Source organism: Brevundimonas sp. (assembly GCF_019636155.1).
Taxonomy (GTDB): Bacteria; Pseudomonadota; Alphaproteobacteria; order Caulobacterales; family Caulobacteraceae; genus Brevundimonas.
In genome coordinates this window covers 54402-109736 of the sequence record NZ_JAHBYB010000007.1, presented here as the reverse complement: position 1 = coordinate 109736, position 55335 = coordinate 54402, and the positions used below count along the sequence as shown (strand labels likewise).

The 55335-nt window shown below is 70.8% G+C and carries 58 protein-coding genes and 1 tRNA gene (2 of these 59 running past the window's edge); 23 read left to right on the top strand and 36 right to left on the bottom strand.

Features of this window, described 5'->3' with window-relative positions; genetic code table 11:
- On the top strand, positions 1-995 hold the 3' portion of the coding sequence (queA, locus tag KF910_RS09660) for a tRNA preQ1(34) S-adenosylmethionine ribosyltransferase-isomerase QueA (RefSeq protein WP_416354696.1). The gene continues 469 nt to the left of window position 1, outside the view; 995 of the gene's 1464 nt are visible here — the last part of the coding sequence; its start codon lies beyond the left edge, outside the window; the stop codon is at positions 993-995.
- A 364-nt stretch (positions 996-1359) separates the two neighbouring features.
- On the top strand, positions 1360-2475 hold the full coding sequence (tgt, locus tag KF910_RS09655; protein WP_292261301.1) for a tRNA guanosine(34) transglycosylase Tgt: 1116 nt from the start codon (positions 1360-1362) through the stop codon (positions 2473-2475).
- Here tgt and KF910_RS09650 read toward each other — a convergent pair.
- The 3 genes from KF910_RS09650 to KF910_RS09640 form a co-directional block, all read right to left on the bottom strand.
- The gene (locus tag KF910_RS09650; RefSeq protein WP_292261173.1) at positions 2472-3032 is read right to left on the bottom strand and encodes a hypothetical protein; all 561 of its coding nucleotides are present in this window, start codon (positions 3030-3032) and stop codon (positions 2472-2474) included. The two genes, tgt and KF910_RS09650, sit on opposite strands and share 4 nt — an antisense overlap.
- A gap of 44 nt (positions 3033-3076) precedes the next feature.
- Positions 3077-3153: transfer RNA gene (locus tag KF910_RS09645), tRNA-Lys, on the bottom strand.
- A gap of 46 nt (positions 3154-3199) precedes the next feature.
- Complete coding sequence (locus tag KF910_RS09640; protein ID WP_292261171.1) at positions 3200-3643, bottom strand: DUF3293 domain-containing protein; 444 nt, start codon at positions 3641-3643, stop codon at positions 3200-3202.
- A 73-nt stretch (positions 3644-3716) separates the two neighbouring features.
- On the opposite strand from KF910_RS09640, the gene KF910_RS09635 reads away from it, so the two are divergent.
- Positions 3717-4793, top strand: a complete 1077-nt coding sequence (locus KF910_RS09635) for a CaiB/BaiF CoA transferase family protein (protein ID WP_292261169.1) — start codon at positions 3717-3719, stop codon at positions 4791-4793.
- On the opposite strand, the gene KF910_RS09630 is transcribed toward KF910_RS09635, so the two are convergent.
- Entirely contained in the window at positions 4790-6532 is a 1743-nt protein-coding gene (locus KF910_RS09630) for an ATP-binding protein (RefSeq protein ID WP_292261166.1), read from the bottom strand. The genes KF910_RS09635 and KF910_RS09630 overlap by 4 nt on opposite strands.
- A 137-nt stretch (positions 6533-6669) precedes the next feature.
- Between KF910_RS09630 and KF910_RS09625 the strand changes: the two genes are divergently transcribed.
- The 3 genes from KF910_RS09625 (at position 6670) to KF910_RS09615 (ending at position 13027) form a co-directional block, all read left to right on the top strand.
- The gene (locus tag KF910_RS09625; RefSeq protein WP_292261164.1) at positions 6670-6936 is read left to right on the top strand and encodes a hypothetical protein; all 267 of its coding nucleotides are present in this window, start codon (positions 6670-6672) and stop codon (positions 6934-6936) included.
- A 71-nt stretch (positions 6937-7007) separates the two neighbouring features.
- Complete coding sequence (locus KF910_RS09620; protein WP_292261162.1) at positions 7008-8801, top strand: autotransporter assembly complex protein TamA; 1794 nt, start codon at positions 7008-7010, stop codon at positions 8799-8801.
- On the top strand, positions 8798-13027 hold the full coding sequence (locus tag KF910_RS09615) for a translocation/assembly module TamB domain-containing protein (RefSeq protein ID WP_292261159.1): 4230 nt from the start codon (positions 8798-8800) through the stop codon (positions 13025-13027). The genes KF910_RS09620 and KF910_RS09615 overlap by 4 nt, the downstream gene beginning before the upstream one ends.
- Before the next feature lie 10 nt (positions 13028-13037).
- Here KF910_RS09615 and KF910_RS09610 read toward each other — a convergent pair whose 3' ends face one another.
- Both KF910_RS09610 and KF910_RS09605 read right to left on the bottom strand, forming a co-directional pair.
- On the bottom strand, positions 13038-13373 hold the full coding sequence (locus KF910_RS09610; protein ID WP_292261156.1) for an arsenate reductase family protein: 336 nt from the start codon (positions 13371-13373) through the stop codon (positions 13038-13040).
- A 4-nt stretch (positions 13374-13377) separates the two neighbouring features.
- Positions 13378-13887, bottom strand: coding sequence for a hypothetical protein (locus KF910_RS09605; RefSeq protein ID WP_292261153.1), 510 nt, complete (start codon positions 13885-13887; stop codon positions 13378-13380).
- A gap of 102 nt (positions 13888-13989) precedes the next feature.
- Here KF910_RS09605 and KF910_RS09600 point away from each other — a divergent pair, with 102 nt between their 5' ends.
- The 5 genes from KF910_RS09600 to astB all read left to right on the top strand — a co-directional run bounded on the left by KF910_RS09600 (position 13990) and on the right by astB (position 19545).
- Positions 13990-15240: a hydrolase gene (locus KF910_RS09600; RefSeq protein ID WP_292261150.1), complete on the top strand. Its 1251-nt coding sequence runs from the start codon at positions 13990-13992 to the stop codon at positions 15238-15240.
- A 136-nt stretch (positions 15241-15376) separates the two neighbouring features.
- Positions 15377-16384, top strand: coding sequence for an arginine N-succinyltransferase (locus KF910_RS09595; protein WP_292261147.1), 1008 nt, complete (start codon positions 15377-15379; stop codon positions 16382-16384).
- On the top strand, positions 16381-16641 hold the full coding sequence (locus tag KF910_RS09590) for a hypothetical protein (RefSeq protein ID WP_292261144.1): 261 nt from the start codon (positions 16381-16383) through the stop codon (positions 16639-16641). Before KF910_RS09595 ends, KF910_RS09590 begins: the two co-directional genes overlap by 4 nt.
- On the top strand, positions 16638-18056 hold the full coding sequence (astD, locus tag KF910_RS09585; RefSeq protein ID WP_292261141.1) for a succinylglutamate-semialdehyde dehydrogenase: 1419 nt from the start codon (positions 16638-16640) through the stop codon (positions 18054-18056). The genes KF910_RS09590 and astD overlap by 4 nt, the downstream gene beginning before the upstream one ends.
- 157 nt (positions 18057-18213) lie before the next feature.
- The gene (gene astB / locus KF910_RS09580) at positions 18214-19545 is read left to right on the top strand and encodes an N-succinylarginine dihydrolase (protein ID WP_292261139.1); all 1332 of its coding nucleotides are present in this window, start codon (positions 18214-18216) and stop codon (positions 19543-19545) included.
- A gap of 10 nt (positions 19546-19555) precedes the next feature.
- Here the strand turns inward: astB and KF910_RS09575 are convergent, their stop codons facing one another.
- The 3 genes from KF910_RS09575 to hspQ all read right to left on the bottom strand — a co-directional run bounded on the left by KF910_RS09575 (position 19556) and on the right by hspQ (position 21457).
- On the bottom strand, positions 19556-20170 hold the full coding sequence (locus KF910_RS09575; protein ID WP_292261136.1) for a hypothetical protein: 615 nt from the start codon (positions 20168-20170) through the stop codon (positions 19556-19558).
- Between the two features lie 31 nt (positions 20171-20201).
- The gene (phhA, locus tag KF910_RS09570; protein ID WP_292261133.1) at positions 20202-21077 is read right to left on the bottom strand and encodes a phenylalanine 4-monooxygenase; all 876 of its coding nucleotides are present in this window, start codon (positions 21075-21077) and stop codon (positions 20202-20204) included.
- Positions 21078-21142: 65 nt separating this feature from the next.
- Positions 21143-21457, bottom strand: coding sequence for a heat shock protein HspQ (gene hspQ / locus KF910_RS09565; protein WP_292261131.1), 315 nt, complete (start codon positions 21455-21457; stop codon positions 21143-21145).
- Positions 21458-21618: 161 nt separating this feature from the next.
- On the opposite strand from hspQ, the gene KF910_RS09560 reads away from it, so the two are divergent.
- Positions 21619-22731 (top strand): Ppx/GppA phosphatase family protein, encoded by a 1113-nt coding sequence (locus KF910_RS09560; protein ID WP_292261127.1) that lies wholly within the window; start codon positions 21619-21621, stop codon positions 22729-22731.
- Here the strand turns inward: KF910_RS09560 and KF910_RS09555 are convergent.
- From KF910_RS09555 to gyrA, 5 genes are all read right to left on the bottom strand, one after another.
- Entirely contained in the window at positions 22698-23579 is an 882-nt protein-coding gene (locus tag KF910_RS09555; RefSeq protein ID WP_292261124.1) for a peptidylprolyl isomerase, read from the bottom strand. The two genes, KF910_RS09560 and KF910_RS09555, sit on opposite strands and share 34 nt — an antisense overlap.
- 10 nt (positions 23580-23589) lie before the next feature.
- Entirely contained in the window at positions 23590-24441 is an 852-nt protein-coding gene (locus KF910_RS09550; RefSeq protein WP_292261120.1) for a peptidylprolyl isomerase, read from the bottom strand.
- Entirely contained in the window at positions 24438-24926 is a 489-nt protein-coding gene (coaD, locus tag KF910_RS09545) for a pantetheine-phosphate adenylyltransferase (RefSeq protein WP_292261117.1), read from the bottom strand. The genes KF910_RS09550 and coaD overlap by 4 nt, the downstream gene beginning before the upstream one ends.
- A 78-nt stretch (positions 24927-25004) precedes the next feature.
- Positions 25005-25787, bottom strand: coding sequence for an aminotransferase class IV (locus KF910_RS09540; RefSeq protein ID WP_292261114.1), 783 nt, complete (start codon positions 25785-25787; stop codon positions 25005-25007).
- 177 nt (positions 25788-25964) lie between these two features.
- Complete coding sequence (gene gyrA / locus KF910_RS09535; protein WP_292261111.1) at positions 25965-28736, bottom strand: DNA gyrase subunit A; 2772 nt, start codon at positions 28734-28736, stop codon at positions 25965-25967.
- 122 nt (positions 28737-28858) lie between these two features.
- Here gyrA and KF910_RS09530 point away from each other — a divergent pair, with 122 nt between their 5' ends.
- The gene (locus tag KF910_RS09530) at positions 28859-29425 is read left to right on the top strand and encodes a superoxide dismutase family protein (RefSeq protein ID WP_292261108.1); all 567 of its coding nucleotides are present in this window, start codon (positions 28859-28861) and stop codon (positions 29423-29425) included.
- A gap of 7 nt (positions 29426-29432) precedes the next feature.
- On the opposite strand, the gene KF910_RS09525 is transcribed toward KF910_RS09530, so the two are convergent.
- Positions 29433-30344 (bottom strand): DMT family transporter, encoded by a 912-nt coding sequence (locus KF910_RS09525; RefSeq protein WP_292261105.1) that lies wholly within the window; start codon positions 30342-30344, stop codon positions 29433-29435.
- Positions 30345-30443: 99 nt separating this feature from the next.
- Here KF910_RS09525 and KF910_RS09520 point away from each other — a divergent pair, with 99 nt between their 5' ends.
- Entirely contained in the window at positions 30444-30713 is a 270-nt protein-coding gene (locus KF910_RS09520; RefSeq protein WP_292261102.1) for a hypothetical protein, read from the top strand.
- Entirely contained in the window at positions 30710-31087 is a 378-nt protein-coding gene (locus tag KF910_RS09515; protein ID WP_292261099.1) for a PIN domain-containing protein, read from the top strand. The genes KF910_RS09520 and KF910_RS09515 overlap by 4 nt, the downstream gene beginning before the upstream one ends.
- Before the next feature lie 12 nt (positions 31088-31099).
- Here the strand turns inward: KF910_RS09515 and ssb are convergent, their stop codons facing one another.
- The 4 genes from ssb to KF910_RS09495 form a co-directional block, all read right to left on the bottom strand.
- Positions 31100-31567: a single-stranded DNA-binding protein gene (gene ssb, locus KF910_RS09510; RefSeq protein ID WP_292261096.1), complete on the bottom strand. Its 468-nt coding sequence runs from the start codon at positions 31565-31567 to the stop codon at positions 31100-31102.
- Between the two features lie 95 nt (positions 31568-31662).
- On the bottom strand, positions 31663-32094 hold the full coding sequence (locus tag KF910_RS09505) for a hypothetical protein (RefSeq protein WP_292261093.1): 432 nt from the start codon (positions 32092-32094) through the stop codon (positions 31663-31665).
- Positions 32094-32771 (bottom strand): hypothetical protein, encoded by a 678-nt coding sequence (locus KF910_RS09500; RefSeq protein WP_292261090.1) that lies wholly within the window; start codon positions 32769-32771, stop codon positions 32094-32096. Before KF910_RS09500 ends, KF910_RS09505 begins: the two co-directional genes overlap by 1 nt.
- Positions 32772-32847: 76 nt before the next feature.
- Positions 32848-35553, bottom strand: a complete 2706-nt coding sequence (locus tag KF910_RS09495) for a transcriptional regulator (protein ID WP_292261088.1) — start codon at positions 35551-35553, stop codon at positions 32848-32850.
- 116 nt (positions 35554-35669) lie between these two features.
- Here KF910_RS09495 and KF910_RS09490 point away from each other — a divergent pair, with 116 nt between their 5' ends.
- Positions 35670-35795, top strand: a complete 126-nt coding sequence (locus KF910_RS09490) for a hypothetical protein (protein ID WP_292261085.1) — start codon at positions 35670-35672, stop codon at positions 35793-35795.
- A gap of 7 nt (positions 35796-35802) precedes the next feature.
- On the opposite strand, the gene KF910_RS09485 is transcribed toward KF910_RS09490, so the two are convergent.
- From KF910_RS09485 to KF910_RS09440, 10 genes are all read right to left on the bottom strand, one after another.
- A complete protein-coding gene (locus KF910_RS09485) occupies positions 35803-36636 on the bottom strand; it encodes a flagellin (RefSeq protein WP_292261082.1) in 834 nt (277 codons plus the stop codon).
- Positions 36637-36777: 141 nt separating this feature from the next.
- The gene (locus KF910_RS09480; protein WP_292261079.1) at positions 36778-37062 is read right to left on the bottom strand and encodes a hypothetical protein; all 285 of its coding nucleotides are present in this window, start codon (positions 37060-37062) and stop codon (positions 36778-36780) included.
- 83 nt (positions 37063-37145) lie between these two features.
- Complete coding sequence (locus KF910_RS09475; protein ID WP_292261076.1) at positions 37146-37979, bottom strand: flagellin; 834 nt, start codon at positions 37977-37979, stop codon at positions 37146-37148.
- 219 nt (positions 37980-38198) lie between these two features.
- Complete coding sequence (locus KF910_RS09470; protein WP_292261073.1) at positions 38199-38447, bottom strand: hypothetical protein; 249 nt, start codon at positions 38445-38447, stop codon at positions 38199-38201.
- Positions 38371-38802 carry a hypothetical protein gene (locus tag KF910_RS09465; protein ID WP_292261070.1) on the bottom strand — a complete coding sequence of 144 codons (432 nt, stop codon included), beginning with the start codon at positions 38800-38802 and terminating at the stop codon, positions 38371-38373. The genes KF910_RS09470 and KF910_RS09465 overlap by 77 nt, the downstream gene beginning before the upstream one ends.
- Positions 38799-39182 (bottom strand): M15 family metallopeptidase, encoded by a 384-nt coding sequence (locus tag KF910_RS09460; RefSeq protein WP_292261067.1) that lies wholly within the window; start codon positions 39180-39182, stop codon positions 38799-38801. Before KF910_RS09460 ends, KF910_RS09465 begins: the two co-directional genes overlap by 4 nt.
- Complete coding sequence (locus KF910_RS09455; protein ID WP_292261064.1) at positions 39179-39469, bottom strand: hypothetical protein; 291 nt, start codon at positions 39467-39469, stop codon at positions 39179-39181. The genes KF910_RS09460 and KF910_RS09455 overlap by 4 nt, the downstream gene beginning before the upstream one ends.
- Positions 39466-39612, bottom strand: coding sequence for a hypothetical protein (locus KF910_RS09450; protein ID WP_292261060.1), 147 nt, complete (start codon positions 39610-39612; stop codon positions 39466-39468). Before KF910_RS09450 ends, KF910_RS09455 begins: the two co-directional genes overlap by 4 nt.
- 4 nt (positions 39613-39616) lie before the next feature.
- Positions 39617-41101, bottom strand: a complete 1485-nt coding sequence (locus KF910_RS09445) for a DUF2793 domain-containing protein (protein WP_292261057.1) — start codon at positions 41099-41101, stop codon at positions 39617-39619.
- A 143-nt stretch (positions 41102-41244) separates the two neighbouring features.
- Complete coding sequence (locus KF910_RS09440) at positions 41245-41715, bottom strand: DUF4112 domain-containing protein (protein ID WP_292261054.1); 471 nt, start codon at positions 41713-41715, stop codon at positions 41245-41247.
- 66 nt (positions 41716-41781) lie between these two features.
- Here KF910_RS09440 and KF910_RS09435 point away from each other — a divergent pair, with 66 nt between their 5' ends.
- On the top strand, positions 41782-42717 hold the full coding sequence (locus KF910_RS09435; RefSeq protein ID WP_292261052.1) for an endonuclease/exonuclease/phosphatase family protein: 936 nt from the start codon (positions 41782-41784) through the stop codon (positions 42715-42717).
- Here the strand turns inward: KF910_RS09435 and KF910_RS09430 are convergent.
- The 6 genes from KF910_RS09430 to KF910_RS09405 all read right to left on the bottom strand — a co-directional run bounded on the left by KF910_RS09430 (position 42692) and on the right by KF910_RS09405 (position 47707).
- Positions 42692-43912 carry a CCA tRNA nucleotidyltransferase gene (locus KF910_RS09430; RefSeq protein ID WP_323805629.1) on the bottom strand — a complete coding sequence of 407 codons (1221 nt, stop codon included), beginning with the start codon at positions 43910-43912 and terminating at the stop codon, positions 42692-42694. The genes KF910_RS09435 and KF910_RS09430 overlap by 26 nt on opposite strands.
- The gene (locus KF910_RS09425; RefSeq protein ID WP_292261049.1) at positions 43909-44562 is read right to left on the bottom strand and encodes a CoA pyrophosphatase; all 654 of its coding nucleotides are present in this window, start codon (positions 44560-44562) and stop codon (positions 43909-43911) included. Before KF910_RS09425 ends, KF910_RS09430 begins: the two co-directional genes overlap by 4 nt.
- Complete coding sequence (locus KF910_RS09420) at positions 44559-45113, bottom strand: DUF1285 domain-containing protein (RefSeq protein ID WP_292261046.1); 555 nt, start codon at positions 45111-45113, stop codon at positions 44559-44561. Before KF910_RS09420 ends, KF910_RS09425 begins: the two co-directional genes overlap by 4 nt.
- Before the next feature lie 217 nt (positions 45114-45330).
- On the bottom strand, positions 45331-45825 hold the full coding sequence (locus KF910_RS09415) for a GNAT family N-acetyltransferase (RefSeq protein WP_292261043.1): 495 nt from the start codon (positions 45823-45825) through the stop codon (positions 45331-45333).
- Positions 45826-45860: 35 nt separating this feature from the next.
- On the bottom strand, positions 45861-46631 hold the full coding sequence (locus KF910_RS09410; RefSeq protein ID WP_292261041.1) for an enoyl-CoA hydratase: 771 nt from the start codon (positions 46629-46631) through the stop codon (positions 45861-45863).
- Positions 46628-47707 (bottom strand): MBL fold metallo-hydrolase, encoded by a 1080-nt coding sequence (locus KF910_RS09405; protein ID WP_292261038.1) that lies wholly within the window; start codon positions 47705-47707, stop codon positions 46628-46630. Before KF910_RS09405 ends, KF910_RS09410 begins: the two co-directional genes overlap by 4 nt.
- A 134-nt stretch (positions 47708-47841) precedes the next feature.
- Between KF910_RS09405 and KF910_RS09400 the strand changes: the two genes are divergently transcribed.
- The 4 genes from KF910_RS09400 to KF910_RS09385 all read left to right on the top strand — a co-directional run bounded on the left by KF910_RS09400 (position 47842) and on the right by KF910_RS09385 (position 51181).
- A complete protein-coding gene (locus KF910_RS09400) occupies positions 47842-48792 on the top strand; it encodes a hypothetical protein (RefSeq protein ID WP_292261036.1) in 951 nt (316 codons plus the stop codon).
- 101 nt (positions 48793-48893) lie between these two features.
- The gene (locus tag KF910_RS09395; RefSeq protein ID WP_292261033.1) at positions 48894-49697 is read left to right on the top strand and encodes an exodeoxyribonuclease III; all 804 of its coding nucleotides are present in this window, start codon (positions 48894-48896) and stop codon (positions 49695-49697) included.
- 3 nt (positions 49698-49700) lie between these two features.
- Entirely contained in the window at positions 49701-50216 is a 516-nt protein-coding gene (locus tag KF910_RS09390; RefSeq protein ID WP_292261030.1) for a hypothetical protein, read from the top strand.
- A 59-nt stretch (positions 50217-50275) separates the two neighbouring features.
- Complete coding sequence (locus tag KF910_RS09385; RefSeq protein ID WP_292261027.1) at positions 50276-51181, top strand: cobalamin biosynthesis protein CbiG; 906 nt, start codon at positions 50276-50278, stop codon at positions 51179-51181.
- Between the two features lie 1229 nt (positions 51182-52410).
- Here KF910_RS09385 and xseA read toward each other — a convergent pair.
- Positions 52411-54003: an exodeoxyribonuclease VII large subunit gene (gene xseA / locus KF910_RS09380; RefSeq protein ID WP_292261024.1), complete on the bottom strand. Its 1593-nt coding sequence runs from the start codon at positions 54001-54003 to the stop codon at positions 52411-52413.
- A gap of 42 nt (positions 54004-54045) precedes the next feature.
- On the opposite strand from xseA, the gene KF910_RS09375 reads away from it, so the two are divergent.
- Positions 54046-54222, top strand: coding sequence for a hypothetical protein (locus tag KF910_RS09375; RefSeq protein ID WP_292261023.1), 177 nt, complete (start codon positions 54046-54048; stop codon positions 54220-54222).
- Between the two features lie 60 nt (positions 54223-54282).
- Positions 54283-55335 carry the 5' portion of a phosphoribosylamine--glycine ligase gene (purD, locus tag KF910_RS09370; protein WP_292261022.1) on the top strand. Its footprint extends 237 nt past the window's final position, so only the first 1053 of its 1290 coding nucleotides appear in the window; it begins with the start codon at positions 54283-54285; the stop codon falls past the right edge of the window.

Genomic DNA, 55335 nt, shown 5'->3' with positions numbered 1-55335 from the left:
GGTTGAGGGTGGCGGTCGAGGCCACCTTGCACCACCGCGACGCCCCCGACGTCTGGTCCGCCTTCATGAAGCCGGGCAAGCGGATCAAGCCGGGCGACCGCATCACCTTTTTCCTTATCCCCTCGGGGGAGAAGGTGGGCGCCGGAGGCGCTCGGATGAGGGGGATGGATGACCCCAACTCCCCGCCACCAAGCCTCGCCGCAGACAGCCCCCTCATCCGTCATGCTCCGCACGACACCTTCTCCCCCGAGGGGAGAAGGAACGCCTCGGCCGCCTGTATGCTCGGGGCGTTGCAAGCGACCGTCGAAGCCAAGGGCGAGGATGGGCTGGTGACCCTGCGCTTCGACCTGTCGGGTCCCTTCCTAGACGAGGCCATCCGCGATGTCGGGGTCATGCCCCTGCCGCCCTATATCGCCGCCAAACGGCCCGAGGACGACCGCGACCGGTCGGACTATCAGACCGTCTTCGCCGAACACGACGGCTCGGTCGCGGCGCCCACGGCGGGCCTGCATTTCACCCCCGCCCTGCTGGACGCCATCCGCGCGCGCGGCGTCACCACCCACGCCGTGACCCTGCATGTCGGGGCCGGCACCTTCCTGCCGGTCAAGGCCGACGACACGGCCGACCACCGCATGCACAGCGAATGGGGCGAGGTCTCGGCCGAAACCGCCGCCGCCCTGAACGCCGTGCGCGCCGCCGGGGGCCGCATCGTCTGCGTCGGCACCACCAGCTTGCGCCTGCTGGAAAGCGCGACGGGGCCGGACGGGACGGTCAGCGCCTTCCACGGCGACACGGCCATCTTCATCACGCCCGGCTATCGGTTCCGCGCCGTGGACGTGCTGATGACCAATTTCCACCTGCCCAGATCGACCCTGTTCATGCTGGTCAGCGCCTTCTGCGGGCTGGAGACGATGAAGACCGCCTATGCTCATGCGATCCAGAGCGGCTATCGCTTCTATTCCTATGGCGACGGCAGCCTGCTGTTCCGCACCTGAAGCTCCCTCTCCCGGCGGGAGAGGGCTTGAGGCTCGCAGAGCGAAGCGAGGCGTATAGCCGAAAGGGTGAGGGGTTACGGTGTCCGACCATTCTCCGCCGGACGCCCTCACCCTTTCGCGCAAGGCCGATCGCCTGTCGGCTCTCGGGCGCTCAAGCCCTCTCCCCTCGGGAGAGGGATTCCCGTAATGGCCTGAGCGTCCACATCTGTGGCCGCCGCCCCTTTGAAACCCCTGCCGATTTCGAGTTCCAGAACAGATCAACCTGCCGCCCCTCCCTCCTGAGTTATGATCGGCAGGCCATCACCTCGCCGCCCCGTCCCGGTTGCACCAATTGCACCTTTTGGACTCTCTTTTTTCGAGTGCAATCTTGCCCTTCCCCTTCGACATCTCCGCCACCGACGGCCGCGCCCGCACCGGCGTGCTGAAGACCGCGCGCGGCGACATCCGCACCCCTGCCTTCATGCCCGTCGGCACCGCCGCGACGGTCAAGGCCCTGACGGTGGATCAGGTGGCCCAGACGGAGGCCGACATCCTGTTGGGCAACACCTATCACCTGATGCTGCGCCCCGGCCCGGAGCGGATGCAGCGGCTGGGCGGCCTGCATGAATTCATGCGCTGGAGGAAACCCATCCTGACCGACAGTGGCGGCTTTCAGGTCATGAGCCTGTCGGGCATCTCCAAACTGACCGAGGAAGCCGTCACCTTCTCCAGCCATATCGACGGCTCCAGACACGTCCTGACCCCGGAACGGTCCATCGAGATCCAGGCCGACCGGCTGGGGTCCGACATCGTCATGCAGTTGGACGAATGCGTGGCCTGGCCCGCCGAAGAAAAACGCGCGCGCGAGGGGATGGAGCTGTCCGCGCGCTGGGCCCTGCGCTCGAAAAACGCCTTCGGGACGCGGGACGCCCAGGCCCTGTTCGGCATCCAGCAGGGCTCAACCTTCCGGAACCTGCGCCAGGAAAGCTCTGACCGGCTGCAGGAGATCGGCTTCGACGGCTACGCCATCGGCGGCCTGGCGGTGGGCGAAGGCCACCAGGCCATGTGCGAGGTTCTGGACTACGCCCCCGACATGCTGCCGGCCGACCGGCCGCGCTATCTGATGGGCGTCGGCAAGCCGGTCGATCTGGTCGAGGCGGTGTGGCGCGGGGTCGACATGTTCGACTGCGTCCTGCCCACCCGCGCCGGGCGCCACGGCCAGGCCTGGACCTGGGACGGGCCGATCAATCTGAAGAACGCCCGCTTCGCCGAAGATCAGGACCCGCTGGACCCCGCCGTCCCCTGCCCGGCGTCACAGGACTATTCAAAGGCCTATCTGCATCACCTGATCCGCGCCGACGAAATCCTCGGCAAGGTGCTGTTATCCTGGCACAACATCGCCTTCTTCCAGACCCTGACGGCGGCCATGCGGGCGGCGATCAGCGAGGGCCGGTTCGAGGCCTTCCGCCGCGACTTCCACGCGCGGCATGTGTCGAATTAGCGCCGCGCGCGCCGGGGCTGGAACCAGCTGGGCGCCGCCGGCGGGGCGCAGTTGCGCTGCATCCCCACCCCCTTCAGGAAGGCGCGCCGCATCCGCCCTGCCTGGATGGCGGACTGGACATGGCGGCTGTGGGCCTCGGCCCCGGACAGGCGGCGGATCCAGCTGCGGCCGGGGATGAAGTCCGTGGTCGTGTCGCGCACGGCGTCCAGGGCGGCGCGGGACGCGGCGTCGGCGGCCCGCTCGCTCATGAACCGGCCGTCGGGGCTGGGCGGCTCGTCCATGTCGGGGCCCAGGGCCTCGTCCAGCCGGGCGATCTCGGACGCGATGGGCCGGCACTGGTTCAGGTTGCGCAGGTCATAGGGGTTGGCCTCGGCCTGCAGCAGGACGGTGGGGATCTGCTGGCGGCGCAGGTTCAGGTCGTCCAGAGGCGCGGTCGCCGCCGCTCCGAACCCGCGTCCGAACTGCCCCGCCCCCTCGGCCGCCGACCGGCCGGCGTTGCACCCGCACAGGGCGATCAGGGCCGGCATGGCGATGAGGAAGGCAACAGGCTGGCGCATGGAACCCATTCAACACGCGCCGACCCGGAAGGAAAGCGCCGCCATGGTACGTCCTCTCGGGCTCGAACCGAGGACCCTCTGATTAAAAGTCAGATGCTCTAACCAACTGAGCTAAGGACGCATCGCATGGCGGCGAGGGCGCCTTCTGTTGCATCCGGCGTGTCAGGTCAAGCCTCGGCCTTGCCCAACAGGCAGAAGACCAGCCGCATCGCCGCGTCCGGCCCGGCGAACAGGATGGCGTTCTGGCCGAATGCGTCCCCCAGGTCGCAGGCCTGCTGGAAGCTGAGCCCCAGGGCCACCAGGCTGGGCTCGGCGTCCCAGCCGCCGTCAGGGTCGCGCCCCTCGGCGCCCAGCCATGACAGGCCCAGGGCTTCGATCCGCGCCTTCAGCCGGGTCTGGTCCGCCTGGTTCTCGGCTTCGCTGCGCGGCTGGCTGCGCGGGTTCCAGGCCGTCAGGAAACAGGCGGTGGCGGCGCCCCTCGCCGCCATGATGTCCGACAGGGCCGGACAGGGCCGGCCCAGGCGCATCGCGGCCTCCCCGCCGCAGGGCAGGGCGACGACATAGTGGGCGCGGACATAGGCGTCGGCGCAGGCGGCGAGCGAACGGTCCATGAGGCGGATCATGACCCCCGGCCCTCGCGGGTCAAGCTCGACCGGGCGAGGGTCGGGCGGCTAAGATCGGTCCATGCCTCCCCTTTCCGGCTTCCGCATCCTCGAGTTCGACGGCCTGGGGCCGGTCACCTTCGCGGGGATGATGCTGGCCGACCTGGGGGCCGAGGTGCTGCGGCTGACCCGCGCCGACGGCGGCGGGGCGTTCGAGGATGTCGGCGGGGCGGTGCTGCATCGCGGGCGGGCCGTCGTGCCGGTCGATCTGAAGGCCGAGGCCGACCGGGCGCGGGTGCTGGACCTGGCCAGAAGCGCCGATGCGGTGATCGAAGGGTTCCGGCCTGGGGTCATGGAACGGCTGGGCCTGGGGCCCGACGCCCTGGCCCGGGACAATCCGCGCCTGGTCTATGGCCGGGTGACCGGCTGGGGCCAAGGCGGGCCCCTGGCCGATCAGGTCGGGCACGACATCAACTACATCGGGCTGAGCGGCGTCCTGCATGCGATGGGCGAGCCGGATCGGCCGCCGCGCCCGCCGCTGAACCTGGTCGGCGACTATGGCGGCGGGGCCATGATGCTGGTCGTCGGCGTCCTGGCGGCCCTGCTGGAGGCGCGGAAGACGGGGCGGGGCCGCGTCGTCGATGCGGCCATGACGGACGGATCGGCCCTGCTGGCGGCCCTGTTCCCGGCCCTGGCGGCGCGAGGCCTGTGGTCCGACCGGCGCGGGGCCAACCTGCTGGACGGCGGGGCGCCCTTCTATCGCTGCTACGCCTGCCGGGACGGCGGCTTCGTGGCCGTCGGCGCCCTGGAGCCGCGCTTCTATGCGGCCCTGCTGAAGGGGTTGGAGATCGACCCGGCCGAGGCGCCCCAGCAGGAGTTCGCGCTCTGGCCAGGCCTGCACGCGCGGTTCGCCGCCGTCTTCGCCACGCGCGACAGGGACGACTGGGCCGACCGTTTCGCGGGCACGGAGGCCTGCGTCACCCCGGTCCTGACATTCGAGGAAGCGGCCGCCCATCCCCATAATCGCACGCGCCAGACCCATGCGCGGGCCGGGATCGTCCAGCCCGCCCCCGCGCCCCGCTTCGACGGCCAGGTCGTCCCCGTCTCGCCCGAACGGCCCAGGCTGACGCTGGACCAGGCGCTGGAGCGCTGGCGCTAGGCTACGGCCGTCGCCCTTGTCGCCCTGGCAGGTTCGGCGCAGGCCATGGCCAGGGTCTGGGCCAGCAAGGGCGGATCGATCGGCTTGGTCAGGAAGGCGTAGACCCCCGCCTCGTCCCAGGCGGCGCGATGCACATCCATGGCGTTGGCGGTCAGGGCGATGACGGGCACGTCGCCGTTGACCCCCGCGCGGATGCGTCGGGTGGCCTCCAGCCCGTCCATGACCGGCATCTGCATGTCCATCAGTATGGCGTCGAACCGTTCGGCGGCGGCGGCCTCGACCGCCTCGGCCCCGTTCTCGACCAGGGTCAGGCGGCACCCGTGCGGCGCCAGCAGCAGGTTCAGGATGCGGCGGTTCACCTCATGGTCGTCGGCAGCCAGGATGGAGCGGCCGACCAGGCCCTGGTCGTCCAGACCCGGCTGGGCCTGGACCGGCGCGGCGGCCGCGGCGACGACGCGCATCGGCAGGCCCAGGGTGAAGGTCGAGCCGCGTCCCGGCGCGCTCTCGGCGTACAGATCGCCACCCATCAGCTCGGCCAGGCGACGGCTGATCGTCAGGCCCAGGCCGGTGCCGCCGAAACGGCGGGTCGTGCCGGCGTCGACCTGTTCGAACCCGTCGAAGACCCGCGCCAGCCGATCCGCCGGAATGCCGCAGCCGGTGTCGGCCACCGCCACCTCCAGCCGGCCGGGCGCGCGCCAGGCGGCGGTGATGGAGATCGTCCCTTCGGAGGTGAATTTGACCGCGTTCGACAGCAGGTTGAACAGGATTTGCTGGAAGCGCAGCGGGTCGGTCCGCACCCGTTCGGGCAGGTCGTCCGGCAGGTCCAGGGTCATGCGCACCCCATTGGCCGCCGCCCGCCCGTCCCACAGCCGGACCATGGCCGACAGCTTGTCCCGCAGGTCCAGGTCCGCCTCTTCCAGCTGCATCCGGCCCGCCTCGATCTTGGAGAAGTCCAGCACGTCGTTCAGCAGGCCCAGCAGCACGTCGCCGGCGTCCATCAGCATATCGACATGTTCGCGCTGGTCGCGGTCCAGCCGGGTGCGGCGCAACAGGTTGGCGGCCGAGATCACGGCGTTCATGGGGGTGCGGATCTCATGGCTGATCACGGCCAGGAAGTCCGATTTGGCGGCGCTGGCCACCTCGGCCTTGCGCCGTTCGGTCTCGGCCAGGTCGCCGGCCTCGCGCAGGGCGCGGGTGGTGCGCGAACTCTGGCGCACAGCCGCGACCAGATGGGCCAGATACAGCAGGCCGCCCACGGCGATCAGCAGTTGCACCGCCGTGCCGGAGATGGCGGCGCTGACGATCGGCAGGCCCAGGAAATAGAGTCCGTGCGGGATCGCCGTCGACAGCAACAGGGCGCGCGAATGCTGCATGTGCAGGCTGACGTGCAGCAGGCCGCCCGCGACCTGGATCATGGCGAAGACCCGGCCCGCCTCGCCGCCGGAGAACCACAGATAGGCGGCGATGCTGGAATAGATCAGGACGTTCAGCGTCGATGAGGCGCAGCACAGGATGCGCCGGCCCGGCCCGACCTCCGTCTCCGGCGCCAGCCGGACGGGGCGGAAGACCAGCCAGTCCAGCCCCTGGCTCGCCAGGACCAGCACGAACCAGATCAGAGGCCAGTGCGACGGCGCCGCAACCCAGGCGAACAGGCCGATGAAGGCCGCCAGCGCCAGCCGGGTCGGCAATTCGCGCCGTCGGACCTGCGCCACCAGGGCGTAGGGGCTGGTTGTGATCATCGGGCGACGTCCTCCACCCCTTGAACTAACGCAGAATTCGAAAGGATTGGTTGAGACGCGTGACGCTGGCGCAAGGTCCGGTTATGGAACGGCTTTGCAGCCAGAGCGTTGGCCAGCCGAGATTCGGGGGACATGCCATGAAACGCATCATCATCGCCTTCGGGGCCATCGGGCTCCTGACCGTGGGCCTGGGCGCCTGCGACAATTTCCAGCCGCCGCGCGACGACCAGGCCGACACAGCCCCGGACGCCGTCGAACCCATGGCCGATGCGGCCGAGGACGCCGCCGCTCCGGCCGCCGATCCGTCCGCGGTCGATCCCGCCCCCGCCCCCACGCCGCTGCCCGCCGACAACCGCACCAACGAGGAGTCGGTCAAGCCGGAGAGTGAGACCCTGTTCTACTGACGCCCAACGGGCGCCACGGGGCCATGTTGAAGGGGGAACGGCCGGGGGGCCTTACTGTCGCGGAATTCCGTTTGAACGCCTGGTTTTCTCTTCCTGCACTCGCCCTCGGCGCCTGGATCGGCTGCGCCCCGGCCGCCTTGGCCGCCGATCCCAAGGCCCAGATTCGCGGCGAGATGGATGCCGACCTGCGGGACAAGCTGGTGCGGGCCGTCGGCGAATCCTCCGCCCCGCCGGCCAACCGGTTCGAGGCCCGACGCCGCGCGCGCGAGGCCGTGGGCTCGGCCGAGGCCCTGCTGCGCTCGGAAGGCTATTACCAGCCCGTTCTGGAAGATGTGGTCGAGGGCGAGACCCAGCCCCAGGCCATCGTCCAGGTCACGCCCGGGCGCCGCTTCCTGCTGACATCTCCGGCCGTCGACTGGCTGGCGCCCGAACCCAGCCGCGAGGCCATGGCCGCCTCGGTCTCGGAAATCGGCCTGACGCCGGGGGAACCCGGCCGGGCGGTGGACGTCATCGCCGCCGAAGGCCGCATCATCGCCAGCCTGACCCGCCAGGGCTATGCCGACGCCCGCACCGAGCCGCGACGGGTGGTGGTGGATCACGCCGCCTTCACCGTGGCCCCGACCTATCGGGTGGCGGCCGGCCCCCTGGTGCGGCTAGACGGGGTGCTGCTGGACACGCGCGGCCCCACCAACGCCGAATGGGTCGCCGGCCTGGCGCCCTGGTCCGAAGGCGACCGCTATGAGCCCGAGGACGTGGCCGAGCTGGAGCGCCGACTGCTGGAGACGGGGGTCTATGACGGCGTCGGCGTCGCCCTGGCGCCCGCCGAACGGGCGACGGCGGACGGTCTGCGGCCGATCATCGTCACCCTGACGGACCGACCCCGCCGCATCACCGAGGCCGGCGCCACCTTCTCCACCGCCCAGGGCTCGGGCGTCGATGTGATCCAGACCCGCTATAACCGCCTGGGCCGCGCCGACACCCTGCGGCTGGAGCTGCGGCTGGCGGACATCGACAGCCGGCTGGGCGCGGACCTCAGCCTGCCGCACTGGGGCCGGCCGGGGCGAACCCTGCGCCTGTCGACGGCGGCGGTGAACGAGGACACCGACGCCTATCGGCGCATCGCCCTGGTGCTGGCGGCCGACCTGCGCCAGAGGATCGGCAAGACCTCCTGGTTCAGCTACGGCCTCGGCCTGGACGCCGGCCACTACACCCAGACCCGGTTCGATCCCCTGACCCAGGCGCCGGTGGTGTTCGACCGCAACCTGGCGGTCCTGACCGGCCGCACCAGCGCCTACTGGGACCAGTCCGACGATCCGCTGGACCCCCGTTCCGGCTGGCGGCTCAGCGCCTCGGCCCAGCCCACGGCCGTGACCGGCGACGACAACGCCCTGTTCCTCAAGGCCGAGACCCAGGGCACGGTCTATTATCCGTTCGGCGAGGGCGGGCGCACCGTTTTGGCCGGCCGGCTGCGCCTGGGCTCGATCATCGGGGCGGGCGAACTCAGCGTGCCGTCGGACCGGCTGTTCTATTCGGGCGGCGGCGGTTCGGTGCGCGGCTATGAATATCAGGGCGTCGCCCCGCGCCTGCCCGACAACACGCCGCGCGGCGGGACCAGTCTGTTCGAGACCTCGTTCGAGGTGCGCCGCGACGTCGGGCGCAATTTCCAGGCGGTGGCCTTCGTCGACGCCGGGTCGGTCGGCTTCAGCGAGACGCCCGACTTCTCGAACCTACGCTACGGCGCGGGCTTCGGGGTGCGCTACAAATTGCCGTTCGGACCGATCCGCGCCGACGTCGCCTTCCCGCTGGACCGCCGGCCGGGCGACGCGGACTTCCAGGTCTATATCTCGATCGGACAGGCGTTTTGACCGATCCGACCCCGCCCGACGCGCCCCAGGCGCCCGAGACCCCGGCCCGAAAGGCGGCGCGGCCCAAGCGCACGCGGCTGCAACTGGCGATGCTGACCCTGGGCGTCGCCCTGGCGGTCATCCTGACCCTGCTGGCGGCCGGCCTGGCCGGCGGGCGGATGTATCTGCTGTCCGGGCCGGGACGCGACCTGGTCACCGGCTTCGTCGCCGGCAAGAAGATCGGCCGCTATGGCCGCATCAATGTCGAGGGGCTGCGCGGCGACCTGTTCGACGACTTCACCCTGAAACGGGTCACGGTGACCGACGCCCAGGGCGTGTGGCTGGAGGCCGAGAACGTCCGCGTCGACTGGTCCTACTGGCCCCTGCTGCTGCGCCGTTTCCATGCGTCCGAGATTTCGGCCGACACCATCCGGGTGCTGCGCCGCCCCCTGGTCGAGCCCTCGACCGAACCGCCCAAGCCCATGCCTCTGGGCGTCGCCATCGATCGCTTCTCGACCAAAGTCGAACTGCTGGAGGGGTTCAGCCAGGAATACGGCCGCTGGCGCCTGACCGGGTCCGCCGCCGTGCCGCGCGCGGGGGCCAAGAACGCCGAGGTCAACGCCTACAGCCTGACGCGCCAGGGCGACTATCTGCGCGCGACCGCGACCTTCGGCGGCGACCCGTCGGACCTGCGGCTGAACCTGCGCGCCAACGAGGCCCAGGGCGGGCCCATCGCCGGGGCCCTGGGCTATTCGCCGGACCAGCCCTTCTCGGCCGTCGCCGTGGTCAATGGCGAGATCGTCGACGCCCGCGTGACCACCGGCCGCTACACCCCCCTGGTGGTCAAGGGCCGCTATGGCGCGGAGGGGTCGCGGATCACCGGCTTCTTCGACTTCGGCGGATCGGACCTGCTGGCGCCCTTCGCCCGCCGGATCGGGCCGACCGCCCGCTTCGGCTTCGCCATTGTGCCGGACAGGCGCGACGAACGGCTTCAGGGGGTGGGCTGGCGGCTGGTGGCCGAGAACCTGACCTCCAACGCCCGCGGCGTCATCCGCGCCAAGGAGCGAGACGCGCCGGACGGCGTGCGGCTGGAAATCGCCACCCCCTCCCTCGCGCGCCTGACCGGCGCCGGGATCGCGGGGCCCAGCGCCTATACCGGCGTGTTCCGCGGCGACGCCAAGCGCTGGCGGCTGGACGGCGGCCTCAGCCTGCTGAACGCCTCCCTGGCCAGCTATCGCGCCACCCGTATCTCCGGCCCCCTGAACCTGGCGGTCGACAAGGGGCAGATGGACGTCACCGCCGACCTGCGCGCCGCCGGCGGATCGCCGGCCGGGGCGATCGGCGGCCTCCTGGGCGCGACGCCCCAGGTGAAGATGGCGGCCCGGCGCATGGCCGACGGCGGCATCCTGCTGCGCAGCCTCGACCTGAGGGGCCAGGCCCTGGATGTCCGGGGGTCCGGCAGCCGCAATCTGAACGGCGGGCTGAATTTCGGCGGCCAGGCGCGGATCACCGACCTGTCCCGCATCCATCGCGGGGCCCGAGGCGCCTTCGGCGGCGCCATCCAGGCCCGCTCGGCCCGCAGCGGCGCCCCCTGGACCCTCAGCTTCGATGGCCGGGGCGACCGCCTGGCGACAGGCCAGGCCGAACTGGACCGCCTGCTGGGCGCCGCGCCGCGCCTGCAGCTGGCCGGTCTGATGCGCGATGGTCGGATCGAACTGAACGACGGCCGGCTGACCGGCGCAAACGGCCGCGCCTCGGCCAAGGGGCTGATCGAACCGGGCGGTCAACTGCGGCTGGCCCTGGACTGGTCGGCCCAGGGTCCCTTCGGCGCCGGCCCCGTCGAGATCGGCGGTGCCATGACCGGGAACGGCGCCCTGACCGGCACCCTGGCCCAGCCGCGCGCCGACCTGACCGCCGCCTTCGACCGGGTCGATGCGGGCGCGCTGAAGCTGAGCGACGCCCGCCTGATCCTCAGCTTCCGCAAGGGCGCCGACGCCTCGGACGGACGGATCGCGGTCACGGCGGGATCGAACTACGGACCGGCCCGGGCCTCGGGCAATTTCCACCTCGGCGGACCCAGCATCCGCCTCAGCGACGTCGATCTGGACGCCGGCGGGGTGACCGCGCGCGGGGCGATCGCCCTGTCCCAGCGTGTGCCGTCCAGCGCCGACCTGACCTTCACCGCCCGACCGGGCGCCTTCCTGGCCTCGGGTCAGGCGGACGGGCGGATTCGCCTGACCGAAGGCGGCGGCGACAACAGCGCGATCCTGGACGTCAACGCGCGCAATCTGCGCCTGGCCGGCTCGACCTATGTCATCCGCAGCCTCGACCTGGACGGAAGCGGGACGCTGGAACGCCTGCCCTTCACCCTGTCGCTCGATGTGGGCGGCGCCACCCCGGTCCAGTTCAACGGCTCGGGCGTCTATGCGCGCCAGGACCAGGCCCACAGCATCGTCCTGCGCGGCGGCGGGCGGGTGCGCGAGGTGGCCTTCACGACCCGCAATCCGGCGGTCATCGCCCTGTCCGGAGACGGCCGGGTGGCGCGCCTGGACCTGACCGTCGGCGGCGGGGTCCTGCTGGGCGAACTGCGGCAGGATTCCAGCGCGGCGGTGATCCAGGCCGACCTGACCAGCGTCGAGCTGGGCTCCATCATGCCGGACCTGCGCGGGCAGGTGACGGGCAAGGTGTCCCTGCGCGGGTCCGGCGACGACCTGTCCGGGTCGGCCAACGTCAACCTGCGCCAGATTCGCAGCATCGACGCCCCTGCCGGCCTGGCGGTGGACGGCGAACTGAACGCCTCCCTGGTCAATGACGAACTGCGGCTTCAGGCGGCGGTCAGCGACGCCGACGCCGTGACGGCCCAGGCCGACGTCGTCCTGCCGGTCGAGGCCTCAGCGGCGCCCCTGAGACTGGCCGTCGCCCGCACCAGGCCCATGTCCGGCACGGTGTCGGCCAAGGGCCAGATCCAGCCCATCTGGGATCTGTTCTTCGGCGGCGAACGCTCCCTGGCCGGTCAGATCGACGCCCGCGCCACCCTGGCGGGCACCCTGAACGAGCCGCGGCTGAACGGCCGGCTGGACCTGGCCCAGGGCGCCTTCAGCGACACCCAGACCGGCCTCAGCCTGGGCGCCGTCACCCTGGCCAGCCGGTTTGACGACACCACCGCCCTGATCGAGACCTTCGAGGCCACGGACACCTCGCGCGGCCGCGTGTCGGGACAGGGCCGGATCGGCCTGCGCCAGGGCTCGGGCTCGACCTTCCAGCTGCGGCTGGCCAACTTCCAGATCCTGGACAACGACCTGGCCCAGGCCCGCGCCTCCGGCCCCCTGACAGTCGTGCGCGGCACCGACGGCAACATCCAGCTGACCGGTCGGATCGACATCGACGAAGCCCGCATCCAGGCCAATCCGCCCGGCACGCGCGGCATCGTCCGCATGGATGTGGTCGAGATCAACCGCCCCGGCGGCGACGAGGTCGAGACCGAGCGCAAGCCGCGCGGCCCCCAGATCGGGCTGGACATCGCCCTGCGCTCGCCCGGCGGCGACGTGCGGGTGGTCGGCCGCGGCCTGAATGTCGAGATGACGCTGAACGCCCGGGTCCAGGGCACGATCGCCCGCCCCGTCCTGACCGGCAATGCCGGCGTCGTGCGCGGCGACTATGAGTTCGCGGGCAAGCGGTTCGTCTTCGACGACCGGGGCACGGTCAGCCTGTCGACCGACCCATCGCGCATCCGGCTGAACCTGACGGCGACGCGGGACGATCCGGCCCTGACGGCGACCATCCGGGTCACGGGAACGGCCGTGTCGCCCGAGATCGCCCTGACCTCCACCCCCGCCCTGCCCCAGGACGAGATCCTGTCCCAGGTCCTGTTCGGCCGCTCGGCGTCACAGCTGTCGGCCTTCGAGGCGGCCCAGCTGGCGGCCGGGGTCGCGGCCCTGGCAGGCGGCGGCGGCTTCGACGTCATCGGCAACCTGCGCGAACTGGCCGGGCTGGACCGGCTGTCGTTCGGGGGAGAGGCCTCGGCCCTGACCGTCGCGGGCGGCCGCTACATCACCGACGACGTCTATCTGGAGATCATCGGCGGCGGCGAAGGCGGGGCGGCCGTCAACGTCGAATGGCAGGTGCGCCGCAACCTGGCGGTCAGCTCCAAATTCGGCGGCCAGGGCGAGGCCAGCCTGTCGATCCGCTGGCGCAAGTCGTCGCGTCCGCCCGGCGCCCGCAGCGACGACCGGCGGCCGAACCGCTGATCGGCCTGGATCAGAGGATTTCCAGCACCCGCTCGGGCGGACGGCCGACGCGCACGCCCCGGTCGCTCTCGGCCACCGGCCGCTCGACCAGGATGGGATCGGCCATCATGGCGGCGATCAGGGCCGCGTCGGTCGCGCCCTTCAGGTCCGCCGCCCCCGGCTCCTTGGCGCGCAACAGGGCGGTCGCGCCCCCGGCGCCGCGCGCCAGCCGCTCCAGCGTCGCCCGGTCCCAGCCGGTTTTCAGATATTCGACCACCCGCGGCTCGACCCCGCGCTCGCGCAACAGCTCCAGCGCCTGGCGCGAGGTGCTGCAGCGCGGATTGTGATAAAGGACGATCTCGGCCAAGGCGTCAGCGCGCCGCCGCCATCTGGATCGCGTCCAGCCGGTCGATCCCGCGCAGGCCGGCGACATGCAGCACCGCCTGGACGATCAGGATGACGACCGTCAGGCCGATCTCCCAGATCGGCGTGGCCGGCATGTTCATCGATCCGGCCATGACCACGCCAGCCAGGGTCATGATCCCGCCCAGGGCGATCAGCACCAGGAACAGAATGGCGATGAACCGCTTGGGATCGCGCCACTGGACCACGGCGAACACCACCTGGACCACCGTCAGCGCCACCCCGATCCAGAGGCCCGCCTGAACCCCCGCCTGCATGGTGGCCGCCTGGCTGGCCTCGGCCTGGGCCATGGCCCTGGCGACAAGGCTGTCCATGTGCATGAAGGACCAGACCGCGCTCACGACGCCGACGATCACCCCGATGATGATGGAGATGGCGCTGGCGCGCGCGGCGCGCAGGGCCTGGGCCTCCCCCTCGATGGCGGCGGCCGGATTCATCGCGTTCAGCCAGGCTTTCATGGTCGATCCCCCTTGATGTCGGCCTGAGCCTAGAGCGCAGCCTTCGGAGTGAAAAGCCCGCCGCCTTCACCTTTGCGTTTCATGGGTCTAGGGTCCGCCCGCATGCGGATTCTTGAAGCAGACCAGGCCGTGCTCGACCATGTGGCGGCGCGGGGCGAAGCCTTGGTGGCGCGCGCGGTCGCCTGGGCCGAGGTCAACTCCGGCAGTCGCAACGCCGCGGGTCTGAACCGGGTCCTGGACCTGCTGGAGGTCCAGGCGCGCGCCCTGCCCGCCACGGTCGAACGCCTGGCCACCGCCGGCTCGACCACCGTGGGCGACGACGGATCGGTGCGCCATGAGGCCCACGCCGACGCCCTGAAGATCACCGCCCGGCCGGATGCCCCAATCCAGGTCGTCCTGACCGGCCACTACGACACTGTCTTCCCGGCCGAGAGCGCGTTCCAGCGGGTCGTCACGCGGCCCGACGGCGCCCTGAACGGACCGGGTATCGCCGACATGAAGGGCGGGATCAGCGTGCTTCTAGGCGCGCTTGAGGCGTTCGAGACGCACCCGGACCGCCACCGCCTCGGCTGGACCGTCCTGCTCAGCCCCGACGAAGAGATCGGCTCACCCGCCTCGGCGCCGCTGCTGGCCGAACTGGGCGCGCGCGGGCATGTGGGCCTGACCTATGAACCGTCCCTCCCTGACGGAACCCTGGCCGGCGCCAGGAAGGGCAGCGGGAACTTCCACCTGATCGTCACCGGCCGCGCCGCCCACGCCGGTCGCGCCTTCGACGAAGGGCGCAACGCCGTCGCGGGCGCCGCCATCATCGCCGCCGCCCTGCACGCCCTGAACGGCCAGAGGGAAGGCGTCAGCGTCAATGTGGCCAAGATCTCCGGCGGCGGCCCCCTGAATGTCGTGGCCGACAACGCCGTGGTCCGCTGGAACGTCCGCGTGCCCGACCAGGCCGCCGCCGACTGGATCATGGACCGGATCGACCGTCTGGCCTCGACCCCGCCGTTCGAGGGCCTTTCCTTACATCTGCACGGCGGCTTCACCCGCCCGCCCAAGCCTATGGACGCGGCCCAGACCGAGCTGTTCGAGGCCGTGCGCCGCGCCGGGATCCTGCTGAACCAGTCCATCGCCTGGAAACCGTCGGGCGGCGTCTGCGAAGGCAACAATCTGCATGCCGCCGGCCTGCCCAATATCGACACCCTGGGCGTCGTCGGCGGCGACATCCATTCGGATCAGGAATACGCCTGGCCCGCCAGCTTCGCCGAGCGCGCCCGCCTGTCGGCCCTGATCCTGTGCAAGATCGCCTCGGGCGAGATCGACGCGCACCGGCTGAAACAGCTTCGACTGGAGACGATGTGATGGCCCGCCAATCCTCCCCCCTCGGGGGAGGGGGACCGCGAAGCGGTGGAGGGGGCCAGCCCCGAACACCGGCGTGTGGATCAGCCCCCTCCACCATGCTGTGCATGGTCCCCCTCCCCCGGCGGGGGAGGATTTAATGCTCGTCGTTCGTCCCGCCGGTCCCGCCGATCTGGATCATCTGCTGGAGCTGGCCATCCTGTCCGGCCCCGGCTTCACCAGCCTGCCCGAAGACCCCGACCAGCTGTCCGAACGCCTGGACCTGAGCCGCGACAGCTTCGCCGGCCGCATGGCCCCGCCCGAGCGCTGGTACACATTGATGCTGGAAGAGACCGACACCGGCGACATCGACGGCATCGGCTCGGTCAAGGCGGCGGTGGGGCTGAAACGGCCCTTCTTCTCGTTCCGCATCGTCAACAACACCGCCCAGTCGCCTTCGCTGGGCCTGAAGCTGGATCACCAGACCCTGGTGCTGGTCAATGAATGCACCGGCTGGACCGAGGTCGGCTCCCTGTTCCTCAAGGCGGACCGACGCAAGGGCGGCGCCGGACGGTTGCTCAGCCAGTCGCGCTACATGCTGATCGGGGCCGAGCCGGAGCTGTTCAACGACATTGTCCTGGCCGAACTTCGCGGCGTCTTCACCCCCGACGGCGCCTGCCCCTTCTGGGACCATGTGGCGCACAAATTCTTCCCGATGGAGTTCGACGAGGCCGATCTGATGACCGGCTCGACCGACAAGCAGTTCATCCTCGACCTGGCCCCGCGCCATCCGATCTATGTCGAACTGCTGCCCGAACCGGCGCGCGCCGTGATCGGCAAGGTGCATCCGCAAGGCGTGCCCGCCATGGCCCTGCTGGAATCCGAGGGGTTCCGGCCCAACGGCCTGATCGACATCTTCGACGCCGGTCCGACCGTCGCCTGTGGCCGCGACAACATCCGCACCGTGCGCGACGCCCGCCCCTATACGGTCGCCATCGCCGACGAGGTCGAGGCCGAACTGCCCGCCCTGATCTCGACCGCCAGCGTCGGCGCCTTCCGCGCCGTGCGCCAGAAGGCGGCCCTCGACGGCGAGGTGGCCACCCTGTCGCGCGAAACGGCCCTGGCCCTGAAGGTGCGGCCGGGCGACACGGTGCGGGTTAAGTCGTGACGAAGTTTTGGTTCTTCCTGAACCGGTTCGGCGACTATTTGCTGCGCTGCCTAGCCTTGTGTTTGATCCTTGCCGCAGCCGCTCTGGCTTACAGGACATGGATTTTCCAAGGCGGTCTGCCGATAACATCAGCCGCCATCCGTGATCTGGTGATGGGGCTTGCCGCCTGTCTCTTAGTCGTTATTCCCTTTTCGCTTGTCGCGTCATTCAAGGACTTGCGGAATCACAAGCCTGATACGCCGGACCGACCATCATGACAGTTCTCGTTTCCACTGACCCCGCCACCGGCGAAACCGTCTGGGAAGGCGACGCCGCCTCGTCCGCCCAGGTCCAGGGCGCCGTCGACGCCGCCCGCGCCGCCTTTCCCGACTGGGCCGACCGACCCCGCAGCGACCGGATCGAGGCGGTCAAACGCTATCAGGCCGTGCTAAAGGATCGGTCCGAGACCATAGCCGAGACCATCAGCCGCGAGACCGGCAAGGCCCTGTGGGAGACCCGCACCGAGGTCGCCGCCATGATCGGCAAGGTCGACATCTCGATCCGCGCCTATGACGAGCGCACCGGCGAACGCGAGGCCGCCACCGGCTTCGGTCGCGCCGTCCTACGCCATCGCCCGCACGGGGTGGCGGCGGTGCTGGGGCCGTTCAACTTCCCCGGCCACCTGCCCAACGGCCATATCGTCCCGGCCCTGCTGGCCGGCGACACCGTGGTGTTCAAGCCGTCCGAGGAAACCCCCGCCGTCGGCCAGGCCATGGCCGAAGCCTTCCAGGCCGCCGACCTCCCCGCCGGCGTGTTCAACATGGTTCAGGGTGGGCGCGAGACCGGCGCGGACCTGCTGAACAACGGCATCGACGCCCTGATGTTCACGGGTTCAGGCGCGGCGGGCGCCCATTTCCGGCGCAAATTCGCCGACGATCCGCACGTCATCCTGGCGCTGGAGCTAGGCGGCAACAATCCGCTGGTGGTGTGGGACGCGGCGGACGTCGAAGCCGTAGCGGGCATCGTGCTGCAATCCGCCTTCGTCACCACCGGCCAGCGCTGTTCCTGCGCGCGGCGCCTGATCGTGCCGGAGGGGCCGCAGGGGGACGCCATTGTCGAGGCCGTCGCCGCCCTGGCCGACCGTATCGTCTTCGCCCCGTGGAACAGCGACCCGGAACCCTATGGCGGCCCGCTGATCTCGGAACGCGCCGCCGGGGCGGCCCTGGCCGCCCTGCAGCAACGGATCGACGCCGGCGCGCGGGTCATCCGCCCCTCGGGGCCGGTCGACAACCTGCCCGGCGCCTTCGTGCGGCCCGCCATCATCGACGTCACCGGCGTGGACGTGCCGGACGAAGAGATCTTCGCCCCCTTCCTGTCGGTCACCCGCGTGGCCAGTTTCGACGCCGCCATCGCCACGGCCAACGCCACCCGCTACGGCCTGTCCGCGGGTCTGGTCAGCGACGATCCCAAGACCTGGGGCCGCTTCATCAACCGCATCCGCGCGGGGGTGGTGAACTTCAACCGCCCGACCACCGGCGCCGCCGGGGACATGCCCTTCGGCGGCCTGGGCGCCAGCGGCAACCACCGGCCCAGCGCCTGGTACGCCGCCGACTACTGCGCCTATCCGGTCGCCAGTTTCGAGGCCCAGGCGGTCAAGGACATCCGGGGCGAGATCAAGGGGCTGCTCTCTTGACCCTCTCCCGAGGGGAGAGGGAGGGACCCGCCGCGCAGCGGTGGGAGGGTGAGGGCGTCCCCTGTTCGACGATTTACACCGTAACCCCTCACCCTTTCGCCTTGCGCATCGCTCCGCTCTGCGAGGCTCAAGCCCTCTCCCGCCGGGAGAGGGTTCAGTGAAGGCCATCGAAGCCAATGCCGACGGCCTGATCGGCCCCACGCATTCCTATGCGGGCCTGTCGCCGGGCAATCTGGCGTCCAGCCTGAACGCGGGCGAGGCGTCCAACCCGCGCGCGGCGGTGCTGCAGGGCCTGGACAAGATGAAGACCCTGGCCGACCTGGGCCTGCCCCAGTTCGTCCTGCCGCCGCACGAGCGGCCCGACATCGGCTTCCTGCGGTCGCTGGGTTTCGGCGGAACCGACGCCCAGGTGCTGGAACGGGCCTGGAAGGACGCCCCCGCCTTCGCCGCCGCCGCCTGTTCGGCCTCAAGCATGTGGGCCGCCAACGCCGCGACGGTGACGCCATCCGCCGACGCCGCCGACGGCCGGGTGCATTTCACCCCCGCCAATCTGAACACCAACCTGCACCGCAGCCTGGAACACGCCCAGACCCGGCGCGCCCTGGACGCCCTGTTCCCCGATCCGGCGCATTTCGCCGTCCACGACGCCCTGCCCGCCGTCGCGCATCTGGCCGATGAGGGCGCGGCCAACCATGTGCGGCTGTGCGCCGACCACGGATCGCCGGGGGTCAATCTTCTGGTCTGGGGCCGCGAGGCGTGGGAGGCGTGGGACGGCCCCTACCCTGCCCGCCAGACGCGCCAGGCCTCCGAATCCCTGGCCCGCCGTCACGGCGCCTCAGGTGCGGTTCTGGCCCGCCAGTCGCGCGCGGCCATCGCGGGTGGAACCTTTCACAACGACGTCGTCTGCGTCGGCGCCCTGGACACCCTGTTCCACCACGAACTGGCGTTCGAGGACACGGCCGCCGTCCACGCCGACATCCGCCGCGCGGCCCAGGGGTTCGAGCCGCAATTCGTCCAGGTGTCGGCCGCCGACCTGCCGCTGGCCGACACCATCTCCAGCTATCTGTTCAACTCCATGCTGGTCTCGATCCCCGGCCGCGACCGCCTGACCCTGATCTGCCCGACCGAGACGCGCGACAACGCCCGCAGCCGCGCGGTGGCCGAGGGTCTGGTCGCCTCCAACGGCCCCATCGGCCATGTCGACTATGTCGATGTGCGCCAGTCGATGCGCAACGGCGGCGGCCCGGCCTGCCTGCGTCTGCGCGTGGTGCTGACCGAACCGGAACTGGCCGCGACCAACCCGGCCATGCGGCTGACCGACGAACTGCACGGCACGCTCAGCATCTGGGCCCTGCGCTGGTATCGGGACCGGCTGACGCCGTCCGACCTGGCCGACCCCGCCCTTCTGGACGAGACGCGCGGCGCCCTGGACGAACTGACCGCCATCCTGGGCCTGGGCGGCGGCTTCTATCCGTTCCAGCGGGACTGAGGACCGGCCCTCACTCCTGCGCCGGGCCGGGCGTCAGGTGGAAGGCGCCCAGGACCGCGCCGATGCCCGCGTCAGTCAGTTCGACGGTCGCCGAACGGCCCGAGACCAGCATCTGCACCAGTTCGCCCTGCCGCACACAGACCGTCATCGCCGGAGCTTCTCCGGCTTCGCGCGAGGCGCAGACGAACTCCAGATCGCCGCCTTCGAGGGCGACGGTGCGCGAGGCCAGTCTCTGCTCCCTTTCCTCGGCCGTGGTTTCGGGCCACCAGCTTTCGGTCTGTCCGACCAGGAAGGCCGTCGCGTCGATCACCAGGGCGCGGGTCAGGATCACCACACCGACGCCGACCGGAACCTCGGCGGCCGCATCGTCGCCGGGTGCGCGGCGGCAGACGAAGTCCAGCCCCAGGGCGGTGGCGCTGTTCTCGGTCACCATGGCCGGATCGCAGCCCGGAACGGCGCCCGCCGGCGCCCGCAGGACGCTCCGGCCCACCAGCATGCGTTCGAACACCGTCTCCGCCGGCGGAGCGGCATCCTGGGCGGCGGCCTCCGGCTCGGGCGTCTGGGCCCCGGCGGTGGAGGCCAGGGCCGTCAGGGCGCAGGCGGCTGCGGCGATCATCGAGCGCATGGGAGTCCTTTCAAAGGGAGGCGGGCGGGGATCAGGCGGCGAACCGTCCGCCCTTGGCGGCATAGGCCTGGGTGCCCCGGGAGAAGACGGCGTCGGCGGGCAGGATGGCGTCGATGGCGATGTCCTGCGCCCCCTTCAGCCGGTCATAGATCGGGCCGAAATCCTTCAGCGTCTGCTGCTTCAGCTGTTCGATGGAATCAATGACGAAATAGACCTGCTGGAAGTCGTCGATGCGATAAAGGGTCCGCATGACCCGCTCCAGGTCGAAGCCCAGCCGGTTCGGCGACGGATCCTCCACCGAAAAGACGCTTTCGGTCGCCGACGACACGATGCCCGCACCATAGATGCGCAGCTGATCGGCCTCGCGCATCAGGCCGAACTCGACCGTGTACCAATAGAGCCGCGCCAGGTTCGGCAACATGCCCAGGGCCGCCGCCCTCTGCCCGCCCTTGCCGTAGGCTTCCATATAGTCGGCGAAGTCCGGGTCGGTCAGCATCGGCACATGGCCGAAGACGTCGTGGAAGATGTCCGGCTCCTGCAGGTAATCCAGCTGGTCCGGCCGGCGGATGAACTGGCCCGAGGGAAAGCGGCGGTTGGCCAGGTGGTCGAAGAACACCTCGTCCGGCACCAGGCCCGGCACGCAGACCACGGTCCAGCCGGTCAGGGCCTGCAGCTTGGGGTTCATCACCGCGAAATCGGGGATGCCGCCGGTGTTCAGGTCCAGGGCCTCCAGCCCGCGGAAGAAGACGTCCGCCGCCCGGCCGGGCAGGATCTTCATCTGCCGGGCGTAAAGCGTATCCCAGGTGCGGTGCTCCACCTCCGTATAGGCGCGCCAGTTCTGGGGAATGGTCCAGTCGGCGGCGGCGCCTTCCGGCGGCGCTTCGAAGACGTGCTCGAAATCGGACATTGGGGGCTCCCGCTTCGGCTCGGCGGCCTTTGCCGCATCCTACTCCGTCCGGACGGGCGGCGTCATCAATGGATCGGCTGCGACAGGGGGGCGTGGCGGCCCCGGCCGTCGACGGTGAACCAGCGGGCCTCGTCCGCCGGGCTCAGGGCGCCGATCTCGGGATCGCGCTCCAGCACGTCCTCGGCCGCATAGGCGATCAGCCCATCCCCCTCGCCGATGACATAGATGCGATAGAAGGGCTGGGCCGGACGGTCGGGTCCGGGCGCGGCGGGGTCGCCGGCATAGCGGGCGTCCACGTCCATGACCACGCCGCGAAAGGCGTCGTCGCGGTGGCGGACGATCTGGCCGAGGCCGAAACGGGCGGACTGGATCTGGGTCATGCCGCCACCATGGGCCGACGCGCCTGAGCCTGATCCGAGCGGCCCGTTCATCGGGGCGTCAGCCTCGTGTCCGATTTGCGACGCTTGTTTCGGGCGCGGACCAAGGTCTAGTGTGGCCGGGACGGGCGCCGCTTCGGACCGCCCACAGCCACAGCTCGGCCATGCCGGACACCGACGGCGCGTCGCCTCGACGCGACGGCCGGTCCCGCGGCGGGGCGCCCCGCTCGCGATCGTCGGGACGCGATGATCCGCTGTACGGCGCACTCGATCTCGGGACCAACAATTGCCGACTGCTGATCGCGCGTCCGGCGCGCGACGGTTTCCGCGTGGTGGATTCCTTCAGCCGCATCGTCCGCCTGGGCGAAGGCCTGTCGCACAGCGGGCGGCTGGACGCCGCAGCCATGGACCGCGCCTACGACGCCCTGGGCCAGTGCGCCGAGCGGCTGGCGCGCCGGGGTCTGTCCGCCCGCCGCATCAGCGCGGTCGCCACCCAGGCCTGCCGCATCGCCGAGAACGGGGCGGACTTCATCGAACGGGTGCGCCGGGGCACGGGGCTGGAGCTGCGGGTCATCGACCCCCAGGAGGAGGCCCGCCTGTCGGTCCAGGGCTGTCTGAACCTGTTCGATCCGGCGGCCCAGGCCGTGCTGGTGATCGACGTCGGCGGCGGCTCGACCGAGATGTCGTGGCTGAAGCGCGACGCGCGCGGGGAGTTGCGGACCCAGGCCTGGATGTCGGCCCCCCTGGGGGTGGTGACCCTAGCCGAGCGTCATCCCGAGCCCGAGCCGTCCAGTCCCGACTGGTATGAGGCCATGGTCGCCGACATGCAGGCGGCGATCCGCGCCGGGGGCGTCGAGGACGCCGGGATGCGCGACCTGTTCGCCCGGGGCGCGGCCCAGCTGGTCGGAACCTCCGGCGCCATCACCAGCCTGGCGGGCATCCACCTGCGCCTGCCCCGCTATCAGCGCGATCGGGTCGACGGCCTCTGGATGACCAGCGAGGAGTGCCGGCGCGCGGCGGACCGCCTGATGGCCCTGGGGCCGGCGGGGCGGGCGGCGGAACCCTGCATCGGTCCGGACCGGGCCGATCTGGTCCTGGCCGGAGCCGCCATACTGGAGGCGGTCCAGCGCGCCTGGCCCTGTGAGCGGGTGCGGGTGGCCGACCGTGGCCTGCGCGAGGGCCTGCTGCTGACCCGGATGCGCCAGGATCGGCGCAACCGGCGGCGTCGGCGGCGCGGCGGCGGTCAGGCGGCCGGGGCCGCCCCGCCGGTCACCTGAACCGGAAACTCCAGGTCGCAGGCCGAGAAGTCCGCGCCCCGCGCGCGGCGCGCCGCCTCGACCAGGGCCTGGAAGGTGGCCGAGGCCGGGTCCAGAACCTGCACCACGGGCCGTTCGGCCTCGGCCATGTCGGAGGCGATGCGGACGCGCACCATCCGGTCGGGCTCGGAGGTCACCGCCCCGTTGTCGCCGTCCCCGACCTTGATCGCCCGCACCACGTCCAGGCCCGACACAACCCGGCCCCAGACGGTGTAGCGCTTCTCCAGCGACGGATAGGCCTGGCGCATCAGGAAGAACTGGCTGTTGCCGCTGTCGGGCGAATCGTCGCGCGCCATGCCGGCGACGCCGGGGCAGTACAGGGCCCAGGTCGCGGCCCGGCCCGAACCGTTCAGGGCCAGCAGGCTGTCAGGCTGGGTCTGGACCGGCAGGCTTCCGATGAAGCCGATCTCAGACCCGGTCGGACGGGCGACGGGGACGAACGGCGTCTCGGGCGTGCGCTGGAAGGTGAACTCGCCCTTCAGGTTCGGATACCAGCTCTGGCCCTCGCCGGTGCCCAGGGGATCGCCGGTCTGGGCCATGAACCAATCGATGACCCGGTGCCAGACGATGCCGTCATAGAAACCCCGCCGCGCCAGCAGCCGCATCCGCTCCACATGGTCCGGCGCCGCCAGGGGGGCCAGTTCGATCAGGATCCGCCCCTTGGTCGTGTCGATGACCATCAGGTTGTCGGGCGCCACGGCGCGCCATTCGCCAACGGCGGGCGCGGCGGCGGGGGCGGCCTCCTGGGCCAGGACCGGCCCGGCGGAGGTCAGGGCCAGGGCGGCGGCCAGCAGGGCGGGACGGATCATGGTCTTCTCCTCAGTCGATCTGGGCCGGGGTGTCGATGTCGCAGACGTTGAAGTCGCGGCCGCCGGACGACCGGGCCTGTTCGGCGATGGCGGCGAAGGCGGGCGAGGTCACGTCCATGACCCGCGCCGTCGGCCGTTCCGCCTCGGCCATGTCCGAAGCCATCCGCACCCGCGTCATCACGTCGGGGTCGCCCTCGACCTTGCCGTCCAGGGCGCGCGAGCCGAGCTTCAGCGACCGCACCACCGTCATGCCCGACAGGACGCGGCCGAAGGCGGTGTACTGGCCGTTCAGCCGGTCGTTGCGGCCGGTCATGATGAAGAACTGGCTGTTGGCGCTGTTCACCTCGGCGGCGCGCGCCATGCCCAGGACGCCGGGGCAGAACAGGGGGATGGCCGGCACCTTGAAATCGGCGTTGACCATGGCCTGGGCGTCCGGCTGGGTCCGGATCGGCAGGCCGTTCAGCACCCCCATCAGACCGCCTTCGGGATGCGAGCCGACGGCCGTGAAGCCGACGTTGGGGCGGCGGCGGAAGCTGAATTCGGCATTGACGTCCGGCAGGTCGCTGCCCCCCTCGCCGGTGCCCAGGGGGTCGCCGGTCTGGGCCATGAAGCCCTCGATCACCCGGTGGAATTTCAGCCCGTCATAAAAGCCGGTCGAGGCCAGGGTCCGCACCCGCTCGACATGGTTCGGCGCCACCTCGGGCGACAGTTCGGCCAGGATGCGCCCCTTGGCCGTGTCGATGACCAGCAGGTTCTCCGGCGCGACCGTGCGCCATCCGGCCTGATCCTGGGCCGCGACGCCGGTGGCGGCGCCCAGGCCGACGACGGCCGCCACGACGGCGGCGAAAGTGACAGGCTTCATGCTCTTCCCTTGACCTTGGCCAGGACCCGGGCGGCGACCGCCGGACTGACGAAACTTTCGATCGCGCCGTCCAGACGGGCGATCTCCTTGACCAGACGGCTGGCGATGGCCTGATGCCGGGGGTCGGCCATCAGGAAGACGGTCTCGATCCGGCTGTTCAGCCGCTGGTTCATCGCCGTCATCTGGAACTCGTATTCGAAGTCGGCCACGGCGCGCAGGCCGCGCACGATGACCGCCGCATCCAGCTTTTCCGCGAAATGCATCAGCAGGGTGTCGAACGGCTCGACCACGATGTCGGCGTCGAACCCCGCCACCGCCTCGCGCAGCATCTCGACCCGTTCGTCGGTGGTGAACAGCGGCCCCTTGTCGTCATTGCGCGCCACCCCGATGACCAGGCGGTCCACCAGCTTCACCGCCCGGCCGATGATGTCGATATGGCCGTTGGTGACCGGATCGAAAGTGCCCGGATAAAGCCCGATGCGCATGCGGCGTGTCCCCCGTTCGGCGCAGATTTAGCAGGCGCGTCCGGCCCGGCCTAGTCGAGATGCGGCCTGGTGCGGCGTTCAGACCGGCTGAGGCGGCGCCGCGCGCCAGGCGGCGGCGATGTCGGCGACACGCCGGGGCGAGGTCGCGAACGGATGGTCCCCGATGCCCGCCACGGCGCAGGCCGGGGTGGCGCTGTTGGTCAGGAAGGCGCCGTCGAAGGCGGGCAGGTCCGCCATCGTCAACGGCCGGGTTTCGGTCTCCAGCCCCGCGGAAATCAGCGCCTGGGACACGCCGCCCAGCATCGGCGCCTGGGGCCAGACGATCCGGTCGCCGGACAGGAAACCGATGTTCGAGACGCTGGCTTCCGAAATCCGCCCGCTCGCATCGACGAACAGGGCGTCGTCGAACCCCGCCGCCCGCGCCATACGCCGCGCGCGGATCAGGCCGAAGGTCGCGGCGTGCTTCAGGTGCGGAGCCTCTCGGCCATAGGCCTGGGGCTGAAGGCGCACGGGCGTGTCGGACAGCGGGGCGGCCGGATCGAATACGCCGACCATCATGCGCGGGCGACCGGTCCAGTCGGGCGTCCGCACCCCGATCTCGGGCGCGAACAGGCTGACGCGCATCCATGCGCCGCGACGCTCGCCCAGGGCCTGGCGCATCCAGGCCCGCGCCTGGTCTTCGGCCACGGCCTCGCCGAACAACTCCACCGCCGCATCGCGCAGGCGCGCCAGATGCCGATCCAGCCCCCGCACCCCGCCGTCCGTCACCGCGAACGAGGTGTAGGCGCCGTAGTTGACCAGGGCCTGATGCGCCAGGTCGTCGGCCGTGGCGGGACGGCCGTCGATGAAGAGGGACGTCATCGTCCCTCTCCCAATGGGAGAGGGCTTGAACGCCCAAGAGCCCACAGGGCGATTGGCTGCGTGAAAGGGTGAGGGTCGGACGTCAGGGGATCATCGGCAAACGGTCGACCCTCACCCTTTCGGCTGGCGCATCGCTTCGCTCTGCGAGCCTCAAGCCCTCTCCCAGCGGGAGAGGGATCAGGCCTCTTCTTCACCCGCAGCTTCATCCTCATCCCCGCCCGCATCGGCCAGGCGTTCGACGGACACCACCTTCTCGCCCTCGGCGGTGCGGAAGACGGTGACGCCCTGGCTGGCGCGGCCGACGATGCGGATCTGATCGACCGGGGTGCGGATCATCTGACCGCCCGAGGTGACCAGCAGTAGGTCGTCCGTCTCCTCCACCGGGAAGGCGGCGGCCAGGCGGTCGCCCGCGCGCCCGCCCAGGCCGTGGGCCGTCAGCCCCTGCCCGCCCCGGCCGGTGCGCCGGTATTCATGCGCCGAGGATCGCTTGCCGAAGCCGGTGTCGGTGATGGTCAGGATGAACTGTTCGGCCCCGCCCAGATAGGCGATGCGGTCCAGCGTCAGCACGGCGTCTTCGCCCGCCTCCTCGGCCTCGTGCTCGGCCATCGCAACGTCGTAGATCGCCACATCGATGGCGTCCTCGTCCCCCGCCGCCTTGCGCATGGCGTTGGCGTGTTTGACATAGGCGGCGCGTTCCTCCGGCGTGGCGTCGACCCGGCCCAGCACGGCCATGGAGATGACCTCGTCGCCCTTGGCCAGGCGGATGCCGCGCACCCCGGTGGAATCGCGTCCCTTGAACACCCGCACGTCGTCGGCCTTGAAACGGATGGCGCGACCCAGGGCCGTGGTCAGAAGCACGTCGTCCTCGCCCGTGCACAGCCCCACCCCGACCATGCTGTCGCCGTCTTCCAGCTTCATGGCGATCTTGCCGGCGCGGTTGACGGTGGCGAAGTCGGACAGCTTGTTCCTGCGAACATCGCCCGATTGGGTGGCGAACATGATGTCGTAGTCGCCCCAGGTCGCCTCGTCCTCTGGCAGGGGCAGGACGTTCATGATGCTGTCGCCCGGCTCGATCGGCAGCAGGTTGACGAAGGCCTTGCCGCGCGCGGTCGGGGCGCCCAGCGGCAGGCGCCACACCTTCAGCTTGTAGGCCTTGCCGTTGGTGGCGAAGAACAGCACTGGCGTATGGGTCGAGGCCGAGAAGACGCCGACGATGGCGTCCTCGTCCTTCATCGACATGCCGGACTTGCCCTTGCCGCCGCGATGCTGGGTCCGATAGGCGTTCAGCGCCGTGCGTTTGACATAGCCGCCGTGGGTGACGGTGACGACCATCTCTTCGCGCGGGATCAGGTCTTCGTCCTCCATCTCGGCGTCGCCCTCGCCGATGACGGTGCGGCGCGGAACCGCGAACTGGTCCTTCACCTCGATCAGTTCGTCGCGGATGACGGCGACGATGTTGGCGCGGTCCGACAGCAGGGTCAGATGGCCCTGGATGGTGTCGGCCAGGCCCCGCGCCTCGCCGAAGATGTCGTCGCGGCCCAGGCCGGTCAGGCGCGACAGGGTCAGGGCCAGGATGGCGCGCGCCTGTTCGTCCGTCAGGCGGATCTTGTCGCCCTCGACGATGGCGGTGCGCGGGTCGGCGATCAGTTCGACCAGAGCCATCATGTCGCCGACAGGCCAGGGCTTGTCCTGCAGCCGCTCGCGCGCCTCGGTCGGGTCGGCCGAGGAGCGGATGATGTGGATCACCTCGTCGATATTGGCCACGGCGACGGCCAGGCCGACCAGGACGTGGCCGCGGTCACGCGCCTTGCCCAGTTCGAATTTGATACGACGGACCACCACTTCCTCGCGGAAGTCCAGGAAGGCGTCCAGCAGGGCGCGCAGGCCCATCTGTTCCGGCCGACCGTGGTTCAGCGCCAGCATATTGACGCCGAACGAGCTTTGCAGGGCGGTGTAGCGGTACAGCTGGTTCAGGATGACATCGCCGGACGCATCCCTCTTCAGCTCGATCACCATCCGCATCCCCTGGCGGTCGGATTCGTCGCGGACGTCGGCGATGCCTTCCAGCCGCTTCTCGCGCACCATTTCGGCGATGCGTTCGATCAGGGTCTGCTTGTTCACCTGGAACGGCAGTTCGGTGACGATGATCGCTTCCCGATCCTTTCGGATGGTCTCGATCGAGGCCTTGCCGCGCACGATGACCGAGCCGCGGCCGTCACGCAGGGCGTTGCGCGGGGCCGTGCGGCCCATGATCTCGCCGCCCGTGGGGAAGTCGGGGCCGGGCACCAGGTCCAGCAGGGTCTCGTCCGAAACCTCCGGGTCGTCCAGCAGCGCCAGACAGGCGTCGATCACCTCGCCCAGATTGTGCGGCGGGATGTTGGTGGCCATGCCCACGGCGATGCCGCCCGCCCCATTGACCAGCAGGTTGGGGATGCGGCTGGGCAGGACGACCGGCTCCAGCTCCTTCTCGTCGTAGTTCGGCTGGAAATCGACCGTGTCCTTGTCGATGTCGGCCAGCAGGGCCACCGCCGCCGGGGCCATGCGCGATTCGGTGTATCGCATCGAGGCCGGCATATCGCCGTCGACCGAGCCGAAATTGCCCTGGCCGTCGATCAGCATCAGCCCCATCGAGAAGGGCTGGGCCATGCGGACCAGGGCCATATAGACCGAGGCGTCGCCGTGCGGGTGGAACCGGCCCAGCACGTCGCCGACCACGCGGGCGCATTTGGAATAGGCGCGGCTCGGCTCCATCCCCAGGTCGTGCATCGAATACAGGATGCGCCTGTGCACGGGCTTCAGCCCGTCGCGCGCGTCGGGCAGGGCGCGCGAGACGATGACGCTCATGGCGTAGTCGAGATACGAGCGTCGCAGCTCGTCCTCGATCGAGATGGGGGCGATGTCGGCGCCGCCGCCGATGGCGGGGGCGTTGTCGGTGATGTCTTCGGTCAAGGAAATCAGGCTATATGGGCCGGAATCGGAACGTGATCCGCTGATCCGGTTTCTAGCACCCAGGGGCTGGGGAGGCAAAGAAACGCCGCCTGTTTCGCCCCATCGCAATGGAAGGAACGACCATGCGCGCCGCCCTCATCGCCGGACTCGCCGCCCTGCCCCTGGCCGCTTGCGTCAGCGTGACCGCCAACGACTATTCGACCAACGCCCCGCCGCGGGCCCGGACGGGCGATTTCGGCGAGGCGACCCTGATCAACGGCGCGGGTGCGCGGGTCGGCCGCGCCACCCTGACCCAGGGCGCCACCGGCCTGCTGATCCGGGTCGAGGTCGAGGGGCTGACGCCCGGCTGGCACGGCATCCATATCCACGCCAAGGGCGAATGCGCGGCGCCCTTCACCTCGGCCGGGGCGCATGTGAACCATGGCGAGCCCAAGGCTCCGCACGGCCTGCTGAACCCCGAAGGGCCGGACGACGGCGACCTGCCCAACATCCACGCCGACGCCAACGGCCGGGCCCATGCGGAAATCTTCACCACCCGCGCCCGCATCGCCCGCAGCGGGCCGGGCCAGTGGCTGTGGGACGAGGACGGCTCGGCCCTGGTCATCCACGCCAATGTCGATGACCACAACTCCCAGCCGATCGGCGGGGCGGGCGACCGGGTCGTCTGCGGGGTCATGGCCGCCGGCTGACGGCCGATCAGGCCTTGGCCGCGCCGGCCCTCAGGTTGCGTTCGGCCAGGGCCACCACACCGACGCCGGCGATGCTCAGGGCCGCCCCGCCCAGGATCTGGGCCGTCAGAGTGTCGCCGATCATCCAGCCGATCAGGATCGACACCGCCGGGGTGGCCAGCAGGTAGGGCGTCACCCGTCCCGCCTCGCGCCTCTGCACCAGCCAGAAGACCAGGGTGGTGGCCACCACCGACGATACGAACCCGGCCCAGACGACGCAGGCCCAGACCAGAGGCGTGGCCTGGCGGACGGCCTCGACCTGCCCCGTCTCGAACAGGGCCGACCCCGCCGCCAGCACAGGCAGGGCGAAGGCCGCCAGCAGACCCTGCATCTTCAGCGGCGGGATGGAGGTGGTGCGCCGCGCCACCACCGTGGTCACGGCCCAGGCGGCCGAGGCGGCGGCGCCGATCAGGATCGCCTTCCAATCCTGGATCGCGTGCGGATCCAGCGACATCCACACCACTCCGGCGAAGGCCACCGCCAGGCCGGCCAGGGCGGGCCGCGACAGCCGTTCGCCCAGCAGCAGGAAGGCGAACAGGGCGGTGAAGGGAATCCAGAGCTGGGTCGCCACCGTCACCGGGCTGACGTCCCGCGCCATCCAGAAGGCCAGGTAGATCAGGCCATAGTGGATCGGCCCGCCCACCACGACGATGACCGCCAGGCTTTTCCAATTCGGGAACGGCGGCCGCACGAATGGCGCCAGGCAGGCCGTCGCCACCGCGAACCGCAGGGCCGCCATCAGCAGGGGCGGCAGGGTCTCGGTCGCCACCTTGGCCGCCGCATTGTTCACCCCCCAGATGACCACGACCGCCACGATGGCGGCGATCTCGGCCAGGGTCAGGCGATGACTGTGCGGGGTCGGGGAATCGGCGGCGCTCACCCCTCGCCTATGGCACGGGCGCGAACGCCACGCGCCTCAAGAACGGTGACGGGGCGTTTCCACTGGCGTCAGCGCACCGAAAAGCGTACATATGTACATATGGCCGACATCACCCTGACCGCCCTGCGAAAGGACCTGTTCCGGCTGGTCGATCGCGTCCTGGAAACGGGACGCCCGCTGACGCTTGTCCGCAACGGACGGCGTCTGACCCTGGCGGCGGAACCAGACTTCACAGCAGGGGAAGACAGGGAGCAGCGGTTCGATCGGATGATGGCCATGGGTGTGCGTGAGGACGCCGCCGATTTCGATCCTGGAGACATCACCGACGGCGCCCATCTGGCCTGGTCGCCGGAAGACAATCCGCGTTGATCCACCTGGACACCCATGTGGTGCTGTGGCTGGCCCAGCGTCGGCTGAACGTCCTGGGCGACGCTGCCCTGCGCCTGGTGCGCAGACATCCTTGGACCGTGTCGCCCTTCGTCCTGCTGGAACTCGAACTGCTGCACGAGATCGACCGGATCCGGGCTTCGCCCCAGCGGGTCCTGGGCGCCCTGGCCGAAGTGGGCGATGTGTCCATCTCGGCGACCAGCGCGCAGGAGGTCGTCGAAGCCGCCCGGCCCCTGAGCTGGACGCGAGATCCGATGGATCGGTTGATCGCGGGCGCCGCCCTGGCCGAACGGTCGCCGCTGATCACCGCTGACGGCGTGATCCTGAAGAACCTGCCGTCGGCCGTCTGGGACTGACTGGCCCTCGCCTCAGAACGGAATGTCGTCGTTCAGGTCGTAGCTTTCCTTGGGGCCCGAGGGCTTGTTGGCGCCGCCGGTCGAGAAGCCCGAGGAATAGTCGTCATCCGAACGGCCCGCGCCGCCGCCGTCACGGCCGCCCAGCATGGTCAGATTGCCGTTGAAGCGCTGGATCACCACCTCGGTGGTGTATTTCTCGACCCCGTTCTGCTCGTATTTCCGGGTCTGGAGCGCGCCCTCGACATAGATGGTCGAGCCCTTCTTCAGATAGTTCTCGCAGACCTTCACGATGTTTTCGTTGAAGATCACCACCCGGTGCCACTCGGTCTTTTCCTTGCGCTCGCCGGTGGACTTGTCGCGCCAGGTCTCCGACGTGGCCAGCGACAGATTGGCGACCCGATCACCGTTGTTCAGGGTGCGGATTTCCGGGTCACGACCCAGGTTGCCCACCAGAATGACCTTGTTGACGCTGCCAGCCATCGCCGAATTCCTTGTTGCGGGGCCCGCGGCCCTCTTCTGTCCTCAGCCGCGCCGTTCATAGCCGAAGGCGCGGAAATGTTCCAGTTCTGTTCCGGCTATTTCGTCGGCGCCGAGGCCGGGGCCTGGGCGGCGTCGATGTCGCGCTGGATGGCGCCGGGGATGGCCAGGCGGCCGTCGCCGGTCCGCGCCAGGGCCATGAACCGCACCCCGTCCAGCGCCTGGGAGAAGGCCACGCCGCGCCGTTCGACGAAGATATACTGGCCCTGATAGGCGCCGATGATCTCGCGGTTCGACCCGCCCAGCCGCAGGAAGCGCTGCCGCATCTCCTCCAGACGCGCGGCGCAGAACTCGATCTGCGGCTGGTCGCGGGCGACGACATGGAACTGGGGCGGGGTCTTCGCCCCTTCCTCGGGCATCTGGACCGAATAGCAGACGCCGCGTTCGCGCGGGGCCTCGATCCGCTTTTCACAGGCGGCCAGGCCCGCGACGGCGGTGACGACGAGGGCGAGGGTCAGCAGGCGGCGCATCAGTTCAGCCCCGGGAATTGGCAGTTGCGATCCTGTTCGGCCAGGGTGCGGAAGCGGGTATTGTCGCCGGACTGCTCCACCCGCCGCGGCACCAGCCTCAGCGTCAGGTCGCCCCAGCGGCCGTACTGGGCCTCGCCCGGACGCACGCAGGTCCCGGCATAGAGAGCCTGAACGCACTGGTTCAGGCTCATGTTCGACGACAGGGCGCGCCATTCCGATCCGGCATAGCGCAGGCAGGCCGTGCCGCCGGCCTGAACGGGCGCGGCCGAGGGCGTCGCCGGGGTCGTGACCGGGGTCGCGGCGGCCGGCTTTTCGATCAGTTCGACCGGCGGCAGGGCCGGCACGGGGGCGAAGGCGGCGGTCGGGGCGGCGGCCAGGGCGCCGGTGGCGTCGATGCCGACGTCCAGGGCCTCGGTCGCCAGGCCATTGCGCCGCGCGCAGTCGGTCAGGGTCGCCATGCCCACATACTGGCCTTCGACGAAGCAGCGCAGTTCCCGCGTCGGCTCCAGCGAGGGAGCGTCGGCGACATCGACCGTCAGCCCGCCCTGGGCCGCCGGCGGCGGCTCGGCCGGTCCCTGGCGTCCGCCCGAGAAGACCAGGGCCAGGACCACGGCGGCCAGAATGGCCAGTCCGGCGCCCACGGCGATGATGACGCGTCTGTCGTTCGAAGGCTGCATACGGGGCTCACGCGAGGATCGAACCCAATAGCCCAGCCCCCCGGCGCCGCGTCAACCGCTCATTCGTCGCCCACGGCTATCCGGTCAGACGCGCCAGGGCCGCCTGATAGTTGGCCAGCTGATTGGTCAGATAGGCGGGGACCGTCCCGCTGGCGGCGCTGGTCGCGGACTTGGGCGCCAGAGAGCGGTAGGCGTCGCGCACCGCCTTCATCGCCGCCTGCAGCGCCTCGCCCGCCGACTTGATCGCGGCGGGGCTGGACAGGTTCAGGCTCTGCGACAGGTTCAGGCCGAAACTCTGCAGGGCCTTGTCGCCCGACGGTCCGACATAGCCCGCCGACAGGCCCAGGGCCGCCAGGGCGTCGCGTCCGCCCTCTCCCGCCGACAGCACGGCGCCGGTCTTGCCGTCGCGCGAGGTGATGGTCAGCCGCTGGAAGCCCCCGGCGATGCTGGCCAGGTCGCCGGCCTGAACCCCGTCGTCGGCCTGAGAACTGACCGTGACCTTCAGCTTCATGCCCGAGGCCTGTTCGATCTTGCGCGCCAGGGTCTGCAGGGTGTCGCGCGCCTCGATGGTCACCGTCACGGCGCGGCCGCCCGGCGCGCTGACCTGGAAGCGGTCCCCGACCCTCAGGGCCGTGGCGTCGACCAGGCGCTTGGAATCCTTCTGCACGATGTCGCCCTGGGGCAGGCCCAGCCGGTCCAGCACGCTGGCGCCCCCAGCGGCGACCGCCAGGGTCAGGGGACGGGCCTGTTCGCCGTCGCCGGCCCAGTCCTGGCGCCATTCCACCGCCCCGGTGGCGGCGTCCATCCGCACCAGATACCCGCGCGTCGGATCGGTCGGCTTGGCCCCCTCGGCGCGATCGGCGACCCCGGTGATCCAGACCTTGCCGTTGACCACCTTCACATCCGCCGCCGTGTCGTCGCCCGCCCCCCCGACATAGGTCACGCGATCCTGCGGCCCCGCCATCAGGTCAGAAGACAGGCTCACGACGAAGGCGTCCTGCCCCCCCGCATGTGCGTTGGTCTGGACGGCGACGTCCAGATTGGGGTTGCGGGTCGTTCCGGTCACGATCACCCGCCCGTCGGCCACCGAGATTCCGGCCGCCCCGCCGCTGACCAGGCCCAGGTCGCGGGTGGAGGCCAGGGTCGGCTTTCCGTCCGCGTCCAGGGTGAACTGGCGCACCACCAGCCGTCCGTCCTCGACCCCGGCGGTATAGAGGTTGGACCCGTCCACCGTCATGGCCTGAACCGTATCGTCCCCGGCCGTGCCGAACTGCTGGGTTCCGGTCGCCGTCGCCACGACGGGGGCGTAGATGTGTTCCTGGGTCTCGGAGAAGGTCTGCAGGTATCCGTCCCAGCCGCCGATCCCCACCGCGCCGGGCATGGACGACTTCGCCCGGCCCGCGACCTGGACCGTGCCGTTGGGGCCGAAGACCACCGCCGTCGCCTCGTCCTCGGCGCGGGCGCCGCGGCGCTGGGTCCACAGTTCCTGGCCCTGAGCGTCGAAGACAGAGACGAAACTGTCCGCCACATTGGCCACGTCGCCGCTGTGGCCCCCGTCCAGGGCCCCGGTGACCGATCCGGCCACCGCCACCCGGCCGTCGGCGTCCACCGCGATGGCGTAGCCGCTGGCCGTCGAGGCCGCGCCCAGGGTGCGCGTCTGCACCACCCGCCCGGCCGAATCCAGCTTGATCAGGGCCACGTCCGACTGGCCCTTGATCGGTTGGGTGTCGGGCCCGGCCGTCAGGTCGGCCACGATCCAGATCCCGCCGTCAGGCGCGGCGGCCGAGGCGCGCACCGTCTCGATCCCCGCCGGCAGGCCGGTCTGCGACAGTCGACCCTCGACCCACTGGGTCTCGCCCACCCGCGTCGCGCCGGCGTCGTCGGCGCTGAATTTCAGCATCTGCTCGCCGCCCGCCGTTCCATAGCCCTGGACGACATAGGCCGCGTCGCTGACGGTCGGGGCCGAGAACCGGACCGTCTCGCTGGAATCGCCCCGGATCACCAGGGCCCACTGGTCGGCGCCGGCCGGCAGGGTCACGGTCTTGCCGCCGACGGTGACGGTCTTGGGCTCGGCCTTGATCTGCTCGCGGCCCAGGCGAGTCTCGACCCCGGCCGCTTCCAGCTTGCCGTTGATAAAGCTCAGCACATTGGTCAGGCTGCGCGGGGTCGCCCCCATGTCGGACAGGTCGATATGGACGGGAACCTCGTCCTCCAGCCGCTTCAGGGTGATGTCGAACACCACATCGCCCTGGAAGGCCGAGACCGGGTCGTCGGGCGACCCCTCATGGATCGGTCCGGTCACCGAACGGGCGCTGTCGCGCGCCACGGCCGCCGAGGATTTGCTGGTGGCGGTCGAGACCCCGGCCACCATCCGCACCCCCTCGAAGGCGGTGGTCGACAGATAGGACTGGATCTCCGACAGGCCCGAAGCGAACCGTTTGTTCAGCAGCGACAATTCGGTCGAACTGACGCCCCGGGTCGAGCCACGGTTGACCAGGGCGTTCAGCGTTTCCAAGCCCTGATACAGGGCGAACAGCCGCTTGTAGTCGGCCGAGGCGCCGGACAGATCCAGCTTGGCGGCGCCCTCGTCGATGATCTTGCGGCCGGCCAGGGCGGCCCGGACCAGGGAGTCGGCCTGGGGAACCACGGCCTTGGGGTCCCAGGGCGGGGTCGGCTGCTTCTTCTTGGCGCCAGCGGTCGCGGCCGTGCCGGCGCTCGAAAGCCCCCCCAGGCCCGTCGCGTTCTGGCCGAACAGCGCGAGAAGATAGCTGTTGTCGATCAAGGCCGAACCTCCGTCGTCCAGGGTGACGCCCAACGGTTAAGCAAGGTTGAGGATTCGACGGGAACGGAGAATCACGCTGTTCGTTAAGGCGCGTGGTTCTGCTGGGAGTGCTGTCGATGCCCTTTCCGCGTAGCGTCCTGCAATCCATCCTGGCCCTTTACGGGTTCGGATCGAAATTGCCCGGCCGGCGACACCGGCCGCCGCTGATGATCGGTCGCCCGATCCAGCCGCCCTATTCCTGATCCGCTTTTAGCTGCGGAATAGGGACAGGATGATCTGCGGCGCCGAGTTGGCGATCGACAGGGCCTGGGCCCCCAGCTGCTGCTGGACCTGCAGGGCCTGAAGCCGCGCGCTCTCCTTGGCCAGGTCGGCGTCCACCAGATTGCCGATGCCCGATTCCAGGGTGTCCATCAGCTTGCTGACGAAGGTGGTGTGGGCCGCGACCTGTTTGGCCTGGGCGCCCAGCTCGCCGAGGGCGGCGTTCAGCTGGGTGATCGAATCGTCCAGCCGGGTCAGGGCGTTGGTCGCCCCGGTCAGAGTCAGCAGGGTGTCGGACATGGACAGTTCGATGATCGATCCGCCCAGCGACAGGTTCTTGCCCGACAGGGTCACGAAGGACGAGGCGTCGGCGTTGGCCAGGAAGCGGATGCCGTTGGTCAGGCTGCCGTTCAGGATATTGCCGCCGTCGAAGCTGGCGTTGTCCACGGCCGACTGGATGGCGCGCAGGATGGCCTTGAAATCGGCGTCCAGCAGCTGGCGCGACTGGGTTTTCAGCGACTGGTCCTTGGCCGCGACCACCTTTTCCTTCAGCTGGTTCAGCAGGTCCGAGACCGACTCCCCCGTCCCCAGGGCGACATCGGCGATCGAGGTGGCCCGGTCCAGGCTCTGCTTCACCGCCGACAGGGCGCCCATGTCGGCGCGCTGGCCCTGGGCGATGGCCCAGATGGCGGCGTTGTCCTTGGCCCCCTGGATCTTCAGCCCGGTCGAGACCCGGTTCTGGGTATCGTTCAACCGTTGATTGGTCGAGGTCAGGTTCTGCAGGGCGACGGCCGCCGCGGCATTGGTGTGAACGCTGTTGGTCATCGCTTCTCGAAGCCCCGCGGGTCTGATTCCACGGTGAGGCTATGGGGCGAGTCGTATGCGTATGGTTAACAGCCGTTCACCACGCGTCTTAACCGCGCGGATCGCTCCTGCGCGGCGGATAGGTCGGATTGGGCGGCCGGCTCAGACGCTGGTGTCGATCACCGCGCCGGCGGCATAGCGCTGGGTCTCCATCATCCGCACCAGATCCTCGCGAGGCAGCTGACGGACGATTTCGCCGGTGAGCCGATCCAGGGTCTTGTAGATGAACGACCCCTTCTGGGGCCCTTCCTCGATGACCAGACGGTATCGGGCGGCGTTCTCCGCTTCCTGGGCGGTCGCGTCGCGGCGGGTGTCGAACCCGCTGGACCCGGCGCCGGAAGTCACGGCGGAAACGGCGATGGGCGCTATCTTGGCATTGGCGGTCATGTCTCCTGTCGCCGGTCAGGGCCGGCGCCTCCGAAAGCCCGACGGTCGGGCGGGACCGAGGCCCCGCCCTTCCGCATCGTTCCTTAGCGGAACAGTCCGAGCAGGATGGACGTCGAGGAGTTGGCGATCGAAAGCGCCTGCACGCCCAGTTGCTGCTTGGTCTGCAGCGCCTGGAGACGCGCGCTCTCCTTGGCCAGATCGGCGTCCACCAGGTTGCCGATGCCGGCTTCCAGCGAGTCCTGGAGCTTGCCGACGAAGGTCATGTGGGTGGACAACGACTTCGAACCGGTGCCCAGCTTGGCCAGGGCGGTCGAGACGTTGGCGATCGAGGCGTTCACGGCGCTCAGGGCGGTGGCCGCATTGGTCACCGAGTCGATTTCCTGGGCGGCCGTCAGGGTGACGATCGAGCCCGACAGGCTCATGTCCTGCGACGCCACGTCCAGGGTCGAGCTGCCCGACGCGTTGGCCAGGGCCTTGAAGCCGTTGGTCAGCGAGCCGTCCAGCAGGTTGGCGCCGTTGAACTCGGCGTTCGACACGGCCTTGGCGATCTGATCGCGGATCGACTTGAAATCCTCGTTCAGGGCGCTGCGGGCCGAGCTGGTCAGACCGCCGTCCTTGGCGGCCAGGGCCTTTTCCTTCAGCTGCAGCAGCAGGTCCGAGACGGTCTCGCCCGCGGCCATGGCGACATCGACGGTCGATTGACCGCGCGCCAGGCTGTCCTTCACGGCGTTCAGCGCCCCCATCTCGGCACGTTGCCCCTGGGCGATAGCCCAGATGGCGCCGTTGTCCTTGGCGGAGTTGATCTTCTTGCCGGTGTTGATGCGGGATTGAACCGTCTGCAGTTCGGCGTTCGTCGTCTGCAGGTTCTGCAGGGCGATCAGAGCGCCCACGTTCGTGTTAACGCTGTTCAGCGCCATGGCACGTAGTCCTTCTTTCAAGGTGTCCGACGCCATTTTGGCTGCCGGGAGCATTTTGCTCGCGCCCTTCGCAGCAAGGGGCGGACCACGGCGGCGGGTCGCGCTGATCGACTGGACCATTGTTTTTTCGACGGTACTTCCCCTTAACCACGCCCCTCGCCCGGCAAATCCTGCCGGGCTGGGCAAGATCTGCCGGGCGGGCGGCGATTTCTGCCGGGTTCAGCGGCCCGCCAGCCAGTCGTCGATGGCCCGCCGCTCGGCCTGCAGGGTTTCCAGCAGCATTCGCCGCGCGCTGTCGCACAGGACGATCTGGCCGCCGCGCCGAGCATAGGCCGCCTCCAGGTCGCCCAGGGTCGGCTGGTCCGGCAGGACCGCCAGGCCGCAGGGCCGCTCAGCCTCGGCCGGGACCGCCAGCCGGGGCGGAGCAGCCTTCGAGATCGGGGGCGAGGCGGCACAGGCCGTCGTCAAGCCGACCGAGACGGTCAGCGCGGTCAGGGTCAAGGGTCTGGTCGGCATCGGGGGCGCTCCTGGCCTGGGTTTCCGCCGCGACGCTCAGGGTCGTCGCGGCCGTTGTCTTGCGGGCGTGTTCGGCCTGGCGGGCGCGCTGGCCCGCCTCGGCGGCCTGTTCGTGGCGACGGGCCGAAAGATCGGCGCGGGCGGCGGCCAGTTCGGTCCGGCTCTGGGCCAGCCGACGCTCGGTCAGCCGCAAGGGGTCCCAGCGGAAGCCCGCTAGCCCGGCGACGGCCGCGAACAGCACCACCCCCGCCGCCGCCGCGACGGCCCAGCCCCAGGGCGTCAGCAGATTCAGCCACCCTCGCCTCATGGATAGGCCCTCCGGTCCAGCTCGAAATGCGGCCCGTCCTTCAGCCGCGCCCAGTCCCCGCCCCAGATCAGGTCGACGCCCCGTTCGGCCGCCGCCGCCTTCATGGCCCCGGCGATGCGCGGATACAGCGGCCAATCCCAGCGCACGGCGCCGTCCACCCAGGCCGCCAGGTCGACGGCGTGGCCGGTCAGGTGGCGGCTGTTCAACGTCCGGCTGGCGCCCTGGCGGACCAGTTCGGCCTGGCGGGCGGCCGTCCGCCGGCCCTCCGTGACCATGAAATCCACCGGCGACAGGCCGATGGCCCGTTCGACCACCGCGACCAGGTCGGGATGCACCCCGTCCAGATGCGCGCGCGACCGGCTCGAGAGACGAAAGCTCATCGGCGTCCTCCTGGCATCCGCAGGCGTAGTTCGGCGAAGACGGCCGCCAGCTGCTGGGCCGAGGGGGCGACCAGATACAGCACCATGGTCACGCCCATCAGCATCATCAGCCCGTGCGCCACCGACGGCAGGCGCGGCGGCGGTGTGCGCCCCACCGCCCAGGTCAGCAGCCCCCAGCCGCAGACGCTGGCGGCATAGACATACAGCCGCCGCCAGAACCAGCGCGCCTCGGGCAGGCCCGGCCCGCCTGTCGGCGGCCCGCCGGGGGACGGAAGGGGATCGCTCATGCCTCGTCCTCGCTGTCGAAGGGAAAGGGAGTCCGGCGGCGGTCCTGCGTCTCGGCGTGGCAGTCGTCGGCGTCCAGACGGAAGGGCAGGTCAAAGGTTTCGGGGTCCGGCAGGCCCCGGTCGGGATCGGGATGACGGCGCATGAGGTCACCCGATGGCGGTCAGCAGGATGACGCCCGCTGCGCCCGCCCCGCCCTGGCCGGCCGCCGAGACGCCCGTGCCGCCGCCCCCGCCGCCGGCGCCGTGCGAAGCGCCCACGCCGCCCTTGTGCGCGGAGCCGGTGGAGCCGCCCCCGCCCCCGCCGCCGCCGCCCGCCCGCGACAGGCTGGGATGTCCCGAAGCCGATCCGGCGCCTCCGACCGCCGCGGCGCCCGCCGCGCCGCCGGCCGCGGCCGTTCTCAGGCTGGCCCCCTGGCCGCCCGCACCGCCCGCATGGGCCACGGCGGTGGAAGTCAGCCCTCCGCCCGCGCCGCCGCCGCCCGGTCCGGCCAGGCCCGCCTGGCCCGGATCCGCCGCCGCGTCGGCCGCCGAGTCGCCCCCGGCCGCCCCCGCGACATCGCCCTGACCACCCTTGCCGCCCAGGCCCGAGGCGGCCGAGCCTCCGGCCCCGCCCTTGCCGCCCCGCGCCGTCAGAATGGTCGTCCCGCCGAGGGTCAGGCGACTGTCGCCGCCATCCGCGCCGGACCCACCCGCCGCGGTCGCGCCCGCGCCGCCCGTCCCGATCACCGCCGCCAGCCCCGCCGCGACCGCGGCCGCGGGCAGCATCGCCTGGCTGACGCCCCCGCCGCCGCCGCCGCCGCCGCCGAACCGATTGGTCGTGGGCCAGCCGGTCATCCCGGCCCCTCCGCCCCCTCCGCCGCCTATGGCCGTCACGGCGATCCAGCGCGCCCATGCGGGCGGGGTCCAGCCGCCATCGGCCGTCAGGGCGGTGGTCTCGATCCGGGCCGCGCCCTTGGCGAACCGCGCCGCGCCGGTGGCGGCCTCGACCACCATCACCTCCGTCCAGGCCGCGCCGTCGGGGCTGACCTTCAGCGTCAGGTCGTCATCGCCCACCAGCCCCAACTCGGCCCGGCCGCTCCAGCCGCTCTGGAACAGCAGGGACAGGGTGTTGCCCGTCGCCGACTTGTTCAGGGTGTAGCGCAGGTCCCCGTCTCCGCCCTCGCCCGTCCCGCGCGCGGTCCACAGGGCCTTGTTCAGCTTGGCCGCGAACGGATTGACCGCGTCGGCCGTCGTCCCGACGCCCAGCAGGCTCAGGTCCTGAAGGGCGTCCAGCTCGCCCGCCCCGCCGATGGAAACCCACGCGCCGTCGATCCAGGCCGCCGTCGCCGCCTCGTCCAGCACCAGGACCGCCAGCCCCTCGGGGCGGTCCACCGCCGCCCAGCCCCCGGCCTCGAACCGCACCAGGTCGCCGGCGGCCAACCCGCTCCAGGCCGCGCCGCTGGGCGACGGCGGCAGGATATACATCGTTCCGTCCGGCGGATCGGCGGGCTGGGCCGCCACCGACCGGCTGACCACGGCGGCCTGGGTCAGGGCGTCCAGCCGGGTCAGGGCCTCGTTCAGGGTCACGTGTTTCTGCATCTGGCCCGCGGCCAGATAGGGCAGGCCCAGGCGGGCGCTTTGGTCGTCGCTCATGTCTCCGGTCTCCGTCGTTGCGGACCGGGACAGCATCCGCCACGCGCCGACCCAGGCGCGCCAAATGGCTTCAGCGAGTGAATTAGGCCTTGGCGTTCAAGGCGAAGGGATTCCTGGCGCGCACATCTGGCGCGCCCGGCGCCTCAGTCGTGCAGATAGACGATGCGCTTCTTCCGCTGGGCCCGCATCTCGGCCAGATGGTCGTCGTGGGCGCCGCTGTCGCGGGCCTCGCGGGCATTGGCCTCGACCCAGTGGGTGCTCTCGATGTCCTTCTGCAGGGCGCGGGCGGCCATGGCGTGGCCCTGGAAGAAGAAGTCCAGGATGTCGGGCGCGACGGGGATCACCTCGCCCCCCACCGTCAGCAGGCTGTCGACGCCCAGATAGCCCATCATCCGCACCAGGGTCGCCGGCGTCGCATTGGCCCGCATGGCCTGGATGATCAGCCAGCCGGCGGCCCCGACCGTATAGGCGGTGCCCACCACCGGCACCCAGGTCAGAAGCCCGTCCAGCCCCACCCCGAACGGCCCGGCCCCGACGGCGCGGTCGGACAGTTTCCGCACGCCCTCGACATTGGACCAGATCTTCTCGATATCGCCGATGCTGCGTCTGGCCATGCGGCCTCCCCTTCACAGCCATGCTTAACGCCGAAGCCCGAGCAGCGTTCACCGAGATTGGAGCCCATGTCCATCCTTCGTTTCATGATGCGACTGGCCCTGATCGCCTCGGCCGCCGCCGTGGCCGCCATCGCCCTGGCGGCGCTCAGCGGCCTGGGCCATCGCTGGACCGACATCCTGGCCCAGTTCGCCGCCCCCGCCTTCGCCGCGGCCGTGGCGGCGACGGCCGTCGCCCTGTTCCTGCGCGACCGTCCGGCGATCGCGGCCTGCGCCCTGTCCGCCCTGCTGTGCGCGGGCGCCGCCTGGCCCCAGTGGTTCCCCGCCCGCCCGGCGCCCGACCCAGGCCCCGGCCTGCGGCTCTATTCGGCCAATGTCTGGGTCCGCAACAGCGACGCCGAGGCCTTGAGCCGTTCGATCGCGGCCGCCGATCCGGATGTGGTGGTGCTGCTGGAGGTCAATGACGCCCTGTTCGCCCAGTTGGACGCCGCCCTTCCGGACCATCCGCACCGCGCGGCCTCGCGGCGCATGTCCTTCCGCGGCCCCGTGCGCCAGGTCGTGGCCTCCCGCACCCCTCTGCGCCGCATAGAGGGCGAACCGGCTCCCCTGGGGATCGCCGCGCGGGTCGAAACGGCCCTGGGGCCGGTGACCATCGTGCCCACCCACCTGACCCGGCCCTGGCCCTTCCAGATTCAGTGGGAGCAGATTCGTCAGGCCGCGACCCAGGCCGAATTCGCGCGCGCCATGGACGGGCCGGTCATCCTGGCCGGGGATTTCAACAGCGTCTCGACCGCCCGCATCGGCCGCCAGATTCGCTCCGATGGCGGCGTGACGCCTGCGCCCGGCTGGCCCGGCACCTGGCCCGCCTTCCTGCCCGCGCCGTTCCGCATGACTATCGACCAGGTCTATGTGTCGCAGGACCTGGCGGTGGCGGAACGCCGCCTGGGCCGGGCCAACGGCTCGGACCACAGCCCAGTCATCACCGAGATCCGCCGCGCCCGCTGACCAGGGCCTTCAGCCGTTCCGCGTGCCCGTCGGCCGGGAAGTCGCCGGCGATCCAGTCGTCTTCGAACGCCTTCAGCAGCCGCCCCGTCTCCGGCCCCGGCGCCAGACCCAGGGCCGCAACCTCGCGCCCGCCCACCGGCAGGCGCGGCGCCGTCCAGTCCGCCGCCACCGCCCGCGCCGCCGCCAGCTCTGACGGCGCAGCCCCCGCCGCCTCGCGCCGCATCAGCCGGTCCAACACCGCCCGGCCGCCCAGACGATAGACCGCCGCCCGCGCCGCCTGGGCCGTCACGGCCGCCGCGACCGTTCCGTCATCCACCGCCGCGACCAGCCGGTCACGCAGGGCGTTGGACAGGCGCAGCCGTCCCGCCGCCGCCCCCACCGCCTCCGCATCGGCAGGCGCCAGGGCCGACAGGCGCAGGGCCGGATCGTCGCTGATCGCGCACATGGCCTCGAACAGGGCCAGGCCTGCCTGGCCCGGCAGGACGCGGCCCAGCACCCCCGCCCCGTCCATCGCCCGCATCGCCGGGCGCGGATCGGGCGCGGCCAGCAGTTTCAGCAGTTCCGCCGACACCCGCTCGGCCGACAGCCCCTCGACCAGGGCCGACAGACGCGCGCAGGCGTCCAGCCCCTGTGCATCCGGCGCCCCGTGTCCGAAATGGGCGAAGAAGCGGAAGAAGCGCAGGATGCGCAGGGCGTCCTCGCGGATGCGGGTCTCGGCGTCGCCGACGAAGACGACCCGCCCCGCGCGCGCATCCTCGACCCCCTGCCCGGTCGGATCGAAGATGGCGCCCGTCCGGTCGGCGTAAAGGGCGTTCAGCCGGAAGTCCCGCCGCGCCGCGTCTTCGGCCCAGTCCTGGGTGAAGGCGACCACGGCGCGACGCCCGTCGGTCTCCACATCGCGGCGCAGGGTGGTGACCTCATAGGGCCGTTTGGACGCGACCACCGTCACCGTGCCATGCTCGATCCCCGTCGGCACGGGCTTCAGCCCCGCCGCCTTCGCCGCCGCCACGACCCGATCAGGCGTCAGGCGGGTGGCGATGTCGATGTCGTCGGCGCCTCGGCCGATCAGGCTGTTGCGCACACAGCCGCCGACGAAGCGGGCGCAGCCGGGGCCGCCCTCGGTCTCCAGGGCGTCCATCACCGCCACGGTGCGCGGATCGTCCAGCCAGTCGACGGGCGGCAGGCGGTCGCTCACGCCGCGTCCTCCGCCTCGGCCGCCGGGTCGCCGGCGCCGTACAGCCGCGCATGCAGCCCTTTCAGCAGCCCCGCGGTCACGCCCCAGATGTAGCGTTCGTTCCACGGCATGGCCCAGAAATAGCGCCGCACCCCGTTCATGTCGTAGTGGTCGCGCCGGTGGTGGGCCGCGTCCATCAGATAGTCCCAGGGCGTCTCGAACACCTCGGCCACTTCGTCGGGCGAGGGTGTCAGCAGCACCGGCGGCCTGATCCAGCCGACCACGGGCGTGATCAGGAAGCCCGACCCCGTCTCATAGGGATCGCCCAGCCCCAGGACTTCGACCGTGGCGGGCGGCAGGGCGACCTCCTCCCAGGCCTCGCGCAGGGCCGCCTCCACCGCCGTCTCGCCGGGGTCCAGACGCCCGCCGGGAAAGGCGATCTGGCCCGTGTGGCTGGCCAGGCTGTCGGCGCGGCGGGTCAGCAGCACCCTGGCGCCGTCGTCATGGGCCATCACCGGCGCCAGGACGGCGGCAGGCCTCAACGGAGCGCCGTTGCGCGCCGCCCCGGGGTTCAGGTCATAGTCGGATCGCAGCGGCGCATGGTCCGGCGACCAGTCCGCAACCGGCCGCAGCCGGGCGCCGAGACGCGCCTTCAGCGTGTCCAGGCTCATGCCCCCGCCTCCACGGCGCCCAGGTCGAAATCGGCGCCGCCGGACGACACGACCAGCCGCCCGTCGCGCAGTTCGGCCCGCTCCACCAGTTCATAGAAGACCGGCCGCGCGATCCGCGCCCACAGATCGGCCCTCACCCGCACGCGCGGCGCGGGCGCCCCGGTCTCGGGAGCGGTCTCGACCACGATGGGAAACTCGGGCCCCGCCGTGGTCCGGTCGCCGACATCGGTGGTGAAGGTCAGGGCGCCGTCCGCCGCCCGGACCGCCACGGCGCGGAACGGCAGGTCATCGACCGTGATCCTCAGCTTCTCGACCGGCGTGACCAGGTGATAGCCGTCCGGATCCTTCCTCAGCACCGTCGAGAACAGCCGCACCAGCTCCGTCCGGCCGATGGGCGATCCCTCGTGCATCCAGACGCCGTCGGCGCGGATGACGATGTCGATGTCCCCGCAATGGGCCGGGTTCCACAGATGCACCGGCGGCAGGCCGCGCTCGACGCGCGCCGCCTGGGCCACGCCGCTCAGTCCCGTCGAGGAAGGCGTCTGGGTCATGGTTTAGGCATAGGCTCGTGGGCGGGCGGACGCAAAGCCGTCAGCGGCCCCTCCTCCGCACGTCACCCTCGGGCTTGTCCCGAGGGCCCATGGCGGCCGCGCGCTGGGCCGTGGCCAGTCAACCCGCGGAGATCCGCCTTATTCTGCTCAACACACTGTTGGGATGGGCCCTCGGGACAAGCCCGAGGGTGACGGTGATTTGGGAGGCCGCCCGGCCTCAAGCGAGCGGCGCCGTCATCCCCTCGACCGCCTTGATCCCTACCGGCAGCCACATCACCCGGCGCGGATCGGCCGGTCCCGGCAGGCGCACACCCGGCGCCGCCGCAAAGCCGAAGCGCGTGAAATAGGGAGGATCGCCGACCAGCAGCACTCCGCCGGTCCCCGCCGCTTTCGCATGGGCGATGCAGGCCGCCACCAGGTCGGCGCCCAGGCCTGCCCGGCGACTGGCCGCATCCACCGCGATCGGCCCCAGGAACAGGGCGTTCGTTTCGCCGACCGTGATCCGCCACAGCCGGACGGAACCGACCACCCGGCCGCCTTCGCGCACGACGAATCCGGCCTCGATCCCCGCCCGCTCGCGCAGCCGCTCGGCCGTCTTGGCGAACCGACCGGGGCCAAAGGCGGCCAGCACCAGGGCCTCCACCGCCGCGGCGTCGGCGGGAGTTTCGGCCTCGACGGCCGAGGCATGAATCTGGGGGGCGGCGTGGGACATTGAGCGCGCGCCGATAGGGCCGTTCCGCGCCGGGATCAACCGGCTTTTGAAAAGTCCGGCGCCCGCTTCTGGGTGAAGGCCATGAAGGCCTCCATGGCCTCGGGGCTCTTCATCTGCCCGCCGAAGGCCTCGCCCTCGCGCTGCATGATGGTCCACAGGGCCTCGGCGTCGCGCATCAGGGCCTTGGTCTTGCGGATGGAATTGGGCGCCCGCGCCGCCAGCTGGCCCGCCAGGTCGGCCGCCGTCGCCTCGACCTGATCGGCCGGGACACAGCGGTTGGCCAGGCCCCAGGCGTGGGCCGTCCGCCCGTCCAGCGGCTGGCCCAGGGCGAACAGTTCGAACGCCCTCTGATGCCCGATCACATGGGGCAGCAGCAGGGTCGAAGCCGCCTCGGGCGCCAGGGCCAGATTGACGAAGGGAACCGACAGCAGGGCGTCTTCCGCCACCACCACCAGGTCGCAGTGCAGCAGCAGGGTCAGGCCGATGCCCACCGCCCTGCCCTTGACCGCCGCCACGGCCGGCCGGTCCAGGTCCGCCAGCGCCCGCAGGAACCGGAACACCGGCATGTCGGCCGGCTGCTGGCCCTGCGAGCCCAGGGCGATGAAGTCGGCGATGTCGTTGCCGGCCGAAAAGCTGTCGCCCTCGGCCCGGAACAGCAGCACCCGCACGGCGTCGTCGGTGCGCGCCCGCTCGGTCGCCGCCGCCAGTTCGGCGTACATGGCCTGGGTGATGGCGTTCTTCTTCTCGGGCCGGTTCAGGGTCACGGTCAGGACGCCGTTCTCCAGCCGGGTTTCGATCTCGCTCATTCGCCCGTCTCCTGTTGGGTCGCGGTCCACCAGACCACGCCGTCGTCGTCGGTCCGGCCCTGGGCCAGCCCCTTGTTCTTCAGATAGTTCAGATGCGCCAGGGCCTCGCCCGTGGCCATGCCCAGAACCCCGTCATCGACCGGCCGGGCGAACAGGGCGGGAAAGACGTCCACCGCCCGGCACGGCGCGCTCAGGGTGCGCAAAAGCCGCTTCAGCGCCACCTGATGCCCCCGCGTCAGGGCCTCCAGCCGCGCATGGACGCCCGTGAACGGCTCGCCGTGCGACGGCAGAACCAGCAGGTCGTCGGGCAGAAGGGCGCGCAACCTGGCCAGCGACCGCATCCAGTCGTCCAGGGGGTCCGCCTCGGGCTCCGTCGGCCAGACCGAGACGTTCGACGATATGCGCGGCAGGATCTGGTCGCCCGAGATGAAGACCCCGTCCGCCTCGCGCCACAGGCACAGGTGCTCCGGGCTGTGGCCGTCTCCGACCACGATGCGCCAGACCTCGCCCCCGATCGTCAGCCGGTCCCCCTCGCGCACCCGCCGATAGCCGTCCGGCAGGGGCGCGACCGCCTTGCCGAACCGGCCATAGCCCTCGCGCCAGGCCTGGATCTGGGCCTCGGTCCAGCCCGCGCGGCGATAGAAGGCCGCCCCCGCCTCGGGCGCCGGCCCCGCGTCCGCCAGCAGCATCCGCCCGGTCACATACTCCAGCCGCGACATCAGCAAGGGCGCCTCGAACCGTTCGCACAGCCATCCGGCCAGGCCGATATGGTCCGGGTGCATGTGGGTGCACAGCACGCGGGTCACGGGCCGCCCCCCCAGCGGCCCCGCCAGCGCCCGCTCCCAGCCCTCCAGCGTCACGGAGGTCTTCAGCCCAGCATCGATCACCATCCAGCCGTCGCCGTCGGCCAGGGCCCAGATATTGACGTGGTCCAGCGTCATCGGCAGCGGCGCGCGCAGCCACAGCACCCCCGGCGCGACCTCCACCGCCTCGCCCCAGGCCGGGGCCTCGAACGGCGGATAGGTCAGTCCGCGCCGTCCGGTCCCGGCGTCCGATGAGGGAAGGGCTTGCGCCAAGTGGGTCTCCATTCGCAACCCTGTTGCTTAAAGCCCAGGCCGCGCCTGCGGTCCAGCCGGAATCACGTCGGGCTTGCCTGAGGGTCAGGGGAGATTAAGATTACGCCCGACATCCTCTGGACCCAGGTGCTTACATGAAATTTCTGAGCATGGCCGTGATCTCGGCCGTTGCGGTCATCGTCGCGACGCCGGCGCTGGCGCAAATCTCCATCACCCCGCGCGAGGGTGTCCTGCGTCCCGACGCCCCGACGCAACAGATTCGTGATCGCCAGGAAAACATGCGACGCGAGCGTAACGACCCGCGCTTGGAAGAGGAAAACCGCCGCCGCAACCGCGACCGCCAGCCTTCGGCCGAACAGGTGGCCCGCGCCGCCCAGGCGGCGATCACCAGCGCCAACGTCAGCTGCCGGGTGACCGAATCCAAATTCCTGGGCAAGACCGACGCCAACAAGGACCTGTATGAAGTCGCCTGCGACGGCGGCGTCGGCTACATCGTCCAGGCCTCGACCCCGCCCGAGACCTTCAACTGCCTGCTGCTGTCGGCCCAGGCTGATCGGGTCCGCGCCGAGGGCGGCGAAGTGGCCGCAGGCACGACCTGCACCCTGGCCGGCAACCAGAACGGCATGGCCCTGCTGGCCGGTTATGCGACCGAAGCGGGCGTCCCCTGCCAGATCGACGCCGGCACCGTCGCCGGCGCCACGGCCGAGGGCAATGTGGTCTATGAAGTCGGCTGCCCCGGCGCCGACGGCTATCACATCGAGCGCACGGCCAACGGCTGGAAGAAGACCGACTGCCTGATGCTCATGTCGTCGAACCTGACCTGCCAGTTCACCACCCAGGAAGAACAGGTCTCGGCCTTCAAGCCCCTGCTGGTCGGCACCGCCATCGACGACTGCGACGCCCAGCGCATCCACCTGCTGGGCCAGAACGACAATGGCCGCTTCATCGAGGTGAAATGCGCCTCGGGCGACGGCTTCGTCGCCCGCATCAAGGAAAACGCGGTCGAGCAGGTCTATCCCTGCGCCCTGGCCATCCGCATCGGCGGCGGCTGCACCATGACCGAGGTCGCCACGACCGAGAACTGATCGATCCCTGATCGAAAGTCGCGGCCCGGCGGTTCTTTTGCCGGGCCGTTTTCGTTTTCCGCGCCCTTACGCCTGCGGAAAAATGGTCTAGCGTCCCGGCCATGCGCATCGCCACCTGGAACGTGAACTCCGTCAACGCCCGCCTGCCCACGGTGCTGGAATGGCTGGAGACCGCCCGGCCCGACGTCGCCTGCCTGCAGGAAATCAAATGCGTGGACGAGAAATTCCCGCGCGAGACCCTGGAATCCCTCGGCTACAACGTCGAGGTTCACGGCCAGAAGACCTATAACGGCGTCGCCATCCTGTCGAAGCATCGGCTGTCCGACGTCCGGCGCGGCCTGCCCGGAACCGACGATTCGGGGGTCGAGGCCGACGGGGCCCAGGCCCGCTATCTGGAAGCCGTGGTCGAGGCGCCCCGCCCCGTCCGCGTCGCCTCGATCTATCTGCCCAACGGCAATCCCATCGGCACGGCCAAATTCGACTACAAGCTGTCCTGGTTCCGCCGCCTGACCGACCACGCCCGCGACCTGCTGGCGCTGGAGGAACCCCTGGCCCTGTGCGGCGACTACAATGTCATCCCGACGCCCCAGGACGCCCGCAACCCCGAGGCCTGGCTGGGCGACGCCCTGTTCCAGCCCGAAAGCCGCGCCGCCTTCCGCGCCCTGAAATACCTGGGCCTCTATGACGCCTCCGAACTGGGAAACCAGCCGCCCGGAACCTTCACCTTCTGGGACTATCAGGCCGGCGCCTGGCAGAGGGATCACGGCATCCGCATCGACTTCGCCCTGCTGTCGCCCCAGGCCGCCGACCGCTTCCGTGCGGTCGAGACCCACAGGTCGGCGCGCGAGATGGACAAGCCCAGCGACCATGTGCCCGTCGTCGTCGAACTGGACCTGGACGGCTGACCGATGGACGAGGCCTTCCGCACCGTCCTGCTGATCGCCCTGGCCGCCGCGGCCCTGACCACGGCCACCCTGGCCCTGGCCTGGTGGATGGAGCCCCAGCGCCGCCTGCGCCGCGCCATGCTCAAATCCCTGGGCCGGATCGGCGACGCCGAGGCCATCGCCCCGGCCGAGGGCAAGGCCGCCGCCCTGGATTTCGACGAGGGCCAGCTGGCGGTCCTGTGGGCGCGCGGCGCCCATGGCCTGGTCTATGACTTCGCCGAGGTCGAGGGCGGCGAGATCATCGTCGACGGCTGCGTCGTCGCCCGCATCCGCCGGGGCGAGCAGCGCAAGGCCCTGGACGTCATGGCGCCCGAGGCCGAACAGGTCGTCCTGCGGCTTATGTTCGCGGACCCCCGCCATCCGGAGTTCGAGCTGGCCCTGTGGAACGCCGCCTCGCCCGGCCAGGCCGGGTCGTCGGCCGAGGCCCTGCGCCTGGGCCGCCGCTGGCTGTCGCACATCGAGGCGCTGTTGAAGGCCTAGGCGCGGAGGGCTAGAAGCCCCGCCTGACTCCCGCCCGCATGCTTTTCAAGGAGGCCGTCGTGGCCCGCCTTTTCGACGCCTATATCGTCGCCGACTGGACCGCCGCCGAGACGAAGAAGCTCGGCGACAACTCGCTGTGGCTGGGCGTGGCCAAGCGCGACGTGCGCTTCCGCCTCTATTCCGAGACCCACAACGTCGCCACCCGCGCCGAGGGCGAGGCCCTGCTGGCGTCCATCCTGGCCGATCATCGCAAGCGCGGCGACCGGGTGCTGGTCGGGTTCGACTTCAACCTGGGCTATCCGGCGGGGACGGCGGCGCGGCTGAAGCTGGACGGGACGCCCTGGCGCGCGATGTGGGCCTTCATCGACAAGAACGTGGTCGACAAGCCGGACAACACCAACAACCGCTATCAGGTCGCGGCCAAGATGAACCGGCTGATGACCGATCAGGCCTGGCCCCTGTGGGGCGCGCCCGCCAGCCAGGCCCAGCGGTGGCTGACCACCACCAAGCCGCCCGAAGGCGCCGGCGCCGACATCCCCGAGTTCCGCGCCACCGAGGACGCGGCCCGCAAGGGCAGGCTCCAGCCCAAGAGCGTCTGGCAGATGCACGGCGCCGGCGCCGTCGGCGGCCAGACCCTGATGGGCGTCCCCGCGGTCATTCGCCTGCTGGACAAGATGGGGCCTTCGGGCGCCGTCTGGCCGTTCGGCACCGGCTGGCGCGAACTGGGCGCCGACGACGTCGAACCCCTGTCGGCCCTGGTGGTCGAGGTCTGGCCGTCGCTCTACGGCGCCAAGCCCGAAGCCGGCGAGTTCAAGGACCAGGCCCAGGTCCGGGTCACGGCCGAACGCCTCGCCGCCATGGACGACGACGGAACCCTGGCCAAGGCCTTCGCCCCGCCGAAGTCGGCGACGCCGGCGCTGATCGAACGGGTCGAACAGGAAGAAGGCTGGATCCTCGGCGTTTGATCCTTCTCCCCTTGCGGGTGGACGAAGGTCGCGGGCGACCGACGACGGATGGCCGAGCGGAGCGAGGTCGGATGATGGCGCCCTCCCGTCTCCTCCCCATTCCATGGGGAGGTGGATCGGTCGCGACAGCCGGCGAGGCGGAGGGGGTCTGTTCGTCGCGTGGCCCAAGCGGCTCTCCATCGCCCCATCGCCCTTCTCCCCTTGCGGGAGAAGGTGGGCGGCGGAGCCGCTCGGATGAGGGGGCGGCCCGACCCATCCTCATCATCCGACGACCCTCGCGCGGACCCAGCCCCCTCATCCGTCATGCGCTGCATGACACCTTCTCCCCCCGAGGGGAGAAGGATTTGTGCGCCCTATGCTCGCCGCGCGGCGGCTCGCGGCTTGAGGGCAATGGCCTGCCCTAGGCTCGCGACGCGGTCGCTCGCGGCTTGAGGGCAATTGCCTGCCCTATGCTCGCCGCGCGGTCGCTCGCGGCTTGAGGGCGGAATTGGCGGCGCCTCCGCCAGCGGATGCTGCGAAGTGATGGGAAGGCGGCGGAGCGTCGGGCCTTCGCCCGGCGTGAGGAAACAAGATGCCGTGTTCGGCGAGAGGTCTGACGCTCCGCGCGGAAGGTTTCCACGAGCTCGGGGCGGGCGCCGATCTTTTCGGCTACTCCCGGTGGCCCGCGGCGGGCGGGGAGGTCCAACGAACCCCTCCCGGAACGGCCAGAGTAACCCCCTCGACCCTCCCTCGGTCGCCGGACCCGTCGCCAATGACTGTCCGATCCGACGACCGCAGGCCTGTGTGTGTGAACACACAGCCCCGCTTCCTCCGCTCCCGCCGCCGCGAAGTCGCTGGCCTCGCGGCCTCCCCATGCGACGGGACCAGGGGAGTATAGGCCCGTTCCCAGCCCAGGCGTGCGAGATGGGGCTAGCGGCGGGGATTGATGTGCGGGGTCAGGAAGTTGGGTTCGCCAGGGTTTACACTCCGGCTTCTTGACCGCTTCCCCCGGCGAATGCCGGGGCCCAGATGGCGTGACTCTGCAGAAGGCCTTTGATCACAAGCCCAAGCCCCAGCTGTCTGAGCCCTTCGATCTGGGCCCCGGCATTCGCCGGGGAAGCGGAGGGGAGAAGCGGTCGACAACCGACCCTCACCCTTTCACGCAAGTCCAATCGCCCTGACGGGCTCTTGGGCGTTCAAGCCCTCTCCCAGCGGGAGAGGGTGAGGGAAGTCGGAGGGGGTGAGGGGGGTCAGAACAGGTCGCCCTGGCCGGGGGGCGTCGGCTTGGGTTTGTGAAGTCGGGGTCTGGGGGGAGGGGCGGCGGATTCGCCGTCGATGCGGGCGCCGCGCGCGCCGTCGGGGAAGACGAGGCTGACCGCCTGGCCGGGCGCCAGGGCCGCCGCCTGGGTGATCCAGCGGCCGTCCTCGGCCTCGACGCGGGCGAAGCCGGGCTTGGGCCGGGCGGGGTCGAGGCCGAGGAGAGCGCGGGCCAGGGCCGACAGCCGCTCGTCCTCGCGCGTCAGCCGGTCGGGCCAGCGGCCCAGGCTGCGCCCCGCCGCCTCCAGCCGCGCCGCGCGCTGGTCCAGGCGGCGTTTCAGCGGTTCGTCGGACAGACGGGCGGCGATGCGGCCGAGGGCGTGCGCCTTGGCGTCCGCATGGGTCTTCAGGGCGCGCGACAGCCGCGCACCGGAGGCGGTCAGCCGGTCGCCCCGGTTCTCGATCCGCCCGTCCAGCAGGCCCCGGTTCAGGCGGCCGGCGATCGAGACCAGGTCGTGCCGGTGGGCGCTGACGTTCTGCTGCAGGCTGGAGCGCAGCTTGCCGCCGGCCATGTCCAGACGTTGCTGGGCCAGGGACAGAAGGTCCTCGGGCCGGGCCGGCAGGCCGCGGGCGGCGGCGCGCAGCCGGGTGCGGCGATCCTCGACCAGCCGACCGGCCGACCGCGCCAGGCGGCCCGACAGGTCGGACAGGGCGTAGCGCAGGTCCGCCAGAACGGGGGTGGCCATCTCGGCCGCGCCGGTGGGGGTGGGGGCGCGGCGGTCGGAGACGAAGTCGATCAGGGTGGTGTCCGTCTCATGCCCCACGGCCGATATGATGGGGATGGCGGCCGCCGCGACGGTGCGGGCCAGGCCTTCGTCGTTGAAGCACCACAGGTCCTCGACCGAGCCGCCGCCGCGCGCGACGATCAGCAGGTCCGGCCGGGGGATCGGCCCGCCCCGCGCCAGGGCGTCGAAGCCGCGGATGGCGTTGGCGACCTGGCCGCAGGCCTGGTCGCCCTGGACCACCACCGGCCAGACGATCACCCGGCAGGGCCAGCGCTCGGCGATGCGATGCAGGATGTCGCGGATGACGGCGCCGGTCGGGCTGGTGATCACGCCGATGACGGCGGGGAAGGCCGGGATCGGCCGCTTGCGCGACGTCTCGAACAGGCCTTCGTCGCGCAGTTTGGTCTTCAGCCGCTCCAGCTGGGCCAGCAGGGCGCCGGCGCCGGCGGCCTCCATGGTCTCGATGACGATCTGATAGCTGGAGCGGGCCGGGTATGAGGTGATCTTGCCGGTGACGATGACCTCCAGCCCTGTCTCGGGCTGGACGCCGAGGCTGCGGGCCGAGCCCTTCCAGATGACGCCGTCGATGGCCGCCTTGTCATCCTTCAGCGTCAGATAGACGTGGCCCGAGGCGTGGCGGTTGACCTTGGAGATTTCGCCGCGCAGCCGGACGTGGCCGAACCGTTCCTCCAGGGTGCGCTTGAGCGCGAACGACAGGTCCGAGATCGACAGGGGCGGATTGTTGTCGCGCGCCGGTTCGGCCGGGGCCGCGCCCTCGAAGACATAGGAGTCGTCGCTCATGGCGTCAGATTAGAGGACGTCGCCGCGCGGGGGAACGGTCGGGTGTCGCACGCATTGCCGCTTCATGGCCGATCCGCGCGACACCGACCCGCCGACCGCTCGACCCCGCCCGAACGCGACCTGGCCCGCCGCAGCGCGGGGGCGCCGATGCCCTTGGTGATCATCGGGGTTCTGGTCCTGCTGGGAGGCGCCGCCTATGTGCTGTTCGCCCTGACGTAAGGTCCCGTTCACCCCTTTGACGCCTTGACCCCGGGGGCGTCCAAGGGCCATTGCGCGGCCATGAACATCCTGCTGGTCGGATCGGGCGGACGCGAGCACGCCCTGGCGTGGAAGATCGCGCAATCGCCGCTGTGCGCGCGGCTGGTCTGCGCGCCCGGCAATCCGGGCATGGAGGCGCTGGGCGAACGGCGCGACCTGAAGGCGACGGACGCCGAGGGGCTGGCGGCCCTGGCGCGCGAGATCAGGGCCGACCTGGTGGTGGTGGGGCCGGAATCGGCGCTGGAGGCGGGGCTGGCCGACCGGCTGGCGGCGGCGGGCATTCCCTGTTTCGGCCCGACGGCCAAGGCCGCCCAACTGGAGACGTCCAAGGCCTTCTCGAAGAATTTCCTGGAACGCCACGACATCCCGACCGCCGGTTACGGCGTCTATGACCGGGCGGCGGACGCGAAGGCGGCGCTGAGCGTCTTCAAGCCGCCCTATGTGATCAAGGCCGACGGCCTGGCGGCGGGCAAGGGGGTGGCCATCAGCCCCGACAAGGCCGACGCCGAGGCCGAGATCGACCGCATGCTGGGCGGCCGTTTCGGCGCGGCCGGGGCGCGGGTGGTGATCGAGGAGTTCATGGACGGCGAAGAGGGTTCGCTGTTCGCCCTGTGCGATGGCCAGCGGGCGGTGCTGCTGGGCGGGGCCCAGGATCACAAGCGCGCCTTCGACGGCGACCTGGGGCCGAACACCGGGGGGATGGGCGCCTATTCGCCGGCGCCGGTGTTCACGCCCGAACTGGTGGAACAGGCCGACGCGCGGATCGTCCAGCCGACGATCAAGGCGATGGCGGCCGAGGGCATGCCCTATCGCGGGGTGCTGTACGCCGGTCTGATGGCGACCGAGGCCGGGCCCAGGGTGGTCGAGTTCAACGCCCGTTTCGGCGATCCGGAATGCCAGGTGCTGATGATGCGGATCGCGGGCGACATCGTCCCCTATCTGCTGGCCTGCGCGCGCGGGGACGTCTCGGGCCTGCCGCCGCTGGAGTTTCATCCGCAGACGGTGATCTGCGTGGTGCTGGCGGCCAAGGGTTATCCGGACAGCCCGCTGGAAGGGTCGATCATCCGCGGAGCG

Coding starts and splice junctions, on each gene's coding strand:
- KF910_RS09650 (WP_292261173.1), bottom strand. CDS start 3,032: ATGCGCCAGCCTGTTGCCTTCCTCATCGCCATGCCGGCCCTGATCGCC.
- KF910_RS09640 (WP_292261171.1), bottom strand. CDS start 3,643: ATGGACCGTTCGCTCGCCGCCTGCGCCGACGCCTATGTCCGCGCCCAC.
- KF910_RS09635 (WP_292261169.1), top strand. CDS start 3,717: ATGCCTCCCCTTTCCGGCTTCCGCATCCTCGAGTTCGACGGCCTGGGG.
- KF910_RS09630 (WP_292261166.1), bottom strand. CDS start 6,532: ATGATCACAACCAGCCCCTACGCCCTGGTGGCGCAGGTCCGACGGCGC.
- KF910_RS09625 (WP_292261164.1), top strand. CDS start 6,670: ATGAAACGCATCATCATCGCCTTCGGGGCCATCGGGCTCCTGACCGTG.
- KF910_RS09605 (WP_292261153.1), bottom strand. CDS start 13,887: ATGAAAGCCTGGCTGAACGCGATGAATCCGGCCGCCGCCATCGAGGGG.
- KF910_RS09600 (WP_292261150.1), top strand. CDS start 13,990: ATGCGGATTCTTGAAGCAGACCAGGCCGTGCTCGACCATGTGGCGGCG.
- KF910_RS09595 (WP_292261147.1), top strand. CDS start 15,377: ATGCTCGTCGTTCGTCCCGCCGGTCCCGCCGATCTGGATCATCTGCTG.
- astD (WP_292261141.1), top strand. CDS start 16,638: ATGACAGTTCTCGTTTCCACTGACCCCGCCACCGGCGAAACCGTCTGG.
- KF910_RS09575 (WP_292261136.1), bottom strand. CDS start 20,170: ATGCGCTCGATGATCGCCGCAGCCGCCTGCGCCCTGACGGCCCTGGCC.
- phhA (WP_292261133.1), bottom strand. CDS start 21,077: ATGTCCGATTTCGAGCACGTCTTCGAAGCGCCGCCGGAAGGCGCCGCC.
- hspQ (WP_292261131.1), bottom strand. CDS start 21,457: ATGACCCAGATCCAGTCCGCCCGTTTCGGCCTCGGCCAGATCGTCCGC.
- KF910_RS09560 (WP_292261127.1), top strand. CDS start 21,619: ATGCCGGACACCGACGGCGCGTCGCCTCGACGCGACGGCCGGTCCCGC.
- KF910_RS09555 (WP_292261124.1), bottom strand. CDS start 23,579: ATGATCCGTCCCGCCCTGCTGGCCGCCGCCCTGGCCCTGACCTCCGCC.
- KF910_RS09550 (WP_292261120.1), bottom strand. CDS start 24,441: ATGAAGCCTGTCACTTTCGCCGCCGTCGTGGCGGCCGTCGTCGGCCTG.
- coaD (WP_292261117.1), bottom strand. CDS start 24,926: ATGCGCATCGGGCTTTATCCGGGCACTTTCGATCCGGTCACCAACGGC.
- KF910_RS09540 (WP_292261114.1), bottom strand. CDS start 25,787: ATGACGTCCCTCTTCATCGACGGCCGTCCCGCCACGGCCGACGACCTG.
- KF910_RS09530 (WP_292261108.1), top strand. CDS start 28,859: ATGCGCGCCGCCCTCATCGCCGGACTCGCCGCCCTGCCCCTGGCCGCT.
- KF910_RS09520 (WP_292261102.1), top strand. CDS start 30,444: ATGGCCGACATCACCCTGACCGCCCTGCGAAAGGACCTGTTCCGGCTG.
- ssb (WP_292261096.1), bottom strand. CDS start 31,567: ATGGCTGGCAGCGTCAACAAGGTCATTCTGGTGGGCAACCTGGGTCGT.
- KF910_RS09505 (WP_292261093.1), bottom strand. CDS start 32,094: ATGCGCCGCCTGCTGACCCTCGCCCTCGTCGTCACCGCCGTCGCGGGC.
- KF910_RS09500 (WP_292261090.1), bottom strand. CDS start 32,771: ATGCAGCCTTCGAACGACAGACGCGTCATCATCGCCGTGGGCGCCGGA.
- KF910_RS09490 (WP_292261085.1), top strand. CDS start 35,670: ATGCCCTTTCCGCGTAGCGTCCTGCAATCCATCCTGGCCCTTTACGGG.
- KF910_RS09485 (WP_292261082.1), bottom strand. CDS start 36,636: ATGACCAACAGCGTTCACACCAATGCCGCGGCGGCCGTCGCCCTGCAG.
- KF910_RS09480 (WP_292261079.1), bottom strand. CDS start 37,062: ATGACCGCCAATGCCAAGATAGCGCCCATCGCCGTTTCCGCCGTGACT.
- KF910_RS09475 (WP_292261076.1), bottom strand. CDS start 37,979: ATGGCGCTGAACAGCGTTAACACGAACGTGGGCGCTCTGATCGCCCTG.
- KF910_RS09465 (WP_292261070.1), bottom strand. CDS start 38,802: ATGAGGCGAGGGTGGCTGAATCTGCTGACGCCCTGGGGCTGGGCCGTC.
- KF910_RS09460 (WP_292261067.1), bottom strand. CDS start 39,182: ATGAGCTTTCGTCTCTCGAGCCGGTCGCGCGCGCATCTGGACGGGGTG.
- KF910_RS09455 (WP_292261064.1), bottom strand. CDS start 39,469: ATGAGCGATCCCCTTCCGTCCCCCGGCGGGCCGCCGACAGGCGGGCCG.
- KF910_RS09450 (WP_292261060.1), bottom strand. CDS start 39,612: ATGCGCCGTCATCCCGATCCCGACCGGGGCCTGCCGGACCCCGAAACC.
- KF910_RS09445 (WP_292261057.1), bottom strand. CDS start 41,101: ATGAGCGACGACCAAAGCGCCCGCCTGGGCCTGCCCTATCTGGCCGCG.
- KF910_RS09440 (WP_292261054.1), bottom strand. CDS start 41,715: ATGGCCAGACGCAGCATCGGCGATATCGAGAAGATCTGGTCCAATGTC.
- KF910_RS09435 (WP_292261052.1), top strand. CDS start 41,782: ATGTCCATCCTTCGTTTCATGATGCGACTGGCCCTGATCGCCTCGGCC.
- KF910_RS09425 (WP_292261049.1), bottom strand. CDS start 44,562: ATGAGCCTGGACACGCTGAAGGCGCGTCTCGGCGCCCGGCTGCGGCCG.
- KF910_RS09420 (WP_292261046.1), bottom strand. CDS start 45,113: ATGACCCAGACGCCTTCCTCGACGGGACTGAGCGGCGTGGCCCAGGCG.
- KF910_RS09415 (WP_292261043.1), bottom strand. CDS start 45,825: ATGTCCCACGCCGCCCCCCAGATTCATGCCTCGGCCGTCGAGGCCGAA.
- KF910_RS09410 (WP_292261041.1), bottom strand. CDS start 46,631: ATGAGCGAGATCGAAACCCGGCTGGAGAACGGCGTCCTGACCGTGACC.
- KF910_RS09400 (WP_292261036.1), top strand. CDS start 47,842: ATGAAATTTCTGAGCATGGCCGTGATCTCGGCCGTTGCGGTCATCGTC.
- KF910_RS09395 (WP_292261033.1), top strand. CDS start 48,894: ATGCGCATCGCCACCTGGAACGTGAACTCCGTCAACGCCCGCCTGCCC.
- KF910_RS09390 (WP_292261030.1), top strand. CDS start 49,701: ATGGACGAGGCCTTCCGCACCGTCCTGCTGATCGCCCTGGCCGCCGCG.
- xseA (WP_292261024.1), bottom strand. CDS start 54,003: ATGAGCGACGACTCCTATGTCTTCGAGGGCGCGGCCCCGGCCGAACCG.